Origin of the sequence: Methylobacterium sp. GC_Met_3 (assembly GCF_026540775.1) — a bacterium.
Lineage (GTDB): Bacteria > Pseudomonadota > Alphaproteobacteria > Rhizobiales > Beijerinckiaceae > Methylobacterium.
Window position 1 is genome coordinate 1 of sequence record NZ_JALNUL010000010.1, and the last position, 56,035, is coordinate 56,035.

At 69.3% G+C, this 56,035-nt stretch carries 54 protein-coding genes, 1 riboswitch and 1 other annotated feature (1 of these 56 cut by a window edge); of the genes, 22 read left to right on the top strand and 32 right to left on the bottom strand.

The features are described 5' to 3' along the window. Window positions 1–320: 320 nt before the first annotated feature. On the bottom strand, window positions 321–671 hold the full coding sequence (locus tag OXS27_RS14445) for an antibiotic biosynthesis monooxygenase (protein ID WP_243922847.1): 351 nt from the start codon (window positions 669–671) through the stop codon (window positions 321–323). A gap of 379 nt (window positions 672–1,050) precedes the next feature. Between OXS27_RS14445 and OXS27_RS14450 the strand changes: the two genes are divergently transcribed. Further along, window positions 1,051–1,458, top strand: a complete 408-nt coding sequence (locus OXS27_RS14450) for a helix-turn-helix transcriptional regulator (protein ID WP_243922879.1) — start codon at window positions 1,051–1,053, stop codon at window positions 1,456–1,458. A 39-nt stretch (window positions 1,459–1,497) separates the two neighbouring features. Here OXS27_RS14450 and OXS27_RS14455 read toward each other — a convergent pair whose 3' ends face one another. Genes OXS27_RS14455 through cbiE form a run of 4 tightly spaced genes read right to left on the bottom strand, consistent with a single transcriptional unit; the run spans window position 1,498 to window position 5,220 of the window. Then, entirely contained in the window at window positions 1,498–2,817 is a 1,320-nt protein-coding gene (locus OXS27_RS14455) for a cobyrinate a,c-diamide synthase (protein ID WP_267356895.1), read from the bottom strand. Further along, entirely contained in the window at window positions 2,814–3,590 is a 777-nt protein-coding gene (gene cobM, locus OXS27_RS14460) for a precorrin-4 C(11)-methyltransferase (RefSeq protein WP_267356896.1), read from the bottom strand. The genes OXS27_RS14455 and cobM overlap by 4 nt, the downstream gene beginning before the upstream one ends. Continuing rightward, entirely contained in the window at window positions 3,587–3,991 is a 405-nt protein-coding gene (locus tag OXS27_RS14465) for a cobalamin biosynthesis protein (protein ID WP_267356898.1), read from the bottom strand. Before OXS27_RS14465 ends, cobM begins: the two co-directional genes overlap by 4 nt. Continuing rightward, complete coding sequence (gene cbiE / locus OXS27_RS14470; protein WP_267356900.1) at window positions 3,988–5,220, bottom strand: precorrin-6y C5,15-methyltransferase (decarboxylating) subunit CbiE; 1,233 nt, start codon at window positions 5,218–5,220, stop codon at window positions 3,988–3,990. The genes OXS27_RS14465 and cbiE overlap by 4 nt, the downstream gene beginning before the upstream one ends. A 13-nt stretch (window positions 5,221–5,233) precedes the next feature. On the opposite strand from cbiE, the gene OXS27_RS14475 reads away from it, so the two are divergent. Further along, window positions 5,234–6,013: a cobalt-precorrin-6A reductase gene (locus tag OXS27_RS14475; RefSeq protein WP_267356902.1), complete on the top strand. Its 780-nt coding sequence runs from the start codon at window positions 5,234–5,236 to the stop codon at window positions 6,011–6,013. Here the strand turns inward: OXS27_RS14475 and cobJ are convergent. The 11 genes from cobJ to OXS27_RS14530 form a co-directional block, all read right to left on the bottom strand. Beyond that, a complete protein-coding gene (gene cobJ / locus OXS27_RS14480; protein WP_243922841.1) occupies window positions 5,983–6,753 on the bottom strand; it encodes a precorrin-3B C(17)-methyltransferase in 771 nt (256 codons plus the stop codon). The two genes, OXS27_RS14475 and cobJ, sit on opposite strands and share 31 nt — an antisense overlap. Beyond that, window positions 6,750–7,166, bottom strand: coding sequence for a type II toxin-antitoxin system VapC family toxin (locus OXS27_RS14485; protein ID WP_267356904.1), 417 nt, complete (start codon window positions 7,164–7,166; stop codon window positions 6,750–6,752). Before OXS27_RS14485 ends, cobJ begins: the two co-directional genes overlap by 4 nt. Continuing rightward, window positions 7,163–7,438 (bottom strand): type II toxin-antitoxin system PrlF family antitoxin, encoded by a 276-nt coding sequence (locus OXS27_RS14490; RefSeq protein ID WP_243922839.1) that lies wholly within the window; start codon window positions 7,436–7,438, stop codon window positions 7,163–7,165. The genes OXS27_RS14485 and OXS27_RS14490 overlap by 4 nt, the downstream gene beginning before the upstream one ends. A gap of 64 nt (window positions 7,439–7,502) precedes the next feature. Then, a complete protein-coding gene (locus OXS27_RS14495; RefSeq protein ID WP_243922838.1) occupies window positions 7,503–8,282 on the bottom strand; it encodes a precorrin-2 C(20)-methyltransferase in 780 nt (259 codons plus the stop codon). Further along, window positions 8,282–8,989 carry a precorrin-8X methylmutase gene (locus OXS27_RS14500; RefSeq protein WP_267356906.1) on the bottom strand — a complete coding sequence of 236 codons (708 nt, stop codon included), beginning with the start codon at window positions 8,987–8,989 and terminating at the stop codon, window positions 8,282–8,284. The genes OXS27_RS14495 and OXS27_RS14500 overlap by 1 nt, the downstream gene beginning before the upstream one ends. Continuing rightward, the gene (locus tag OXS27_RS14505) at window positions 8,986–10,248 is read right to left on the bottom strand and encodes a precorrin-3B synthase (protein WP_243922837.1); all 1,263 of its coding nucleotides are present in this window, start codon (window positions 10,246–10,248) and stop codon (window positions 8,986–8,988) included. The genes OXS27_RS14500 and OXS27_RS14505 overlap by 4 nt, the downstream gene beginning before the upstream one ends. Window positions 10,249–10,322: 74 nt before the next feature. After that, on the bottom strand, window positions 10,323–13,670 hold the full coding sequence (gene cobN, locus OXS27_RS14510; RefSeq protein ID WP_267356908.1) for a cobaltochelatase subunit CobN: 3,348 nt from the start codon (window positions 13,668–13,670) through the stop codon (window positions 10,323–10,325). A 46-nt stretch (window positions 13,671–13,716) separates the two neighbouring features. Continuing rightward, window positions 13,717–14,751: a cobalamin biosynthesis protein CobW gene (cobW, locus tag OXS27_RS14515; protein ID WP_267356910.1), complete on the bottom strand. Its 1,035-nt coding sequence runs from the start codon at window positions 14,749–14,751 to the stop codon at window positions 13,717–13,719. Beyond that, the gene (locus tag OXS27_RS14520; protein ID WP_243922834.1) at window positions 14,748–15,149 is read right to left on the bottom strand and encodes a DUF1636 domain-containing protein; all 402 of its coding nucleotides are present in this window, start codon (window positions 15,147–15,149) and stop codon (window positions 14,748–14,750) included. Before OXS27_RS14520 ends, cobW begins: the two co-directional genes overlap by 4 nt. Continuing rightward, on the bottom strand, window positions 15,142–15,879 hold the full coding sequence (locus OXS27_RS14525; RefSeq protein ID WP_267356912.1) for a CbtA family protein: 738 nt from the start codon (window positions 15,877–15,879) through the stop codon (window positions 15,142–15,144). The genes OXS27_RS14520 and OXS27_RS14525 overlap by 8 nt, the downstream gene beginning before the upstream one ends. Window positions 15,880–15,895: 16 nt before the next feature. Beyond that, entirely contained in the window at window positions 15,896–16,078 is a 183-nt protein-coding gene (locus tag OXS27_RS14530) for a CbtB domain-containing protein (RefSeq protein WP_243922830.1), read from the bottom strand. Between the two features lie 33 nt (window positions 16,079–16,111). Continuing rightward, a riboswitch (cobalamin riboswitch) is annotated at window positions 16,112–16,306 on the bottom strand. Between the two features lie 148 nt (window positions 16,307–16,454). Between OXS27_RS14530 and OXS27_RS14535 the strand changes: the two genes are divergently transcribed. Next, window positions 16,455–17,477, top strand: a complete 1,023-nt coding sequence (locus OXS27_RS14535; RefSeq protein WP_267357130.1) for a DUF4424 family protein — start codon at window positions 16,455–16,457, stop codon at window positions 17,475–17,477. A 77-nt stretch (window positions 17,478–17,554) separates the two neighbouring features. Here OXS27_RS14535 and OXS27_RS14540 read toward each other — a convergent pair whose 3' ends face one another. The 4 genes from OXS27_RS14540 to secG form a co-directional block, all read right to left on the bottom strand. Beyond that, window positions 17,555–19,066: a peptidase S10 gene (locus tag OXS27_RS14540; RefSeq protein ID WP_267357132.1), complete on the bottom strand. Its 1,512-nt coding sequence runs from the start codon at window positions 19,064–19,066 to the stop codon at window positions 17,555–17,557. A gap of 65 nt (window positions 19,067–19,131) precedes the next feature. Beyond that, window positions 19,132–19,584 carry a DNA polymerase III subunit chi gene (locus OXS27_RS14545; protein ID WP_267356914.1) on the bottom strand — a complete coding sequence of 151 codons (453 nt, stop codon included), beginning with the start codon at window positions 19,582–19,584 and terminating at the stop codon, window positions 19,132–19,134. A 58-nt stretch (window positions 19,585–19,642) separates the two neighbouring features. Beyond that, a complete protein-coding gene (locus OXS27_RS14550) occupies window positions 19,643–21,271 on the bottom strand; it encodes a CTP synthase (RefSeq protein ID WP_243922824.1) in 1,629 nt (542 codons plus the stop codon). 135 nt (window positions 21,272–21,406) lie between these two features. Then, window positions 21,407–21,859 carry a preprotein translocase subunit SecG gene (gene secG, locus OXS27_RS14555; RefSeq protein WP_243922822.1) on the bottom strand — a complete coding sequence of 151 codons (453 nt, stop codon included), beginning with the start codon at window positions 21,857–21,859 and terminating at the stop codon, window positions 21,407–21,409. 259 nt (window positions 21,860–22,118) lie between these two features. On the opposite strand from secG, the gene OXS27_RS14560 reads away from it, so the two are divergent. Continuing rightward, entirely contained in the window at window positions 22,119–22,568 is a 450-nt protein-coding gene (locus tag OXS27_RS14560) for a nuclear transport factor 2 family protein (RefSeq protein ID WP_243922820.1), read from the top strand. Between the two features lie 129 nt (window positions 22,569–22,697). Here OXS27_RS14560 and ppk2 read toward each other — a convergent pair whose 3' ends face one another. Together ppk2 and tpiA are read right to left on the bottom strand one after the other, a co-directional pair. Continuing rightward, on the bottom strand, window positions 22,698–23,609 hold the full coding sequence (gene ppk2, locus OXS27_RS14565) for a polyphosphate kinase 2 (protein ID WP_267356916.1): 912 nt from the start codon (window positions 23,607–23,609) through the stop codon (window positions 22,698–22,700). 89 nt (window positions 23,610–23,698) lie between these two features. After that, entirely contained in the window at window positions 23,699–24,460 is a 762-nt protein-coding gene (gene tpiA, locus OXS27_RS14570) for a triose-phosphate isomerase (protein WP_243922816.1), read from the bottom strand. Between the two features lie 183 nt (window positions 24,461–24,643). On the opposite strand from tpiA, the gene OXS27_RS14575 reads away from it, so the two are divergent. The 7 genes from OXS27_RS14575 to glp all read left to right on the top strand — a co-directional run bounded on the left by OXS27_RS14575 (window position 24,644) and on the right by glp (window position 32,618). Continuing rightward, window positions 24,644–26,545 carry a peptidyl-prolyl cis-trans isomerase gene (locus OXS27_RS14575; protein WP_243922814.1) on the top strand — a complete coding sequence of 634 codons (1,902 nt, stop codon included), beginning with the start codon at window positions 24,644–24,646 and terminating at the stop codon, window positions 26,543–26,545. 4 nt (window positions 26,546–26,549) lie between these two features. Continuing rightward, entirely contained in the window at window positions 26,550–28,067 is a 1,518-nt protein-coding gene (gene trpE / locus OXS27_RS14580; protein ID WP_243922812.1) for an anthranilate synthase component I, read from the top strand. Between the two features lie 239 nt (window positions 28,068–28,306). Further along, a complete protein-coding gene (locus tag OXS27_RS14585; protein WP_243922873.1) occupies window positions 28,307–28,921 on the top strand; it encodes an aminodeoxychorismate/anthranilate synthase component II in 615 nt (204 codons plus the stop codon). Window positions 28,922–28,957: 36 nt separating this feature from the next. Further along, entirely contained in the window at window positions 28,958–29,995 is a 1,038-nt protein-coding gene (gene trpD / locus OXS27_RS14590) for an anthranilate phosphoribosyltransferase (RefSeq protein WP_267356918.1), read from the top strand. Next, complete coding sequence (gene trpC / locus OXS27_RS14595) at window positions 29,992–30,897, top strand: indole-3-glycerol phosphate synthase TrpC (protein ID WP_267356920.1); 906 nt, start codon at window positions 29,992–29,994, stop codon at window positions 30,895–30,897. Before trpD ends, trpC begins: the two co-directional genes overlap by 4 nt. A 3-nt stretch (window positions 30,898–30,900) precedes the next feature. Beyond that, a complete protein-coding gene (moaC, locus tag OXS27_RS14600; RefSeq protein ID WP_243922807.1) occupies window positions 30,901–31,392 on the top strand; it encodes a cyclic pyranopterin monophosphate synthase MoaC in 492 nt (163 codons plus the stop codon). After that, entirely contained in the window at window positions 31,389–32,618 is a 1,230-nt protein-coding gene (glp, locus tag OXS27_RS14605) for a gephyrin-like molybdotransferase Glp (protein ID WP_267356922.1), read from the top strand. Before moaC ends, glp begins: the two co-directional genes overlap by 4 nt. Here the strand turns inward: glp and OXS27_RS14610 are convergent. Further along, entirely contained in the window at window positions 32,590–34,503 is a 1,914-nt protein-coding gene (locus OXS27_RS14610) for a hypothetical protein (protein WP_267356924.1), read from the bottom strand. The genes glp and OXS27_RS14610 overlap by 29 nt on opposite strands. A 269-nt stretch (window positions 34,504–34,772) precedes the next feature. Between OXS27_RS14610 and OXS27_RS14615 the strand changes: the two genes are divergently transcribed. From OXS27_RS14615 to OXS27_RS14625, 3 genes are all read left to right on the top strand, one after another. After that, window positions 34,773–36,275, top strand: a complete 1,503-nt coding sequence (locus OXS27_RS14615; protein WP_267356926.1) for an NAD(P)/FAD-dependent oxidoreductase — start codon at window positions 34,773–34,775, stop codon at window positions 36,273–36,275. Between the two features lie 113 nt (window positions 36,276–36,388). After that, complete coding sequence (locus OXS27_RS14620) at window positions 36,389–37,657, top strand: PQQ-dependent sugar dehydrogenase (protein ID WP_267356928.1); 1,269 nt, start codon at window positions 36,389–36,391, stop codon at window positions 37,655–37,657. A gap of 223 nt (window positions 37,658–37,880) precedes the next feature. Continuing rightward, the gene (locus OXS27_RS14625) at window positions 37,881–38,198 is read left to right on the top strand and encodes a cytochrome c (RefSeq protein WP_243922797.1); all 318 of its coding nucleotides are present in this window, start codon (window positions 37,881–37,883) and stop codon (window positions 38,196–38,198) included. Window positions 38,199–38,305: 107 nt separating this feature from the next. Here OXS27_RS14625 and lepA read toward each other — a convergent pair whose 3' ends face one another. The 3 genes from lepA to OXS27_RS14640 all read right to left on the bottom strand — a co-directional run bounded on the left by lepA (window position 38,306) and on the right by OXS27_RS14640 (window position 41,374). Next, window positions 38,306–40,108, bottom strand: coding sequence for a translation elongation factor 4 (lepA, locus tag OXS27_RS14630; protein ID WP_243922795.1), 1,803 nt, complete (start codon window positions 40,106–40,108; stop codon window positions 38,306–38,308). Between the two features lie 218 nt (window positions 40,109–40,326). Continuing rightward, window positions 40,327–40,545, bottom strand: a complete 219-nt coding sequence (locus tag OXS27_RS14635) for a hypothetical protein (protein WP_243922793.1) — start codon at window positions 40,543–40,545, stop codon at window positions 40,327–40,329. A 43-nt stretch (window positions 40,546–40,588) separates the two neighbouring features. Next, complete coding sequence (locus OXS27_RS14640) at window positions 40,589–41,374, bottom strand: pyridoxamine 5'-phosphate oxidase family protein (protein ID WP_243922791.1); 786 nt, start codon at window positions 41,372–41,374, stop codon at window positions 40,589–40,591. Window positions 41,375–41,663: 289 nt separating this feature from the next. Between OXS27_RS14640 and OXS27_RS14645 the strand changes: the two genes are divergently transcribed. From OXS27_RS14645 to OXS27_RS14660, 4 genes are all read left to right on the top strand, one after another. Next, window positions 41,664–42,374 (top strand): response regulator transcription factor, encoded by a 711-nt coding sequence (locus OXS27_RS14645; RefSeq protein ID WP_243922789.1) that lies wholly within the window; start codon window positions 41,664–41,666, stop codon window positions 42,372–42,374. Window positions 42,375–42,391: 17 nt separating this feature from the next. Continuing rightward, the gene (locus OXS27_RS14650; protein ID WP_243922787.1) at window positions 42,392–44,197 is read left to right on the top strand and encodes a sensor histidine kinase; all 1,806 of its coding nucleotides are present in this window, start codon (window positions 42,392–42,394) and stop codon (window positions 44,195–44,197) included. Continuing rightward, complete coding sequence (locus OXS27_RS14655) at window positions 44,194–44,637, top strand: aldolase (RefSeq protein ID WP_267356932.1); 444 nt, start codon at window positions 44,194–44,196, stop codon at window positions 44,635–44,637. The genes OXS27_RS14650 and OXS27_RS14655 overlap by 4 nt, the downstream gene beginning before the upstream one ends. A 175-nt stretch (window positions 44,638–44,812) precedes the next feature. Then, window positions 44,813–45,214 (top strand): PTS sugar transporter subunit IIA, encoded by a 402-nt coding sequence (locus tag OXS27_RS14660; RefSeq protein WP_091714599.1) that lies wholly within the window; start codon window positions 44,813–44,815, stop codon window positions 45,212–45,214. Window positions 45,215–45,218: 4 nt separating this feature from the next. Here OXS27_RS14660 and OXS27_RS14665 read toward each other — a convergent pair whose 3' ends face one another. The 6 genes from OXS27_RS14665 to OXS27_RS14690 form a co-directional block, all read right to left on the bottom strand. Beyond that, window positions 45,219–46,043: a DMT family transporter gene (locus OXS27_RS14665; RefSeq protein ID WP_267357134.1), complete on the bottom strand. Its 825-nt coding sequence runs from the start codon at window positions 46,041–46,043 to the stop codon at window positions 45,219–45,221. 62 nt (window positions 46,044–46,105) lie between these two features. Beyond that, a complete protein-coding gene (hslU, locus tag OXS27_RS14670) occupies window positions 46,106–47,419 on the bottom strand; it encodes an ATP-dependent protease ATPase subunit HslU (RefSeq protein ID WP_267356934.1) in 1,314 nt (437 codons plus the stop codon). A 102-nt stretch (window positions 47,420–47,521) separates the two neighbouring features. After that, entirely contained in the window at window positions 47,522–49,018 is a 1,497-nt protein-coding gene (locus OXS27_RS14675; protein WP_267356936.1) for a SulP family inorganic anion transporter, read from the bottom strand. 60 nt (window positions 49,019–49,078) lie between these two features. Then, window positions 49,079–49,134 (bottom strand) — a sequence feature (sul1 is cis-regulatory element that is thought to sense ions involved in sulfur or methionine metabolism; They are found in Alphaproteobacteria). Between the two features lie 152 nt (window positions 49,135–49,286). After that, window positions 49,287–50,957 carry a methyl-accepting chemotaxis protein gene (locus tag OXS27_RS14680; protein ID WP_267356938.1) on the bottom strand — a complete coding sequence of 557 codons (1,671 nt, stop codon included), beginning with the start codon at window positions 50,955–50,957 and terminating at the stop codon, window positions 49,287–49,289. Window positions 50,958–51,098: 141 nt separating this feature from the next. Beyond that, window positions 51,099–51,629, bottom strand: coding sequence for an ATP-dependent protease subunit HslV (hslV, locus tag OXS27_RS14685; RefSeq protein WP_243922869.1), 531 nt, complete (start codon window positions 51,627–51,629; stop codon window positions 51,099–51,101). 165 nt (window positions 51,630–51,794) lie between these two features. Further along, complete coding sequence (locus tag OXS27_RS14690) at window positions 51,795–52,565, bottom strand: GDSL-type esterase/lipase family protein (protein ID WP_267356940.1); 771 nt, start codon at window positions 52,563–52,565, stop codon at window positions 51,795–51,797. Window positions 52,566–52,915: 350 nt separating this feature from the next. On the opposite strand from OXS27_RS14690, the gene OXS27_RS14695 reads away from it, so the two are divergent. From OXS27_RS14695 to OXS27_RS14710, 4 genes are all read left to right on the top strand, one after another. Next, complete coding sequence (locus tag OXS27_RS14695; protein ID WP_267356942.1) at window positions 52,916–54,130, top strand: MSMEG_0565 family glycosyltransferase; 1,215 nt, start codon at window positions 52,916–52,918, stop codon at window positions 54,128–54,130. Continuing rightward, a complete protein-coding gene (locus tag OXS27_RS14700; RefSeq protein ID WP_243922772.1) occupies window positions 54,123–54,401 on the top strand; it encodes an MSMEG_0570 family nitrogen starvation response protein in 279 nt (92 codons plus the stop codon). The genes OXS27_RS14695 and OXS27_RS14700 overlap by 8 nt, the downstream gene beginning before the upstream one ends. Before the next feature lie 100 nt (window positions 54,402–54,501). Then, window positions 54,502–54,801, top strand: coding sequence for a hypothetical protein (locus OXS27_RS14705; protein ID WP_267356944.1), 300 nt, complete (start codon window positions 54,502–54,504; stop codon window positions 54,799–54,801). Window positions 54,802–55,304: 503 nt separating this feature from the next. Next, window positions 55,305–56,035 carry the 5' portion of a malate--CoA ligase subunit beta gene (locus tag OXS27_RS14710; RefSeq protein WP_243922768.1) on the top strand. 448 nt of this gene lie beyond the right edge of the window, so only the first 731 of its 1,179 coding nucleotides appear in the window; it begins with the start codon at window positions 55,305–55,307; its stop codon lies off the right edge, out of view.

A 56,035-nucleotide genomic window follows, 5' to 3' on the forward strand; every position in this document is an offset into this window, starting at 1 on the left:
CCGCATCCTATGAAGCGGTAATGAACGATGAACTGAAATCCGGTATTCACCTCACCGGAGTCTTAAAAAATTTGTTTCCGTACTATGCCTGCGGCCGGCATCACAATTTCGGCACGTTACTTTAGCAAGGGCGCACAACCGAAGGAGATGGCGAACAGCCGTCCGGCCTGATCTTGGGACGCGGCCGCAATAGTGTCGCGCCGGCTACCACATGTGCTTCCTATCGCCGTGCAGTCGTCCGGCCGTGCCGCCGACGCATAGGGCGTGGACCGGCCGCCGCAGCGGCGGCCGGTGTCGTGGAGGCGGCCCGTCTCGTTCGGTCAGACGGCGTCCGCGTGTTGCGGGGTGGTGCTGCTCGATCCGCCCACCTTCTGGATCGCCTCGAAGCCTTCGAACTGCGGATGGCCCAAATAGAGCGGCTTGGTCGAGGGGACGCGGCCATGAGCCTTCCGGAACTGCTCCGAACGGGTCCAGGCCTCGAAATCGTCCCGCGATCGCCAGATCGTGTGCGATGCGTAGAGGACGTGGTCCTCATGCTCCGGCCCACGCAGGAGATGAAATTCGACGAAGCCGGCCATCTCACCGAGATGGCTGTCGCGTCCAAGCCAGACGGCCTCGAAATCCGCAGTCGCGTCCTTGACGACCTTGAAGCGGTTCATCGCGATGAACATGTCATTCTCCTCTGCCTGCAGAGTCTACTAGGGTTTCGGCGGCTTTAGCGAGCCCCGGCGCGGCTACAGGGCGCACCCGAGAAACGCTCCAGAGATAACCGCGGGCATTTGAGCAACAATGTTGCAAAGTTGTGTGTACTTAAACTAGAAGATGTAAACTAAGACTTGCGAAGCCTGATAACTTGGTGTCTTACTGCGGCGCGGCTGGTAAGTGCCGCAGAACGGCTGTTCGCGCTCTGCGCAGTTCACGCCGTACGAACGAATTCTACGGTCTTGGAAGGTGGGTCGGACGGTGAAGCGGCGCGACGGCGAGGCGAACACAGCGCATCCGGAGCAGGACGCAGACGCCTCCGGCGAGAAGGAAACGGCCAGTCCGCCGATGCCGAAGCAGACCACGGATGTCGATCGTCTGGTCGGTGTCCGGATAACGGCTCTGCGGAAAGCGCGGGGCATGAGCCAGACCGCCCTGGGCAACGCAGTGGGCGTGACCTTCCAGCAAGTGCAGAAATACGAGAAGGGGCAGAACCGGGTCGGTGCCGGGCGGCTCCGCGAGATCGCACGCCTGCTCGACGTCCCGGTCTCGGCCTTCTTCGAGGAGAGCGAGCCGCGCGCCAACGCGCAGGAAGACGTGTTCGGTTTTCTGAGTGGTCAGGGCGCCATCGAATTGCTGCGGGCCTATGCGCAGATCGACGACGAGCAGATGCGGCGCGATGTCCTGGCGCTGGTTCGCAGCGCTGCGCGACTCGCGCAGGTTCGCGAGACCGCACCGCCGCGTGATCCAGCCTAAACGGCTGACTGGACTACGATCTTCGGCGGCGAGGAAGACTCACTCCGAATCTCCGGCGACGAAGTGGAAGAAGCTCCCGCTCACGGGGCCGATCCGACGCCCCGCGAATCCGAGATCGGATCCCTCTGCGTCGGTGACACGGGCCAGGGCGTCCGGTTCCGCAGCGGCCGGCGAGAGCTCGCTGGCATAGTGGAATTCATGGCCGATCAGGCGTGCGCCGCGCTGGCCGAGCAGGCTATCCCCGCACAGATGCGCCACCCGGTAGCCGAGATGCAGCTTGCGGCGCCGGTACGAGGTGTCCACCGGCAGGAGGCCGGCCATGGTGTGCGTGACGCCTTCGGCATCCTCGAGGGTACGTCCGAGGACCATGTAGCCGCCGCACTCGCCATGGACCGGGCGGCTGAGCGCGAAGGCGCGCAGTCCATCCAGGAACCGGCTGGCGCTCGCGAGTCGGCCGGCATGCAACTCAGGGTAGCCGCCCGGTAGCCAGCAGACGTCACATGCGTCCGGCGGTGGCTCGTCCGCGAGCGGCGAGAACGGGACCAGTTCCGCCCCCGCCATGCGCCAACCGGCTTCAAGATGCGGGTAGAGGAAGCTGAACGCCGCATCCCGGGCCACCGCGATCCGCTGGCCCGGCGGCGGGGGCAGGGCGCCCCCGGTTTCCGGTACATCGCCGCCGGCCGCCGCGACGATGGCGTCGAGGTCGATGCCCGCCACCGCGAGTTCGGCGAGCCGGTCGAGGCGCGCCTGGAGATCGGCGGTCTCGCCGGCCTGAACGAGGCCGAGATGCCGCTCGGGCAGGACGAGTTGCGCGTCGCGCATGAGTGCGCCGAGCACCGGGAGTCCGGCGCGTTCCATGCCGGCCTCGACGAGCCGGCGATGGCGGGCACTCGCGACCTTGTTCAGGATCACCCCGGCGATCGTGACCCGCGGGTCGTAGAGCCGGCAGCCCAGGGCGACCGCGGCGGCCGATTGGGCCGCCCCGGAGACATCCACCACCAACACCACGGGCCAGCCGTAGCGGGCGGCGATATCGGCATTGGCGCCGGTCCGGTTTTCAGCCGCACGGACCCCGTCGAACAGGCCCATGGATCCTTCGGCGATTACGATGTCGGCATCCGTGACCGTGTCGCGGGCCAGGGCGTCGAGCAGGGGCGGCGCCATGGCGAAGCTGTCGAGATTGAAGCTCGGTCGCCCCGTGGCCGCCTGATGGAAGGCCGGATCGATGTAGTCAGGGCCGCATTTGGCGGCGCGCACCCGCAGGCCCCGCTGGGACAGGGCCCGCATCAGCGCGAGGGTCACGGTCGTCTTGCCGGAACTCGATCGTGGCGCCGCGATGAGGAGACCGGGGGCGCTCATGTCCGCCCTCCGACCGTGCCGCCGGGCCGGTAGCGCCGGTCGTAATCGGTGGCGTAGAGCGCGCTCTCGCGGAAATGCTCGGCGGCGAGCGCCGGCCCGACGAGGATCAGCGCCGTGCGTTCGAGGCCGGCTTGCGCCACCAGGGCCGGCAGGGTGGCGAGATCGGCCGTCAACACCCGCTCGTCCGGCCAGGAGGCGCGAAACACCGCCGCGGCCGGGCAGGACGGTCCGTAGAACGGGATCAGCTCGGACGCCACCCGCTCGACCACGTGGATCGAGAGGTGGATCGCCAATGTGGCCCCGGTCGCCGCGAAGGCTGCCAGGGTCTCGCGCTCGGGCATGGCGCTCGCCCGGCCGGACGTGCGGGTCAGGACCACTGACTGCGCCAGCCCGGGCACGGTCAGCTCCCGCCGCAGCACGGCCGCCGCCGCCGCGAAGGCCGGGACGCCGGGCGTCACCGTGTAGGGGATGCCGAGCCCGTCGAGCCGGCGCATCTGCTCGGCCAGCGCACTCCAGATCGACAGGTCGCCCGAATGCAGTCGCGCCACGTCGTGGCCGTCTGCATGGGCCGCGGCGATCTCCGCCATGATGGCGTCGAGGTCGAGGGGCGCGGTATCGACGATCCGGGCGCCAGCCGGGCACCATCCGAGGATCTCGGGCGCCACCAGGGAGCCTGCGTAGAGGCAGATCGGGCAGGACGCGACGCGGTCGCGACCCCGGACCGTGATGAGGTCGGCCGCGCCTGGGCCGGCGCCGATGAAGTGGACGGTCATGCTGTGGGCATCGTGGTCTGGCCGACGGCGAGCGCGCAGGTGGCGCCACCGCTTGCGATCCGGGGAAGGGCGAGGCGGCTGCCCGGTCCGGCCACCGCGAGGGCGGCGGCCTCGGCGACGGAACCGACGCCGCGCAGGCGCTCGATCCGCGCCGAGCGGGTGACGAGTTCGGCGTCGCGGGCCACCAGCGCGTCCGCGGCGACCGGGCGCGGCGACAGGCCGAACTGCGCAGCTGCGCCGGCAATCGCCGGCTCGACCGCCCGGTCGGCCGCGGTCGCGATGGCCGTCAGGTCGCCCCGTCCGACGCCGATCTGGCCGAGCGCCTGGGTGATCAGCGCCGCGATCTCGTCGGCTCCGGTGCCGCGCCGAAAGCCGATCCCGGCAACGAGGCGTTCGGTCATGGCTTGGTCCAGGCCCATTGGGTCACCGGCATGGCCGGCCGCCAGCCGTGCATTCCACCCACGGGACTGGCCCGGTCGACGGAGAAGCGCCGCAGGCTGCCGCCCTGGGCCGCGAAGGCCGCGAGCAAGGCCGCTTCGCCTTCCAGCGTCACAGCGTTGGCGACGCAGCGTCCGCCCGGCCTGAGGGCCGCCAGGGCCGCCGGCAGGACGCCGGGCTCCGACACGCCGCCGCCGATGAAGATCGCATCCGGCTCGGGTAGCCCGACCAGCGCATCCGGCGCGGCACCAGTCACCACGGTGAGGTCCGGCGTGCCAAGGGTCTCGGAATTCCGCCGGATCCGCGCGGCCCGATCCGGCTGGGCCTCAATGGCGGTGGCGTGCAGGCTCGGATGGCGCAGCATCCATTCGATCGCGATCGAGCCGGCGCCAGCCCCGATATCCCATAGGTGCAGTCCCGGATGGGGCCGCAGAGCCGCGAGCGTCAGCGCCCGGACCTCGGCCTTGGTGAGTTGCCCATCATTCTCGAACAGCGTGTCGTCGAGGCCGGGCGCGAGGGGCAGCGCGCGGCCGTCACCCGCCACGGTGATCGCGACGGTGTTGAGCGGATCGATGGCGACGATATCGAAGCCCTCGGCGCGCGCCGCTTGGATCCGCTCGCGCGGGCCGCCCATCGCCTCCAGCACCGTCAGGGTGGACGCGCCGAAACCGCGCTCGGTCAGCAAAACCGCCAGAGCCGCCGGTGTCGAGCCGTCCCACGATAGGACAAGCAGCCGGGCCCCCGGCTGGAGATGCGGCACGATCCGGGCCAGCGCGCGACCGTGGAGGGTGACGAGGCCGCATTCGGCCAGCGGCCAGCCGAGGCGCGCGCAGGCAAGGCTGAACGCCGAGGGTTGCGGGAAGGTGCGGATCTCGGCCGGTGGGATCAGCCGGGCGATCTCGGCGCCGATGCCGTAATGGAAGGGATCGCCGGTTGCGAGGATGCAGGTGGGCTCGCCCCGTCGGGCGAGGATATCCGGATAGGCTTCGTGGATCGGGCTCGGCCAAAGGCGTGTCTCGGCCGCCAGGGGGCCGGCCAACGCAAAATGGCGGCGGCCGCCGTAGACGATTCGGGCGGCATCGAGCGCAGCCGCCGCTGCGGGCGCGAGGCCGGACCGCCCGTCCTCGCCGATACCGACGATCGACAGCCAGCAACCGGCCGCGGGCCGGCTCGACAGGGCTTCACCGCTCATGGACAAGGCGCCCATGACGGAGGGTGTGATGCGGATCCTGATCCTCGGCGGGACCGGGGAGGCGAGCGGCCTGGTGCGCGCGCTGGCCGGGCGGGACGACCTGTCCGTGGTGCTCTCGCTGGCCGGCCGGACCGCCGCTCCGAAGCCAGAGCCCGTCCCGACGCGGAGCGGCGGGTTCGGGGGCGCCGAGGGCCTCGCGCGCTACCTGCGGTCGGAAAGAATCGACCGCCTGATCGATGCGACACACCCTTTCGCCGCCCGGATCTCGGACAACGCCGCCCGCGCGGCTGCCCTGGCGGGCGTCCCGTTGCTGGCGATCCGCCGTCCGGCCTGGAAGTTGACACCCGGCGATCGCTGGATTGAGGTCGAGAATGTGCCGGCCGCCGCTGCGGCGCTTGGCGTCGAGCCCCGGCGCGTATTCCTGACGGTCGGCCGACAGGAGGCCGGCGCCTTTGCGGTGGCTCCGCAGCACGCCTACTGGGTGCGCACGGTCGAGCCCCTCGGCGACGCGCTGCCGGTGCCCCGTCTCACGGCGATCGAGGCCCGCGGCCCCTTCGACCCGGATTCGGAGGCCGCGCTGATGCGGGCGGCCGGCATCGAGATCCTGGTCAGCAAGAATTCCGGTGGGGGGGCGACCTACGGCAAGATCGCGGCGGCGCGCGCCCTTGCGATCCCCGTGGTCATGGTCCGCAGGCCGGACAAGCCCGATGTCACGAGCGTGGCAGATGTCGCCGGAGCGCTCCGCTGGCTGGGCATCGACGTTCACGCCGCCTCGACCTTGCGCGAGGTGTAGACGAAGGGCGGACGGCCGGTCCGCGGGATCAGCCGCGTGGTCGAGGCGCCAAGGATCACCATCGTCGCCATGTCGGCCGGCGCCTCCGGCGCGTCGGCCAGCGTCGTCACCCGGATCGCCTCGTCGGGCCGGCTGATCGCGCGGGCGAACATCACCGGCGTCCCGGGCGCGCGGATCCCGGCCGCGATCTCCAGGGCGGCGCCGAGCTGCCAGGGTCGGGCGGTCGAGATCGGGTTGTAGAGGGCCACGACCAGATCGGCGCGCAGCACCGCGTCCAGCCGTGCCGTCACCACCGGCCAGGGCTTCAGGTTATCCGAGAGCGACAGGGCGCAGAAATCGCCGCCGAGTGGCGCGCCGAGCCGGGCCGCGGCTGCCAGCATCGCGGTGATCCCGGGTTCGACCGTGATGGCCAGGTCGCGCCATCCGGGCTCGCCGTGCTCCACCGCCTCGAACACCGCCGCCGCCATGGCGAAGACGCCGGGATCGCCACCGGAGACGACCGCGACCCGCCGTCCGGCGGCCGCGAGCTCCAGGGCGTGGCGCGCCCGGTCGACCTCGACACGGTTGTCGCTGGCATGCCGCGTCAGGCCCGGCCGCTCGGGGATGCGGGCAACGTACGGGTAGTAGCCGATAAGGTCTTCGGCCGCGTCCAGCGCCCGGCGGGCGGATTCGGTCAGCAGGCTCTCGTCGCCCGGGCCGAGACCGATGACCGTCAGTGTTCCGCCTGCACCCGGATTCAACGCGCGTCCGCCTCTGAGGTCAGCAATCGTGCAGAAAATCCCTGCACACCCAGCCGTTTAATGGCTGCCCTGTCGAATGACATGAAGGTCTCGCCGCCGAGGCGACGCCCTTCGAACGCAATGACACCGTCTGCGAAATCACCGCCTGCTTCCAACATCGTCAAGCCGGCTTCGATGGCTGGCCGGTCGGCCACGACGGTGCGGGTCGCGATCAAGTTTCGGATCGCCGCGGTGATCTCCCCGCGGGGCATGCCGTATCGGCTCCGGAGCACCCAAACCAATTCGCAAAGGGCTTTAACACTGATCGCGACCGGGGCGGCACATTCCAGTGCTTGAAAGGCCGCCAGCCCCTGGACAGGGTCGTCATTGACGATCAGTCGCACCAAGACATTGGTGTCGGGCGTGACCCTCACGACCTGACGAGTCCGGAAGTTCCGGCTTCTGCTCCTGCTTCCGCTATAGCGTCGCCAATCTCATCGATCGAGCAACGGGCACCATTACCTTCGCCTGAAAGTATTCCGTACACCTGACGCCAGGAGTGCTCAGGCTGGTCGGCCATCAGTTCCGCCCGACCGTCGGGCAGGAGTTCGAGCCTGATCCTGCCGCCCGGCTGAATACCGAGATGCTTGAGGATATCTTCTTGGAGCGTCACACGGCCCCGGGCCGTCGCCGTCAACGTCGTCATGAGCCGTCCCCGTCAGCCCAACGTAATGGGGCGGAGCGTGACCAACAAGCATCCGGCGCATCGGTCACGGCCGACGCCCCTCGCCGGGGAGCAGCACCATCGAGAAGTACGGGGCAGCATCGTCAGCCTTGTCGGCCAGCATGACGACGCGCTCGCCCGCCATCGTGCCGCGCTCGACATAAACTGCACGCGCAAGGAGCCCGGCTTCGGCCAAAGCCGCACGCACCTTGGGCAGGTGGCGGCCGAGCTTCATCACCACGGCGGCGTCGGTGCCGCGCAGCCGCTCCGTGAGGATATCGAGCGACAGGGTCGCGGGCAAAACGGTCAGGACGTCGTCGCCCCAGGTGATCGGCGTCCCGGCCCGGGTCCAGCAGCCCGACATGCCGGTGACGCCCGGAATTACCTCGACGGGGAAGCGGTCCTTCAGGCGGCGCCACAGGTGCATGAACGAGCCGTAGAAGAACGGATCGCCCTCCGAGAGGATCGCCACGTCGCGCCCGGCGCCGAGATGATCGGCGAGCCGTCCCGCTGCGTCGTCGTAGAAGCCGGCGAGCGCCGCCACGTAGTCCGGGTGCTCGGGATGGATCTCGGTGGTGTAGGGATAGGCGAGCGCCAGTTCGCGGTCCGGATCGCGCAGGATCGCATCCGCAATCGTGCGGGCGTTGCCGCGCTTGCCCCGCTTGCAGAAGTGGACGAGCACCGGCGCCCGCATCAGGATGCGCTGCGCCTTGACGGTCAGCAGGTCGGGATCGCCCGGACCCATCCCGACCCCGTAGAGCGTGCCGGTCACCGCGGCAGCCGGCAGCGCCTCCGCGGGCTCGTCGAGCCGTTCGAACCCGTCCATCACTCGGCCTCGCTGGCGAGCGCGTTCACGGCGGCGGCCGTCATGGCGCTGCCGCCGCGCCGACCGTGGACGACCACGAACGGCACCCGGCCGTCCCGGGCCAGAGCGTCCTTCGATTCCGCGGCGCCGACGAAACCCACCGGGATGCCGATCACCGCGGCCGGCGGCGCCACACCCGCGTCGAGCAGTTCCAGCAGGCGGAACAGGGCGGTCGGCGCGTTCCCCACCGCCACCACGCTGCCCGGAAGGTGCTCGCGCCACAACTCCATGGCGGCGGCCGAGCGGGTGGTGCCGAGGTCCCGCGCGAGATCCAGCACGCGGGGATCGCCGAGCGTGCAGATCACCGGGTTGCCGGCCGGCAGGCGCGCCCGGGTGACGCCGTCGGCGACCATGCGAACGTCGCACAGGATCGGTGCCCCGGCTTGCAGCGCTGCGACACCGGCCTCGGCGAAATCGTCCGACATCTCCACATCGGCCGGGAGGTCGGTCATGCCGCAGGCGTGGATCATGCGCACCACGACGCGCTCGGCGGCCCCGGTCCAGCGGGCGAGATCGGCCTCGGCGCGGATCATCGCGAAGGAGCGCGCGTAGATGGCGCTGCCGTCGCGGATATAGTCGTAGCGGGAGGCGGGCTCTTGGCGGGAGGCAGGCTCCTGGGCCACCGGTTCCGACCCCGCCTGGCGCAGGGCATTCTGGCTCGCGCTCATGCCGGTCTTCCATCCCTCCCAGTGTTCGGCCGAGCCATATTGGGCGCGAACGCCGCGGCAAGGCCGACAGTCTTGGCCCTTCCTAACCGGTCCAGTACGGCCTCGATAGGGAGGTGTAGAGTCGGCTCATCGCCGGGTGCGCCGCCGATGACGATGCCATAGCGACCCTGTGTGCCCACCAGGGTCAGGTCGGCAGGGCCCGGCCGCGCGCAGCCCTTGGCGCAGCCGGAGACGTGCGCGGTCCATCCCTGTTGCGCGAGTGGGCGGAACATCTCGGCGACGCACGCCGCATCGGCCAGCGTCGGCGTCGAGCCGGAGGCGCAACCCGGGGCGCCCGTACAGGCATCGACACTGCGCCGGGGATCGTCGGGTGCGACGATGAACTCGGAGGCGAGCTCCGCCATGATTGCGGCCGCCGGTGCGTTGGCTGGAGCGAGCAGGACGAAGCCGCGCGCTGGCGAGAGACGGATCGCGTCCGCGCCGATGGTTTGCGCGGCGCTCACGACACGATCGAGAGAATCCGCCGTGCAGCGGCCAAAGGGCGCATCCAGAGCGAGGATCTGAAGATCGGGTCGGGTTCGGAGACCGGCGGCGGGCGCGAAGGGCACGACGCCCCGTCCTCGTGAAGGACAGGGCGACCCTGCCAACCCGGACGCGCGAAGGGTCGTGGCGAGCCTTGCACGTTCGTCATCCGAAAGATCGCGCATCCGACGCCGGCCGGTGCGCGCGAAGGCATTGAGCAGCGCGGTCAGGATCGCGGGTGCATTTTCGAGCACGCAGGTGAGAACGGTCTGCCAATCCGCGGCGGCAGCGATCGCGATCTCGACCCGCGCCCTATCGCGGGCGACGACGATACAATCGGCGTCCGGCAGGGTCGCATCCGGGCGCCCCTCGACCACGACCAGCGTCTTGGCCGGCAGCTCGGGAATGTTGAGCGCAGCCGCCTCGATCGCCCGGGCGAGCGCCGGCACGTCGATCAGCTCCGCAAGATCGTATCCAGCGAGGGGCTGGGAAAGCGTCAGGCGCTGCGGGCCGCCATCGGCGCGCCGGTCGCCGAGGCCGGCTTCGGTGAGCAGCCGGGCGAGCGGCGCGCGCGTCGTTTCGGTGACGCCGCGGATCTGAAGGTTGGCCCGGGCGGTGATGTCGAGATGGCCATTGCCGAAAAGCCGTGCGCCCTGCGCCACCGCGCGGGCTTGGTCCAGCGAGAGCATCCCCAGCGGCGGGTGGACCCGCGCCAGCAGCCCGTCACCCGTGGGCATCGGGCGGGCGAGTCCGGGGCACCAGCCCCTGCGGCCCGGTGCCTCGGGAAGAGCGCGGCGATGCGCGGGCGCGTTCACTCCGCGGCCTCGCACAGCAGCGCGTCGGCCGGCAGGGCGTTGCGCCGGCTGTGCCAGAGGCCGCGGTCACGGGCCTCGTCGAAGCGCTCCAGGATCCCCCGGGTCGCCGCCGGGTTGGCGTCGCGCAGCTGCTCGAACACCTCCGCGTTTGCGATCCAGGCGGCGTACAACCGGTCGAACCCGGCATCGCTGACGGCGTCGCTCGAAGCGGCGAGCACGAACACCGCGTCGAGCCCTTGCGCCAGTTCCTGCGCCCCCCTGTAGCCGTGGCGCAGCTGAGCCGCGATCCAGCGGGGATCGGCGAGGCGACCGCCGATCAGGCGCGCGGCATCCTCCCGAGCGGTGCGGGCCTTCGGGCGCTCCGGCACCGACACGTCGAGACTGTACAGCGCCGGGCGTGCATCCTGCAGCGCCGCCGCGGCCGCGAAGCCGCCCATGGCGTCGACCGCCGCATCGCCGTCGAACAGGTCGCGCTCGGCCGCGTCGAAGGCGTGCAGGTAGGCGTCGGCCGCTGCGACCCGCGCGGTGAAATCCGCGTCCGGCCCCTCGCGGTCGCCGTAGGCATGGGAGCTGGCCGCCAGATAGGCGCGGCCGAGATCGGCGCGAGTGTCCCAGGAGCCGTCGAGGGCGGTGGCGGCCGTGCCGGCTCCGTAGCGGCCGGGCGCCGCGCCGTAGACCCGGGCGGCCGTCTCGCCGCGTCTGCGGGCTGCTGCCAGAGGATTCTCGTCATCGGCCTCGTCCCGGTCGGCCACCGCCCGGGCGGCGCGGTCGATCAACGCCAGCGTGTCCGGGAACGTGTCGCGGAACGCCCCGGAGATCCGCACCGTCACGTCGATGCGCGGTCGGTCGAGCATGGCCAGCGGCAGCACCTCGAAGCCTGTGACGCGGGTGCTGGCATGGTCCCAGACGGGCCGGACACCCATAAGGGCCAGCGCGTGCGCCACATCCTCGCCGCTGGTGCGCAGGGTCGGCGAGGCCCAGAGATCCATCACGATCCGGGCCGGATAGGCCCCTTCATCCTGAAGGTAGCGCGTCACCACCGCCTCGGCGGCCTTCGCCCCCAGGAGCGCGGCGGCGCGGCTCGGAATCGCACGCGGATCCAGCGTGGCGAGGTTTCGCCCGGTGGGGAGCACGTCCGCGCGCCCGCGGGACGGGGAGCCGGACGGGCCCGGCTGGACGAACCGGCCGTCCAGGGCGGCGAGGAGTCCCGCCCGTTCGGCTGCCGCGCTCGTCACGACCGGGGCGAGGGCGTCGTCAGGGGCGCGGCCGAAGACGTGCAGCCCATCGCGGAAGCTCGTCTCGCCGAGATCGCACAGATGGGCGTCGAGCCGCGTCAGCGCCTCGTCCATCGGCGTGTCGGGGCCGATCCCGGCGCCGTCGAGCAGCCCGGCGCCCCCGGCCTCCTCCAGGATGGCGCTGGCGATCAGGGTCGCCCGGCGGGGATCGAGGACGCTGGCGGCGCTGTATTCTTCGACGAGCTCACGCAGCCGGGCCGCCTCGGGAGAAAGGTCGTGGCTGGCGACTTCGGGTGTCAGATGACCGAGTGCGACGCCGCCGAGCCGGCGCTTGAGCGGAGCGGCCTCACCGGGATCGTCCACGATGAACGGGTAGATCACCGGCAGGGCACCGACACAGAGCGCCGGGAAGCATTCCGGAGACAAGGCCACGGCCTTGCCGGGCAGCCATTCGGTCGTGCCGTGGGTGCCGAGCTGGACCAGCACGTCGAAGCGCTGCCGCAGGCCGAGGTGGAAGGCGAGGTAGGCGTGAGTCGGGACACGCTCGGGATCGTGGTAGCCGGCCTTGCGATCGGGATCGCGCCCGCGATCCGGCTGAAGGAACACTGTCAGGCCGCCGCTCTGCGGATCCGCGGCTCGGCGGGCATCCGCCATCCGGAACCGGAACGCGCCCTCCGTGCAGGCGGCATCGGTCTCGGGCTCGCCCCAGGCCTGGGTGATCGTGCCGCGGGTCGCGGCGGGCAGGCCGTCGAGCCACGCCCGGTAGGCGATCAGCGGCACACAGAAGTCCGCCGGCCCCTCGGTCAGCGTCGTCATCAGCGCGCCGGCTTCGGGCAAGGTACACCCGGCATAGCCGGAGGCGGCGAGGTCCGTGGCGATGGCCCGGGCGCTCTCCGGCGTATCCAGGCCGACCGCGAAGCCGGCCCGGCCGCCCCGCGCCGGATAATCGGACAGGACCATCGCGATGCGCCGCGCGTCCCGAGGCCGGGCGGCGAGCCGCAGCCAGCCGGCGGCCCGGTCGGCGAGCGCCGCGATTCCGGGTGCGTAGGGCACGGCCCGGCGCTCGGCGAAGCCTTCGATCTCGGCCGCTTCTTCCTTGAACGAGATCGGGAAGCCCGAGAGCCGGCCGTCGAATTCCGGAAGCGCCACCTGCATGGCGAGATCAGCCGCACCGAGCCCCCGGGCCGAGGCCTCCCAGGCCGCCTGCGGCGACCCGACCGTGAAGGCCTGCAGCACCGGACAATCGGCGCCGTCGAGGACGAAGTCGGTCCCGTCCTCGCGCGCCGAGAAGGCGGTTGCCGCAATGACGAGATCGGGCCGGCGCGCCCGCACGGCCGCCGCGACTGCGGTTGCGGCCACGGGTTCCTTCAGGCTCGACACGGCCATCGGCAGCACGCCGATCCCGCGGGCGCGCAGGGCCGCGATCAGCGCGACGAACGGCGCAGTGTCACCGCCGAGGACGGCGGAGCGGTAGACGAGGAGCAGGGCGAGGGGTTCTGCCCGTGCGTCCGCGAGCGGGATCGCGGTTTCCGCCGCCGCCACGGCCTGAGCGAGGGGCGGCGTCGTACAGCCCGGGCACCACGCGAAGCCCCGGGGCAATGGTTGGGGCGGCTCGACCGGAAGGTCCGCGCCGATCCGGCTCGCGAGGAGCCGCAACATCTGGCGCAGGTTCTCGGGGCCGCCAGCGCGGAAATAGGCGTCGAGCCGGTCCGCAAGCGCGGGATCGGTCGAGGAGGCGGCAAGCCGTGGGTCGGGCCGGTCGTCGCCCGGCAGCACCGCCAGCACCACCCCATGCGCCCGCGCTGCCTCGGCGCAGCGCTCGACCCCGTAGCGCCAGTAATCGAGCCCCCCGAGGCAGCGGATCACCACGATCTTGGCGCGCGCCACGATGCGCTCCACGTAGAAATCGACCGAGAGCGGGTGCCGCAGCTTGGCCATCTTGGCGAGGCGCAGGCTCGGGAGGCCCGGCTCCACGGCATACGCCCGCGCGATCCCGGCGAGGTCGCTGTCGGTGAAGGACAGCACGACGAGATCGCCGGGCTCCTGCCCGAGATCCACCGCCGCCTCGCCCTCGTCGAGGGAGACGGCATCGATGCGCACAAGATGCATCGCCCGCGTCCCTAGGTGTTGACCGGACGGACGCGCGCGACGGGTCTCATCCCGCGAGCGCCGTCGCGACGGCGTCCCGATCGAAGCCCTTCAAGCCGATCACCACGAGCGCTCCATCGCGCGCCTCGCCCGACCGCCAGGGCCGATCGAAATGGTGGGCAACGCGCCGGCCGACACCCTGCACCACGAGGCGCATCGCCTTGCCCTCGACCTCGGCGAACCCCTTGATCCGCAGCACGCCAGCAGTCTCAGCCGCCTTCTCGACGCGGGTCGCGAGATCGGCCGCCGTCACCGCCGGGCGGATCGGCAGCGCTACGGTCTCGAAGTCGTCGTGATCATGGTCCTCACCCTCGCCGTGGTGGGACGGGCGGGCATCCAGATCATCTTCGGCCGCCGCGCCGAGGCCCAGCAGAACCCGTGGATCGATGACGCCCTTCTCGGTCTCCACCACCTTCACGGCGCGCGGCAGATGCCCCTCGACCTCGGCCCGGACCCGGGCGCGGGTGTCGGCGTCGATCAGATCGACCTTGTTGAGCACCACGAGGTCGGCGCAGAGGAGCTGGTCCTCGAACACCTCCTCCAGCGGATTGTCGTGATCGACCGATTGGTCGGCGGCCCGCTGGGCGGCCAGCGCCGCGGGATCCTCCGCGAACACACCTGCGGCGACCGCCGGCCCGTCCACCACCGCCACCACGCCGTCCACCGTGACCCGCGAGCGGATCGCCGGCCATTGGAAGGCCTGGACCAGAGGCTTCGGCAGCGCGAGGCCCGAGGTCTCGATCAGGATGTGCTCCGGCGGCTCGGTACGGGCGAGCAGCGTCTCGAGGGCCGGAACGAAATCGTCCGCCACCGTGCAGCAGATGCAGCCGTTCGGCAGCTCGACGATGGAGTCCTCGGTGCAACCCTCGACGCCGCAGGCGGCCAGGAACGACTTGTCGAAGCCGACATCACCGAACTCGTTGACCAGGATGGCGAGGCGCCGGCCCTTCGCGTTCTCGATCACGTGGCGGACCAGCGTCGTCTTGCCGGCGCCGAGGAAGCCCGTGACGATGGTGCAGGGGATCTTGGCGACAATCGTCATTCGGCGGCCTCCAGGGTGCCGGCCGGAATCGGGCGCGGTGCAGGGAAGGGGGGGATCCGGGCGATCACGCCCTTCTTGAATTCGGTCGGTCGCTCGCGCCACGGCACGATGCCGTCGGGCGTCGCGGCGTAGGCGGCGAGCCCGGCGAGAATGATCTCGGCGGAGGCGGCCGGGTCCATGTCGCCGTACACGTAGGTCCAGCGGTCCGCCGCGGCGACCGCCACCGTGCAGGGGCGCTTGCAGACCGACAGGCACTCCACCGGCTCGACGCGCAGATCGACGGCACCCTCGGCCCGAACGCGCAGGGCGTCGAGGAGGCGGGCGCCGGCCCTGGGGCCCTCGGGGTCGTCACCGTCGCGGCGGCACGTCGTGCAGACGTAGAGGACGGTCTCAGCCATGGGCCGTGCCCCGCGCGGTCCCGCGGCCGAACACCAGCCAGGCCCGACTGAACCCGAGGCCCAGCAGCATCCAGAACACGAAGCTGATCGCCAGCGAGCGCGCGGCGAACTGCGCGGCCAGTGCCGCCGGCAGCGCTGACGCCCCTTCCGGCGCCTGCGGCGCGCCGACCACGTGCGGCGCGATGATCAGGACGACCCCGCCCAGGATGGCGATCAGCGATCGGCGCACGGCGATCAGGTAGAGGCCCATGGCGGTGGACGCGGCGGTCATGACCCACCACGCTTGCCGGACGGCCAGCGGTGCTGCCTCACTGCCCGGCAACTCCGGCGGCAGGCCGAGGCCGGGTGCCAGGGCGACGCTGGCGAAACCCGCCACCGCGAAGGCCACGGCGACCTGCGGCGTTGGCTCCCGCCCGCAGGCGAGCATCACGGCACCGAGCAGGAGCGCGTAGCCGACGGCACCCACCAGGGTCGCAAGTCCGGTGAAGGCCATGCGCGGCAGACCCGCGCCCGGTTGCCATTCCGGTGCCGTGTCCGGCGCGGCATGATCGTGGCCGGCATGAGCGAGAACGATCGGCAGTGTGCGGGCGGCCTGATGACTGGGCTCGGCCTGCTCGTAGCGCTCGGCCGCCACAATCAGCGGCGAGGTCAGCGTGAGTTCGAGGCCCATCACGACGACGGCCGCGAAGAAGCCGGCGGCCAACGCCGCCGACAGAAGCCGGATGATCATCCCTGCGACGATGGCGTCAGTGACAGGGGAAGTTCTGGGTATGCCGGAAGTCGTGAGCCGCGTTGTGGAACGCGATCGCCGGCGAAAAGCCGACCATGAACAGCAGGCCGAGGCCGAGGAAAGCCGCGAGCGCGACCGCCACGGGGCGCTCGGACGCGCGGGCACCGACGGTGACGGGGGCGAGGGTCGAGGTTGTCATGGGTCTGTCTCCAGCCGCCCCACCGGCGGCAACGCGGGATCCTGTCGTGACGGCAGGTCTCCTGGCTCGCGGCTCGACGCCCCTGCCGCCTTCCCGGATCGCTCCGGTGGCTCTCGGCAGGCGCTCGCCGCTCACAGTTGCGGGGGCAGCCGCGGAATCGGGGTTCGCACCCCTCACCGCATTCCCTTTTCACCCCGTCGCCGGGGCACCGTCACGCGGTCGTTGTAGACGCATGACAGCTCTCGCACAACGGAGGCGCGGCGGAATCATTTCCGCCGCCTCGCGAACGGTGGGGACTGGTCAGCGGGCCGGGGATCCCCACGGTCGCGGCGGCCGGGCTGGCCGTCCATAGCCACAACCGAGATGCGTGATCGTGATGAGAGTCCTATGGCTGGTCCTTGCCCTTCTCGCGGCGTCATCCCTGCCGGCCCAGGCCGATGACACGGATGCCGCGCTCAAGGCGGGGAACCTCGTCCTGGAGCAGGGCAGCGCGATCACGCTTGTGGCGGAAGACCTGTATCTCTCGGAGCAGGAAGTCAGGGCCGATTACCGGTTCCGCAACCCGACCGGAACCGACATCGCGGCCATCGTGGCGTTCCCGATGCCCGACCTCGTCGGCGCGCCCGTGATGGCGGTTGCCATCCCCGATCCGGCCCAGGCCAACGTCCTCGCCTTCAACGCCACGGTCGATGGCCAGGCCGTTCCGTGGCAGCTCGACCAGCAGGCCTTCCTGATGCGCAACGGCCAGTCGGTCGAGATCACCACCGAGCTTAACCACCTGGGCCTCCCGCCCGTACCGACCGTTGCGGCGACAAAGGTCCCGCTGCGCCGGCTGTCGGAGCCGCGGCGCCACGCCCTTATCGAGGCCGGCTTTCTCGATCGGCAGGTCCACAAGGACGGGACGATCTCGGACGTCCCGCTCTGGACGCTGAAATCGCGGTACTGGCGCCGGCAGATCTTTCCGGCAGGGCGCGATGTCGCCGTTCGGCAGGGCTTCACGCCGAGCCTCAGCGGGCAGTCCAGCCTTTCGTTCGGTTCGCCGGATCTGGGTTCGTCCCAGATGGCGCGTTACGCCGACCGGTTCTGCACGGATCCCGCCTTCGCGCGCTCGGCCCAGGCCCTGTATCGGCGGGCGAGCGCCGACGGCAGCCGGTCCTTCCAGGCCTACGAACGCTATCTCACCTATCTCTTCCCTGCCGGGACCGGAACGATCGGCACGTTCAAGCTGATCGTGGACAAAGGTGATCCGTCCACGATGGTCGCGTTCTGCGGCAGCGATCTCAAAAAGACGGGTCCGACGACCGTCGAGATGGTCGTGAAGGACTTTGTGCCACGCCGCGATATCGATGTGCTCTTCCTGAAGAGCGCTCCGCGCGTATCGGCTTTGCCCCCTCTATAAACCTGTCCCCGCCCCGCGTTCGGCCCAGCTCCGGATCGTCCGGCTGCTGAAACGGCCCGTTGCGAGGCCGCCGACCGCTAGGGCGCGTCCTTCGTCTGCCCCGGTTTCGCATCTCCGTCGCGGGCCTTGAGGGCATCCGCGTAGAGCCGCGCCACATCCCGGTGGAACGCCGCCCGCGAATCGGCTCGCGTGTAGAACATGTGCCCCCCGGGATAGACCGCGAGGTCCAGGCGCCCGGCCGCGTAGGCGGGGGCCTGGGCGAGCAGGAGCTTCGAGGCGAAGTAGGGGGTCACAAGGTCCGTGAAGCCGTGCGCCACCAGGACCCGGAGCTGCCCGTCGAGCGCCAGGGCGCCCTTGAGATTGGAGAACACCTCCGGTGCCTGCCGTCCCGAGCCCCAGCTCCAGCCGTGATTCACGGCGTTGTTCAGGAGCTCGTAGCGCATATTCGGCACGGGCCACTTGAGCGTGCGGGCGTAGAGGTCGAGCATCGCGCTGGTCAGCGGTGCCTGAATCGCAGTGAGCTGCGGATCGTCGAAGTTCGACTGCGTTGCGTCCGGATTCGGGTCCCATCCGGTGATCCCGGTGTCGTAGGCGCTGGCGACGCGACCCCCAACCCGGTCGATCTCGCGCTGGACGCTCCGGGTGGACAGCCGCGCCGCCTGAGAACGCACGAGTGCGGCGTCGAGCCCGACCAGGGGCGCGACCGTCTCGGTCATCCGGGCGACCGCGCCTGCATCGGACGGACCTTTGAGCAGATCCGACAGATACGGGCCGGAGGCGTAGGCCTCGGCCTCCCCGAGCAGCGCCGGCGTCGGCACGGTGCCCTTCCGCTCCAGCGCACCGGCCGCGAGGGACGGCAGCTTGAGCACGTAGCCCCAGGGATTGGCCCGGGGCGCCTCCAGCCACGCGAAATCGAGCACCGGCGAGAGCAGCACCATTCCGGACAGGCCGACGCCGATATCCTCCTGAAGCTTTTCGGCGATCAGCGGACCCCGGAAGCCGCCGTAGCTCTCGCCCACGTAGAATTTCGGGCTCGCCATGCGGTCGTTGACGCGCAGATAGCGGGCGATGACGGCCGACAGGGTCGCGGCGTCCGAATCGACCGACCAATAGGCCTTGCCGTTGCCGTCCGCCGCGCGGCTGTAGCCGGTTCCGACCGGATCGATGAAGACGAGGTCGGTGAAGTCGAGCCACGTGCCGTCATTCGGGGTGAGCGCCACCGGCTGCGACGGGCTGATGTGGTCGCCGCCGGTCGGCAGCCGCCATGGGCCGATTGCCCCGATGTTCAGATAGGCCGAGGCCGCACCGGGGCCGCCATTCACCGCGAAGGTGACCGGGCGCGGGCGCCCGGCCTCGGGCGCCATCGTGTAGGCCACGTAGGCGATCTCGGCCTGAAGCTTCCCCGATTCATCGACCAGCGGCAGGCTTCCGGCGGTGGCGGTGAAGGCGAGCGTCCGGCCATCGGGCAGCACCAAGCTGTGCTGCGTCGTCGAATCGGGCGGCAGGCGGCGTCCCTCGGGACCGCGGGGCGCCTGCCGGGCCTCCGGCCGGGGATGGCCATGCGGCGCCTCCTGGGCGCCGAGCGGCAGGGACGCGCTGAACGCCAGGGCGAGGCCGAGCGTGGCGCAGGCGAAACCTTTGTTGCGGATCACTGTCAGGCCTTCTTGTTCCAGCGACCCGAATCGTCCTGCTGCCAATAGGCGACCGTGTGGCCGGCCTCCTTGGCCTGCTTCCATTGCTCACGGGCACGCAACAGGGCGTCCTGATCGGTCCCGTCGAACAGGATGCAGATCCGCTCGTACGCGTTCGCATCCGGCGGCAGGTCGGCGCCTTCCACGAGGAAGCGGATCGAGGCCGTGTTGGGGTTCACGTCCCGCAGGGTCAGGACAACCGGTTGGCTCCCGGTATCGGGCTCGCGGTCGGTGCCGTGCGGCAGGAAGCTCTCGTCCGAATAGGTCCAGAGATGATCGTCGAGCGCCTGAAGGCGCTCCTCGGTGGCCGCCTGGATCGCAGCCTGCCAGCCCCGGTCGAGGGATCGCTCGACAAGGTTCGGCAGCACCTTCTCCAGCGGCTGGCGCTGCATGTGGTAGAACAGGATCTCTGTCACGGCTGCCGAGATATAGGGTCCCGCAGTCCGATGCGAGCAGCGGCGCGCCGCCGCGCCTTCAGACCAGACGGCTCTGCTCGATCGCCGCGCCGACGAAGCCCTTGAACAGCGGGTGCGGCTCGAAGGGTCGCGACTTCAACTCCGGGTGAAACTGCACGCCGATGAAGAACGGGTGCCCAATATGCTCCACCGTCTCGGGCAGAAGCCCATCCGGCGAGACGCCCGAGAAGCGCAGGCCCTGGGCCTCCAGCCGCTCGCGATAGGCCATGTTGACCTCGTAGCGGTGGCGGTGGCGCTCGGAGATGTCCGTGGTGCCGTAGATCTGGGCGATCTTCGATTCGGGATCGAGCTTCGCGTCGTAGGCGCCGAGCCGCATCGTGCCGCCGAGATCGCCGGCGGCCGCGCGCCGCTCCAGCTCGTTGCCGCGCAGCCACTCGGTCAGCAGGCCGACCACCGGCTCGGCGGTCTCGCCGAACTCGGTCGAGTTGGCCTCCGGTAGGCCGGCGAGGGCGCGCGCCGCCTCGATCACCGCCATCTGCATGCCGAAGCAGATGCCGAGATAGGGGATGCGCTTCTCCCGGGCGAAGCGGGCTGCGCGGATCTTGCCCTCGGCACCCCGCTGTCCGAACCCGCCCGGGACCAGGATACCGTTGAGGCCTTCGAGGAAGGGCGCGGGATCCTCGCGCTCGAACACCTCGGCCTCGATCCATTCGAGGTTGACCTTCACCCGGTGGCTGATGCCGCCATGGGTCAGCGCCTCGGTCAGCGACTTGTAGGCGTCCTTGAGCCCCGTGTACTTGCCCACGATGGCGATGGAGACCTCGCCCTCTGGGTTGCGCACCCGCTCGGCGATGGTTTTCCAGCGGCCGAGATCCGGCTCCTCTCCGTGCTCCAGGCCGAAATGGCCGAGCACCTCGCGGTCGAGACCGGCCTGCCGGTAGGAGAGCGGCACCTCGTAGATCGACGCGACGTCCCGGGCCTCGATCACCGCGGTCTCGCGAACATTGCAGAACAGGGCGAGCTTGCGCCGCTCGTCGACGGGGATGTCGCGGTCGCAGCGGCAGAGCAGGATATCGGGCTGGATGCCGATCGAGCGCAGCTCCTTCACGGAATGCTGCGTCGGCTTGGTCTTCAACTCGCCCGCGGACGGGATGTAGGGCAGCAGCGTCAGGTGGACGTAGCAGCAGTTGCCCCGGGGGAGTTGCTGGCCGAGCTGGCGGATCGCCTCGAAGAACGGCAGCCCCTCGATATCGCCCACCGTGCCGCCGATCTCGACCAGCACGAAGTCGAACGCGTCGTTGCCTTCGAGGACGAAGTCCTTGATCGCGTTGGTGACGTGCGGGATCACCTGAATGGTCGCGCCGAGGTAGTCGCCCCGGCGCTCCTTGGCGATGATGTCCTGGTAGATCCGGCCGGTGGTGATGTTGTCGGCCCGGCTCGCCGGCACGCCGGTGAAGCGCTCGTAATGGCCGAGGTCGAGGTCCGTCTCGGCGCCGTCGTCGGTGACGAAGACCTCGCCGTGCTGGGTCGGGCTCATCGTGCCCGGATCGACGTTGAGATAGGGGTCGAGCTTGCGCATCCGAACCCGGTAGCCGCGGGCCTGAAGCACCGCCGCCAGGGCCGCCGAGGCCAGCCCCTTGCCCAGGGAGGAAACCACGCCGCCGGTGATGAAAACGTACCGCGTCATGGGCTTCGGTCCATAAAGAAGAGGCCGGCGTTTGCCAAACGCCGAATGCCCCGGCCCGTGTGGGAGCTGGGGATCGCTGGGCGCATTTGACGGCCCGGCACAGGCCGGACCGTCATGATTCGGGTTGGCTCCGGGTCAGCGCGACTGCGGCGCGTCCGGGACTCCCGGCTGGGCAGGAGCGGGTTGGGTAGGAGCGGGCTGGGCAGGAGCAGGCTGGGAGGGCTGGGCCGGCGCGGTGGCGGGGGCACGGTCCTGCTGCTGGCGCAGCGTGTCGAGCAGGTTGTCGGCGCCGGTCGGCTGCTTGGCGGGCTGACCCGCCTGCGGTGCGCCGGTGTCGAGGATCGATTTCGGCGCCTGCGCGCGGTGCGACATCACGGCTAGCAGCAGGCTGGTCGCGAAGAACAGCGCCGCCAGGATCGCGGTGGCACGCGTCAGGGCGTTGGCTTGGCCGCGGCCGGTCATGAAGCCCGCGACACCGCCGCCGCCCCCGCCGCCCAGCCCGAGGCCGCCCTCGGAGCGCTGCAGCAGCACGACGCCGATCAGCGCGAGCACGATGATGAGGTGGACGACGATCAGGACGGTCTGCATCGGTGTTCCGGAGGCGTGGTCTGGTCCGCGCGGCGGTCGCTGAGGGCCGGTCGCGGGGACCGCAGGGCGCGCGCAGGCGGCCGCTGCTCAGGACAACAGCCGCATATCTCGCTCGGCGCATACACCAATCGGGACCCGGCGCCAACTCGTTGATCGCGTGCGGATCGCGCGTTTCCCTCGCACCAACGTCTCGGCTGTGCTCTGATCCAGCGGGTAAGGACGGATCACCCAATCCCCGTCCCACGCCGGGAAGAACGCCATGCCGATGTCACGCCGCGCAGCGCTCGCCGCTGTCCTCGCCACGTCCGCGCTGATGGAGCCGGTATCTGCTGCCGAGCAGCCCCAAGACCAGAAGGCCGTGGTCGAGACGCAAGTGGATGCGCTCACGAAGGCCCTCCTCGCCGGCGACGGCGCTGCCCTCGACGCGCTGACCCATGACGGGCTCAGCTACGGTCATTCGAGCGGCGTCGTGCAGGACAAGGCGGCCTTCATCGCGCCGCTCGCCAGCAAGCGCGCCTCCTTCCCGAGCATCACCCTGTCGGACCGCTCGGTCTCGGTGGTGGGCGACGATGCGATCGCCCGACATGTCTTCACCGGGGAATCGGTATCGGACGGCAAGACCTCCCCGGTCCATATCGGCGTGCTACAGGTCTGGCACCGCGATGCCGGCCGCTGGCGCCTGCTCGCCCGTCAGGCTTTCAAGATCTGACGGGCGCGGCCCACAGCGGGCGATCGCCGAGAGCCGTGCCCGATCGCGTTGCAATCGAGCACGGCTCAAATCCTTTGTTGTGACGCGCTTTCTTGCGCCGAACCGGTGTCCCCTTCGACGGAGAGCGCTTCAGTACTTCGACGGGACGTGCATCTCGGCCGGGATCGGCGCGCGGATATAGTCGGCGTGCCGGACCCGTGCCGGCAGCTCCACCGCCGGATGTTCCACCGTGCCGTAGGGGATCTGCTCCAGCAGGTGGTGGATGCAGTTCAGCCGCGCGCGCTTCTTGTCCACCGCCTCCACGACCCACCAGGGCGCCTCGGGGATGTGCGTGCGCGTCAGCATGTCCTCTTTGGCGTGGGTGTAGTCCTCCCACCGGCGGCGGGATTCGACGTCCATCGGGGAGAGCTTCCACTGCTTCAGCGGGTCGGCGATGCGCATGTTGAAGCGCATGGCCTGCTCCTCGTCGGTGATCGAGAACCAGTATTTCAGCAGCACGATCCCGGAGCGCACGAGCATCCGCTCGAACTCGGGCACCGAGCGGAAAAACTCCTCGACATCCGCTTCGGTGCAGAAGCCCATCACCCGTTCCACGCCGGCCCGGTTGTACCAGGAGCGGTCGAACAGTACGATCTCGCCGCCGGCGGGCAGGTGGGCGATGTAGCGTTGGAAATACCACTGCGTGCGCTCGCGCTCGCTCGGCGCCGGCAGCGCGGCGACCCGGCAGACGCGCGGGTTCAGGCGCTGGGTGATCCGCTTGATCACGCCGCCCTTGCCGGCCGAATCGCGCCCCTCGAACAGCACGACCACGCGCAGCTTGTTGTGCTGCACCCAGTCCTGAAGCCGGACCAGCTCGTGCTGGAGGCGCAGGAGTTCCCGGAAATAGAATCGACGGTCCAGGCCGGATCCGGTCCCCCCCTCGAGACTGTCGAGACGATCCTCCTCGAAGCCGAGTTCGATCTCCTCGTCGTAACTGTCGAGGATCTCCCGGCGGATCGTCTCCATCAAGGAGGCGTCGGTGAGGCTCTGATCGTCCGTCATGGTTCGAATCGCGGTGGTGGAAGACCGCGTTTCCTAAGCAGGATCGTATGACAGCCCCGAGAACGTTCTGACGGTGCGCGTCCGCGGGCTCACGCGTAGGCGGCGCAGATCCCCAGGAAATCCTCGGCGACAAGGCTGGCGCCGCCGACCAGCGCGCCATCGACATTGTCGACCGACAGTAGTTCGCGGGCATTGCCGGGCTTCACGGAGCCGCCGTAAAGGATGCGGATCTTCTGCGCCTCGTCGCCAACCAGTTTGTCGAGCATCTCGCGCAGAGAGGCGTGGACCTCCGCGATGTCCCGCGGGGTCGGGGTCCGGCCGGAGCCGATCGCCCAGACCGGCTCGTAGGCGATCACCGTGTCGGCCGCCGTGGCGCCCTTCGGCAAGCCGATGGCGAGCTGGGCGCGGACGATGTCGAGGGCACGGCCCTGCTCGCGCTCCTCGATGGTCTCACCCACGCAGATGATTCCGCACAGGCCCGCCCGCCGGGCGCCGAGCGCCTTGGCGTGGACGCCGTCATCGGTCTCGTGGTGATAGGCGCGCCGCTCGGAATGGCCGACGATCACGTAGCGGGCGCCGAGATCGGCCAGCATCTCGGCCGAGATCGAGCCCGTGAAGGCGCCGCTCGGACGCGCGTGCAGATTTTGGCCGCCGATTGCGATGGGCGAGCCGGCCGCCGCCGCGACGCAGGCACTGATCAGCGTCGCGGGCGGGCAGATCAGCACGTCGATGCGGCCGGCCAGCTCCGGGGAGAGACCGCCGCGGATCGCTTCGACCACCTGGATCGACGCCCGCGTGCCGTTCATCTTCCAGTTGCCGGCGACCAGCGGTCTGCGCCCCGACTGCGTCATTCCTGTCCCGCCTCGCTATGCCGTTTGCAAGTTGTCGCGGCCTACCAGAGCGAGCTTGAGCGCGCAAACCGATGCGGATAGCCGAGCCTTTGCCTGTGGACGCGAATGGTCTATCGCGGTCGGCTTTCAGGACACGTGCCGTCCCGGCGACGGGGCGGCCGCCGAAGGTATCCGATCGCAATCATGCTTCAGGGCATCCGCAACGCCAGCCAGCATTGGCTCGGCAAGATCGTCTTGACGGTCATCTTCACCCTGCTGATCGCGGGCGTGGGCATCTTCGGCGTCGAGGAGTTCTTCCGCGGCGGCGCCAACAGCAACGTGGCCACGGTCGGCAGCACGCCGATCACCGCCGAGCAGGTGCGCCAAGCCTATCAGAACCAGATGCAGCGCTACCAGGTGCAGCTGAAGCGCGCGCTCACCCCCGATCAGGCGCGAATGCTCGGCCTCGACCGGCAGGTCATGGCGCAGCTGATCACCGAGGCCGCCCTCGATCAGAAGACGCATGATCTCGGCCTCGCCGTGCCGGATTCCGCGGTGATCCGGGCGATCCACGACGAGAAAAGCTTCCAGAACGCGCAAGGGCAGTTCGAGCCGCAGCTGTTCTACCAGACCCTGCAGCGGGCCGGGTTGAACGAGGGGATGTTCGTGCGCGAGCAGCGCTCGGTGATCGCGCGCCTGCAGCTCGCCGAAGCCGTCTCGGCCGACCTGCACGTGCCGGTGGCGTTGCGCGAGGCCGTCCACCGCTACGCGACCGAGCGCCGCGCCGCGTCGTACCTGATGCTGACGCCCTCGACCGCCGGTCAGATCCCGGATCCGACCGACGAGGAGCTGAAGAGCTGGTACGAGGCCAACAAGTCGGGCTTCCGCGCGCCGGAATTCCGCACCGCCAACCTTCTGGTGGTCGATCCGGACGCGATGGCCAAACCCGATGCGATCAGCGAGGCCGATGCCCGCGCCGCCTACGCCCTGAACAAGGATCGTTTCGGCAGCCCTGAGAAGCGCACGATCCAGCAGATCGTCTTCCCCGACAGGATCGCCGCCGAGGCCGCCCGCAAGGCGATCGAGGACGGCTCCAAGACCTTTGAGGCCGTCGCCACGGAGCGCGGCACCGATGACAAGGACCTCGCCCTCGGGACGCTCAGCAAAGCCGAGCTGTTCGACACCGTGGTGGCCGATGCCGCCTTTGCGCTGCCGGAGGGCGGCGTCAGCCAGCCGGTCCAGGGTCGCTTCGGCACCGTGCTCCTGCGCGTGACCAAGATCGAGCCCGGGACCGTGAAGCCGTTCGAGGCGGTGGAAGGCGAGATCCGCAAGGGCCTTGCGCTCGCCCGCGCCCGCGACGCCATGGAGACGACCCGCGACGCGATCGAGGATCAGCGCGCCGGTGCCAAGCCGCTCACCGACATCGCGGCGGAGCGCGGCCTCAAGCTGATCGCCGTGAAGGCCGTGGATCCCAACGGCAAGGACCCCGAGGGGAAGAAGGTCGCCGACATCCCGGATGCCGACACCACGCTGCCGGCCCTGTTCCGCGCCGAGATCGGCGGCGACAACGAGCCCCTGCGGACCAAGGCCGGCGGCTACGTCTGGTACGACGTGACCAACATCGACCCCGCGCACGACAAGCCGCTCGATCAGGTGAAGGACGGCGTGAAGGCCGGCTGGACCGCCACCGAGATCGCCAAGCGCCTCCAGACCAAGGGGCGCGAGCTTGTGGAGAAGATCAACAAGGGCGAGTCCATGGAGGATGTCGCCAAGGACGTCGGCATCAACCTGCAGGAAGCGCAGGACCTGTCGCGCAACCAAGCCAAGGACATGCTGACGGCCGACGACGTCAACCTCGTCTTCGCGACGCCGGTGGGCAAGGCCGGGACTGCGGCGGCGAACGACTCACGCGCGGTGTTCAAGGTGACGTCCGCGACCGTGCCGGCCTTCGTGGCCGAAAGCCCAAGCGACAGGACGATCGCGCAGAACTTCCAGTCCGCGCTCGCCGACGACGTACTGTCCGAGTACATCACCGAGGTCCAGAAGAACGCCGGCGTGAAGGTCGACGCGACGGCCCTGCGCCGGGCCATCGGCGGCGAGTATTGAGGCGATGGCCGAGGCGTCTGACTACGCGGCCTTCGCGGAGCGCTACGAGGCCGGCCAGCCGAGCTTCGTCGCGCTGAGCCTCGTGGCCGATCTGGAAACGCCGGTGGCGGCCTTCCTCAAGCTGCGCGCGCGGCATGCGGGTCCGGCCTTCCTGCTGGAATCGGTCGAGGGCGGCGCCGTGCGTGGGCGCTACTCGATGATCGGCCTCGATCCGGATCTTGTCTGGCGCTGCCGGGATGGCGTGCCCGCGATCGCCCGCGGGGCCGACCTCACCCATTTTGAACCCGACGACCGGGCGCCGCTCGCGAGCCTGCGCGCCCTGATCGCCGAGAGCGCTATCGGCGACGAAGGCCAGGATCTGCCGCCCATGGCGGCGGGCCTGTTCGGCTATCTCGGCTACGACATGGTCCGCGCCATGGAGCGGCTGCCGGAGCCGAACCCCGATCCGCTGGGCGTGCCCGACGCGATCCTGGTCCGGCCGCGGGTGATGGTGGTGTTCGACTCAATCCGGGACATCATCACCGTGGTCTCGCCGGTGCGGCCCGCCGCCGGTATCGCCGCGCGATCGGCCTACGAGGATACGCTCCAGCGCCTCGACCGGGTTGCGGAAGCCCTCGAAGGACCGCTGCCGATCGAGGCCCGGGTGGACCTGTCCGCGGTCGCCCATCCCGAGCCGGTCTCGAACACGACGCCGGACGACTTCTCCGCCCGGGTGGCGCGGGCCAAGGAATACATCGTCGCGGGCGACGTGTTTCAGGTGGTGCTGTCGCAGCGCTTCTCGGCGCCGTTCACCCTGCCGGCCTTCAGCCTGTACCGCTCGCTCCGGCGCACCAACCCGGCGCCGTTCCTCTGCTATCTCGATTTCGAGACCTTCCAGATCGTCTGTTCCTCGCCGGAAATCCTGGTGCGGGTGCGCGAGGGCACCGTCACGGTGCGCCCGATCGCCGGAACCCGCCGCCGCGGCGCGACGCCGGCCGAGGATGCGGCCTTGGCCGAGGAGCTGCTCGCCGATCCCAAGGAGCGGGCCGAGCATCTGATGCTGCTCGACCTCGGCCGCAACGATGCCGGCCGGGTCTCGCGGATCGGCAGCGTCCGGGTGACGGATTCGTTCTTCATCGAGCGCTACAGCCAGGTGATGCACATCGTGTCGAACGTGGAGGGCGACCTCGACCCGCGCCACGACCCGCTCGACGCCCTGGCGGCGGGTTTCCCGGCCGGCACGGTCTCGGGTGCCCCGAAGGTGCGGGCCATGGAGATCATCGACGAGCTGGAGCACGAGAAGCGCGGGCCCTATGCCGGCTGCATCGGCTATTTCGGTGCGCGGGGCGAGATGGATACCTGCATCGTGCTCCGCACGGCGGTGGTGAAGGACGGGCGGATGCACGTCCAGGCCGGCGCCGGGATCGTGTACGATTCCGATCCTGCCTCCGAGCAGCAGGAATGCGTCAACAAGGCCAAAGCTTTGTTCCGGGCCGCCGAGGAGGCGGTGCGGTTCGCCGCTCAGGCGAAGCGCGGGCAATAAAGGGTGGCGCTTCGGACTCTCCAGGACAGAACCTCATCCTGAGGTGCCGAAGCGCAGCGGAGGCCTCGAAGGAGATCTCCAGTCCGCATCGCGATTCTTGGAGCCCTCCTTCGAGGCCCGCTGACGCGGGCACCTCAGGATGAGGTCTCTGGATGGGGAGGGCGAGCTGAGCATCACGCCCAGTTGACCGCCTCGCCCCGAGCGGTCACATCGCCTCCATGCCCGAGCGTGCCGCCGCGATGCCCAACGTCCTCGTTATCGACAACTACGATTCCTTTACGTGGAATCTCGTGCACCTGATCGGCCCGCTTTGCGGCGCGATCGACGTGGTGCGCAACGATGCGCTGACCGTCGCCGATATCCGCGCCAAGGCCCCGGACGCCATCGTGCTCTCGCCCGGCCCCTGCACGCCCAACGAGGCGGGGGTGTGCCTCGATGTGGTGCGGGACCTGTCGGACGAAATCCCGATCTTCGGCGTCTGCCTCGGCCTCCAGGCGATCGGCCAGGCCTTCGGCGGGGACGTAGTCCGGGCGCCGCTGCCGCTGCACGGCAAGGTCTCGACCATCCGGCATGGGGCCAGCGGCCTGTTCCGCGGCCTCAACGACAGTTTCGAGGCGACGCGCTACCACTCCCTGGTTGTCGACCGCGCCAGCTGCCCGGCGGCGCTGAAGGTGACTGCCGAGGCGGACGGTCTGATCATGGGGCTGGAGCATGCCGAGCGCCCGCTCCACGGCGTGCAGTTCCATCCGGAGAGTATCCGCTCGCAGCACGGCACCGAGATCGTGAAGAATTTTCTGGATCTCGCCGCCGCCTGGAACGCGGCGCGTGACAGGACCCGCTCCGACGTGCATTGACCCGCGGGAGGCCGGGGCGGCCCTCCGACAGAGCGCATGGACAGTTTCAGACCCCATCTCGCGAAGGTCGCCGGGGGCCTCGCCCTCGACCGCGCCGAGGCGCGGGCAGCCTTCGACGACCTGCTGTCGGGCGAGGTGACGCCGGTCCAGGCCGGCGCCTTCCTGACCGCCCTCAAGGTCCGCGGCGAGACCATCGCGGAGATCGTCGGCGCCGCAGAAGCGATGCGGGCGCGCATGACCCGCGTCGCGGCGCCCGAGGGCGCCATCGACGTTGTGGGCACCGGCGGCGACCATTCCGGCAGCGTGAACGTCTCGACGCTCGCCGCCATCCTGGTGGCCGCCTGCGGTGTGCCGGTCGCCAAGCACGGCAACCGTGCCGCGACCTCCCGCTCCGGCGCCGCCGACGTGCTGGCTGCGCTGGGCGTGAAGCTCGGGCTCGATGCCGAGGGCCAGGCCCGCTGCCTGGAGCAGGCCGGCCTCTGCTTCCTGTTCGCGCAGACCCACCACCCGGCGATGCGGCACGTCGCGCCGGTGCGCTCGGAACTGCCGGTCCGGACGATCTTCAACCTGCTGGGTCCGTTGAGCAATCCGGCCGGCGTCGCCTACCAGCTGTTCGGCGTGGCCCAGGAGGCTTTGGCCGAGCCGCTGACCCGGGTGCTCGCGGAACTCGGCAGCCGCCGGGTCTGGACCGTTCACGGCTCGGACGGACTCGATGAGATCACCGTCACTGGTCCGACCCGGGTGGTCGCCCTGGACGAGGGCCGGATCTCCCGCTTCACCATCGATCCGCGAGAGCTCGGCCTGACGCTTCGCCCGCCCGAGGAATTGCGCGGCGGTGATCCCGAAGACAACGCCCGCGCGCTCGAAGCGGTGCTCGCCGGTGCGCGCAACGCCTACCGGGACATCGCGGCGCTCAATGCGGGCGCTGCACTCGTGGTCGCGGGCGCCGCACCGACCCTGGCGGACGGGCTCGCGCGGGCGCAGGATGCCGTCGAGTCCGGGGCGGCCCGGGAGACGCTCGCCCGGCTCGTCCGTGCCTCGAACGACCGCTCCCATGGACAGGAGGGCCGATGAGCTCGCTTACGCAAGAGCCGACCCACGAGACGGGCGCCGAAGCGCCGACCGAGCGGCCCAACGTGCTCGCCAAGATCGAGGCCTACAAGCGCCGGGAGATCGCGGAGGCGAAGTTGCGCGTGCCCCTGGCCAAGCTCGAGCGCAAGGTCGCACAGGCCGACCCGGTCCGCGGCTTCGCGGCGGCGATCCGTGCGCACCTGGCGGAGAATCGGCCGGCCCTCATCGCCGAGGTGAAGAAGGCCTCGCCCTCGAAGGGTCTGATCCGGGCCGATTTCGACCCCGCCAGCCTGGCGGCCGCCTATGCGGCCGGCGGCGCGACCTGCCTGTCCGTGCTGACCGACGAACCCTCGTTCCAAGGGCGGCCGGACTATCTGACCGCGGCGCGCGCGGCCTGCGGGCTGCCGGCCCTGCGCAAGGATTTCATGTTCGAACCCTATCAGGTCTACGAGGCCCGGGCCTGGGGGGCGGACTGCATCCTCGTCATCATGGCCTGCCTCGATGACGACGAGGCCGTCGCGTTGGTCGAGACCGCGCATCTCCTCGAGATGGACGTTCTGGTCGAGATCCACGACGAGGCTGAGCTGGCCCGGGCAATCCCCCTGGGCACGGCGATGATCGGGGTGAACAACCGCAATCTCAAGACCTTCGAGGTCTCGTTCGAGACGGCGATCCGCCTCGGGGCCGGCATCCCCGCGGACCGGATCGCCGTGGCCGAGAGCGGCATCGGCGATCACGCCGACGTGGCCCGCCTCGGGAAGCACGGTCTCGGCGTCGTGCTGGTCGGCGAGAGCCTGATGCGGCAGGCCGACGTGACGGCCGCGACCCGCACGCTGCTGTTCGGCGACGGCCAAGGGGACGACAAGGGGAACGGCAAGGACGCCAAGAAGCGGAAGAAGGGCTGAACCATGGAGCCCGGCACGACGCTCACCCATCTCGATACCAGCGGCGCGGCCAATATGGTCGACGTCACCGACAAGCCCGCCACCGATCGCACTGCCCGGGCGGAGGGCACCATCGTGATGGAGCCCAAGACCCTGGCGCTGATCCGCGAGGGGGATGCCAAGAAAGGCGATGTGATCGGCACCGCGCGGCTCGCCGGCATCATGGCGGCCAAGCGCACCCACGAGCTGATCCCCCTATGCCACCCGCTGCTCCTGTCCAAGGTTCGGGTCGAGATCGAGCCCGACGACGCGTTGCCGGGTCTGCGTATCGCCGCCGAGGTGCGGGTGCAGGGACCGACCGGTGTCGAGATGGAGGCGCTGACCGCGGTGTCGGTGGCGTGCCTGACGGTCTACGACATGGTGAAGGCGGTCGATCGCGGCATGCGGATCGAGGGCATCCGGCTGACCGCGAAGGATGGCGGCCGCTCCGGCGCCTACCGGGCGCCCGCTTCATGAGCGGCCTGATCCCGGTCGCCGAAGCGCTGGCGCGGGTTCTGGCGAGCGTCACGGGGCCGGTCGAGGCCGAGACCGTGCCGCTGGCTCAGGCTGCCGGGCGGACGCTGGCCGCCGACATCGCCGCCACCCGCACGCAGCCGCCGTTTCCGGCCTCCGCCATGGACGGCTACGCGGTCCGGAGCGCCGACGCCGACGTCGCGGGGGCGACCCTGCGCCTGATCGGGACCAGCGCGGCCGGCCACGGATTCTCGGGCGGCGTCGGTCCCGGCGAGGCGGTGCGGATCTTTACCGGGGCACCGGTGCCGGACGGCGCGGACGCGATTCTGATCCAGGAGGATGCGCAGGCCAACGGCGCGACCGTGCGGGTGGTCGAGCCGGTGGAGCCCAAGCGGTTCATCCGCCGCGCCGGGCTCGATTTCACGGCCGGAGACACGCTGCTGACGGCCGGCCTGACCCTGGATGCGCGACGCCTCGCCCTGGCGGCGGCGGCCGGCCATCCGGAACTGCCGGTCCGGCGCCGCCCCCGGGTGGCGATCCTGGCCACAGGGGACGAACTGGTCGAGCCCGGCGCGATTCCGGCCTGGGATCAGATCGTCGCGTCGAACAGTCTCGCCCTCGGGGCGCTGGCCGCCGAGGCGGGGGCGGAGATCATCGATCTCGGTATCGCTGCGGACGATCACGCGGCCCTGGCGGACGCCTTCCGGCGTGCCCGCGAGGCCCGGGCCGATCTGCTGGTGACGCTCGGCGGCGCATCGGTCGGCGACCACGATCTCGTCCAGGCCGCGCTGGCTCGGGAGGGCCTGGAACTCGGCTTCTGGCGGGTGGCGCTCCGGCCCGGCAAGCCGCTGATGCACGGCCGCCTCGGCGACATGCTGGTGATCGGGCTACCGGGAAACCCGGTTTCGTCCATCGTCTGCGGTCTGCTGTTCGTGGTGCCGGCGATCCGCGCGCTCCAGGGTGATCCTCAGGCCGGTGCGGATCGCAGCGAGCCGGCTTTGCTCGGTCGCGACCTCGCGGCCAACGATGGACGGGCCGACTACATGCGCGCGCGCCTCGCCGTCGAGCCGGGTCAGCTGCCTGTAGCAACACCCGAGCAGCGCCAGGATTCCTCGATGCTGGCGGTCCTGGGCCAAGCCGAGGCGTTGCTGATCCGCGCGCCGCATGAGCCCGCCGCCCGGGCCGGTGATCCCGGCCGGATCATCCGGCTGGACCGCCGCCTGCTCTGAGGGGGGCAGGCGTCACCCGCCACACCTTGAGGGGGCCGGGCAGGCTGAGCGGCACCAGCCTATCGGAGTGCGCCGTGCCCTGGGTAAGCCGTGTGGCGAAGGCCGTCTCGGGCTGAAGTTCCTCGGCCGGTCGGGCCGGGCAGGCGACGAGGTAGTCGACCCTGAAATCCGTCAGCACCCGATCCAAATCCGCCTGTGTGCCCCCCAGCCCCTCGATCGCCGCCGTGAGACCGGGGATTGCCCGATGATACGGCGCCGCCACAATCCGGTGCGGCGTGTGAAGCAGGATCGCAGGCCCGATGAGAATCGGGGCCAGGACAGTGCCGGGCGGAAGGGTCTTGAGAGGCGCGAGCGCCTCCTCACTGCGGCAGGCACTCGCGCCGACGGGATCCGGCGCCGTCCGCGCGGCGGGTGCCAGCGCCTCGGCGAGAACGGCGGGTGCTATCCAGAACGTGCTGATGAGGCCGCCGCCGAGGAGCGCCACGCCCCAGCGGAGCAGGCTGTTTCGGGGGCCGATAGCATCCCGGAGCGCGCTCGAGCCGTGCCCGTTGCCATCGAGGACGGCTCCGGACCTTTTTCGTGGTGCGCTCCCCCCCGAATCGACGTCCACTCCGGCGGAAAGCGCTCGAGCCAGGATGGCCCCCGCCACCAGCGGCACGAAGCCGGAGGCGATGTAGAGGCCACGGAACTGGAATAGGCCGAGGATCAGGCCGGGCCACAGGAACAGAGCCATGACCGCCCAGGCCCGCCGCTGCGGTCCGCGCCAGGCCATCCAAGTCGCGGCGGCTGTGGCGAGCACCACCACCGGATAGAACACCAGGGCTTCCCACTGCCCCCGGGCGATGAATTTCGGCAGCGAGGCCATTTCGTTCACCGTGAGCAGCCAGTGATCCCGCACGAGGGGTGGCATGTCGGGGAACGGTCCGCCCAGGCAGATCGGGAAGGCGAGGGCGAAGCCGGCGAGCAGGATCGCGCCGCAGAGGCCGGCCACAGCGCTGCGTGCCCGGATCGACGCGAGCCGATCACCAGCTGCAGTGGCGCAGAGGGCCAGGAGCAGGCCACCGAGGGTGAGCCACAGCCAGGGCGGCGAGAGCGCGTCGCAGCGTGTGGCGGTCCAAAGCCCGGGCGCCGTCTGCGCGGCGAACAACGCCGGCGCGGCGACGCCGAGCCCGAGGCCGAAGCCGGCCAGGAGCGGGCGCGCGGGGCGACCGCGCAGGCACCAATCCCCAACGAGGAACAGGGCCGCCACGGCGATGGACGGCAGCCCCTCCAGCCCGACCGCCAGCGACAGCGCCGCCAACGCGCCGCCGATCAGGCCGCTCCGCAATCCGCCCCGGATCATGCACAGCGCGAGGCCGACGATTGTGATGATCTGGACGTTGTGATGGTCGACCCGCCCTACCGCGAACTGGAGGGTCACGCCGAGGGTCTGCGTCGCCGCGATGAGCGCGAGGATCGCCGCGTGCCGGCCGAAATTCGCCCGCGCACCGCGATACAGAACCCCGCAATACAGCCCGAACAGCAGCAGCGGCCACAGGGCGGCGGCCAGACCCTCTGCGAGGCCCCGGCCGGCCACGGGCGTCAGGATCAGGATCAACCCCGCGATCGGCGCATCCACCAGCCGCGACCAGTGGCTCGGAACGCCCGCGGGGGCGAGGAAGCGGTACTGAAGATTATCGTACCAGCCCTGGCCGGCGAGGAGGTCACGCACCTCCACGAGGCGCATGGCGTCGTCGGTATCCGGCACGCGCAGGTGATGGATCGTGGCCCACAGGTCGGCGGGCGGCACCAAAGTGGCGAGGCACAGTCCAGCCAGCGCCCACAGGACGCTACGGGGCGCGACCCGGACGTGCGGTCGGGCAGTCGGCAGCGCCGGAGCAGGCATGGTCTGTCACTGAGACGGGCAGCCGAGGCCCTCGGCAGCGAGGTTGCGCCGACAGGCTTAACGATCGGTCAAGACCGGCTATTTCCGCTGCCTTCAACGCCTCCGAGACGCCTGGGATTGTCCGGTGACGATCACTTTTCTCGCCGGAGACTGGCATTCGCCGGCACGACACGCCTGGACCGCCAGCGATTCCTTAACCATGGCTCCGCATCCTCGCGGCAGGTCGGCGCTGCGCGCGTCGTGCGACCCAAGAATCGCCGGAGCACGGGATGAGCCACCACACCGAGACGCTGGTGATCGGCGCGGGGCCCGCGGGCCTCACCGCCGCCTACCTGCTGTCGAAGCAGGGCCGGTCCGTCACGGTTCTGGAGCGCGATCCGGCCCAGGTCGGCGGGATCTCGCGCACGGTCTCCCACAACGGTTACCTGTTCGATATCGGCGGGCACCGGTTCTTCTCGAAATCCCAGGCGGTGGTCGATCTCTGGGATGAGATCCTGCCGAACGACTTCATCGAGCGCCCGCGCCTATCGCGGATCTATTACCGCGGCCGCTACTACGCGTATCCGCTCAAGGCCTTCGAGGCGCTGCGGAATCTCGGTCTGCTCACCAGCGCGGCCTGCATGGCGTCGTACTTCTACGCCCGCCTGCGGCCGGTGCGGGAGCCGAAGACGTTCCACGCCTGGGTCCGCAATCAGTTCGGCGAGCGGTTGTTCTCGATCTTCTTCAAGACCTACACCGAGAAGGTGTGGGGCATGTCGTGCGATGCGATCTCGGCTGATTGGGCGGCGCAGCGCATCAAGGGGCTCGATCTCGGCTCGGCAATCCGCGACGGGATCAAGCGCTCGCTTGGCCTGCGCAAACGGGCTCGTGCGGGCGCCCCGGTGATCAAGACGCTGATCGAATCGTTCCGCTACCCGCGGCGCGGCCCCGGGATGATGTGGGAGGCGGCCGCCGCCAAGATCCGGGCGCAGGGCGGGAAGGTGCTGCTCGACCGCGGCGTGGATTCCCTCAGCTTCGACGCCGGAACCGGCATCTGGACCGTGGCGGCCCGCCGCGCCGATGGCAGCCGCGAGACTTTCACGGCTCGCGACGTGGTCTCCTCAGCTCCAGTCCGCGAGCTGGTGGATTCGATCCGGCCGCGCCCGCTGAGCACCTTCAATGCCCGGTCGCTGCAGTATCGCGACTTCCTCACCGTCGCTCTCATCGCAAAGTCGCAGAAGAATTTCCCCGACAACTGGATCTACATTCATGATCCATCGGTGCAGGTCGGGCGAGTGCAGAACTTCCGCTCGTGGTCACCCGAGATGGTGCCGGACGCGGACCATACCTGCCTCGGCCTCGAATATTTCTGCTTCGAGGGCGACGGGCTGTGGAGCGCCTCGGACGATGAACTCGTCGCGCTCGCCAAGCGCGAGATCGGGCAAATCGGTCTGATCGACCCCGCCGAGGTCGTGGATGCCTGCGTGGTCCGGCAGGCCAAGGCCTATCCCGTCTACGACGAGGAGTATGCCGGCCACGTCGCCACGGTACGCCGCGAACTGGAGCGGGATTTCCCGACCCTGCACCTCGTCGGCCGCAACGGCATGCACAAGTACAACAACCAGGACCACGCGATGATGACCGCGATGCTCACCGTGGAGAACATCCTCTGCGGTCAGCGCCGACACGATGTCTGGCGGGTCAACGAGGATGCCGAGTACACGGAGGCCGGCCTGTCAGGGGCCGAGGCGGCTCTGGGCAGCGAGCGGCTGGTGCCGCGCAAGGTCGCCTGATCGGCGACAGGGTTCGGGCCGCGTCACCGGCGCGGCTTGTCCCTCGAAGTCGCGGCTCTATCGTTGCCACCCGGACATGCCCGACACCAGGGCAGCCGGGAGGATACGTCACGATGCGATCATTGATCATCGCCGCGCTGCTGGCCGGTGTCGCCGCGCCGGCCCTCGGGCAGGGCGCCGCGCCCGCCGAGACGAAGGCCAAGACCGACGACCTGCAGAAGCTCGAAGGCTTCCACAGCACGGACACGCAGCCCGCCCCCGAAATCCCGCAGACCGGCCGGCGCGCCGACGCGATCCGCAAGAACCTCGCGAAGGTCAAGCTGCCTGAGGGCTTCAAGATCGACCTCTACGCGGTGGTGCCGGATGCGCGCACGATCGCGGTCGGCCCCAATGCCGGCGTGCTGTTCGTCGGCACGCGCAAGAACAAGGTCTACACCGTCACCGACCGCGACAAGGACCGGGTCGCCGATGAGGTCCGCGCCTTCGCGCCGGGCATCGACTTCAAGATCCCGAACGGCGTCTGCTTCTCGAAGGACGGCGTGCTCACCGTGGTGGAGCAGAACCGCGTTCTGGCCTTCCCGGCCGCCGAGTTTTTCTATGAAAATCCCGACGTGGCGGCCGGCGTGCTCGTGAAGCAGGGCGAGTTGATCCCGACCTCGGAAGAAAGCTTCAACCACACCGCCCGCGTCTGCCGGGTCGGCGCCGACGGCAAGACCTACATCGCGCTCGGACAGCCCTACAACGTGCCCCCGGCCGAGAAGCTGGACCTGTACCGGAAAGTGGGGATCGGCGGCATCATCCGCATGGATGCCGATGGCAAGAACCGCGAGGTCTACGCCACCGGGATCCGCAATTCGGTCGGGATCGATTTCGCCGCCGACAAGTCGCTCTGGTTCACCGACAATCAGGTCGACGGCATGGGCGACGACAAGCCGCCGGGTGAGCTGAACCACGCCACCAAGGCGGGCGAGACGTTCGGCTTCCCGTGGTTTGGCGGCGGCGCGGTGCGCACGGTCGAGTACAAGGACCAGACCCCGCCGGCCGACGCGGTCGCCCCGATGGCCGAGTTGCCGCCGCACGCGGCCGATCTCGGCCTGACCTTCTACAACGGCAAGCAGTTCCCAGCGGCCTACAAGGGCGGGATCTTCATCGCCGAGCACGGCTCGTGGAACCGCACCGAGCCGGTGGGCGCCCGGGTGATGTTCGCCAAGCTCGGGGCCGACGGCAAGGTCGAGTCGGTCAAGCCCTTCGCGGAGGGCTGGCTCACCGGCGACGGCGAGTATCTCGGCCGTCCGGTGGACGTGGCGGTGATGCTCGACGGCTCGCTGCTGGTCTCGGACGATTCCGCCGGGGCGATCTACCGGATCTCGTACGAGAAGTAGTTTTTTGCAACTTGGCGCCTCCCTGCAAGGGAGGCGCTGCCGTTGCGAGCAAGCGCAACGCGCTCCCTCTCCCGTGCGGGAGAGGGTTGGGGTGAGGGATGCGACCTCTTCAGAAAGTTCTCGACCCTCACCCTGTCCCTCTCCCGCAAGGGAGAGGGGACCCGCGCTTCACCCGGAGGCGATTGGGCTTGTATTGGCCGCTTCAAAAGTTCGAGTTCGCCCGATGATCCGTCCGCTGCTTGTCCTCGCCGCTACGCTCGTCCCACTCACGGCCCAAGCCGGCGATGCGGCGCTCGGCAAGAAGCACGCGACCGCCTGCCAGACCTGCCACGGGATGGACGGTCTCTCGAAGCTACCGGAGGCGCCGAACCTCGCCGGGCAGGTCGAGCCCTATCTGGTGAAGGCGCTCACCGAGTACCGCGACGGCAAGCGGCAGAACGAGATCATGAACGTGGTCGCGAAGGAACTGTCGGACGCCGATATCGCCAATCTGGCGGCGTATTATTCGGGGATCCAGATCGACGTGCTGCCGCCGGGATAAGCGCCATCGCCGTCATTGCGAGCGCAGCGAAGCAACCCTGGGCAGCGGGCCGTCGACAAGCGTCGCGAAGTTGGATTGCTTCACGCCGCTCGCAGCGACGATGTTGATCAATCGTCCATCTTCAGCGCCGCGATGAACGCCTCCTGCGGGATCTCCACCCGCCCGAACTGGCGCATCTTCTTCTTGCCTTCCTTCTGCTTATCCAACAGCTTGCGCTTGCGCGAGATGTCGCCGCCGTAGCACTTGGCGGTGACATCCTTGGACAGGGCCTTGATCGTCTCGCGGGCGATGATCTTGCCGCCGATCGCCGCCTGGACCGGGATCTGGAACAGGTGGCGGGGGATCAGGTCCTTCAGCTTCTCGCACATGGCCCGGCCCCGCGACTCCGCGCGGGTGCGGTGGACCAGCATCGAGAGGGCGTCCACCGGCTCGGCGTTGACCAGGATCGACATTTTCACGAGGTCGCCCTCGCGGTAATCCGAGACGTGATAGTCGAACGACGCGTAGCCCTTCGAGATCGATTTCAGCCGGTCGTAGAAGTCGAACACCACCTCGTTCAGCGGCAGGTCGTAGACCACCATGGCGCGCTTGCCGACGTAGTTGAGGTCGATCTGGACGCCGCGGCGGTCCTGGCAGAGCTTGAGCACGCCGCCGAGATATTCGTCCGGCGTCAGGATCGTGGCGCGGATCCACGGCTCCTCGATCATCTCGATCTTCATGATGTCCGGCATGTCGGCCGGGTTGTGCAATTCCTTGGTCTCGCCGTCGCGCATCTTCAGGCGATAGACCACCGAGGGCGCCGTGGAGATCAGGTCGAGGTTGAACTCGCGCTCCAGCCGCTCCTGGATGATCTCCAGATGCAGAAGCCCCAGGAAGCCGCAGCGGAAGCCGAAGCCCAGGGCCGCCGAACTCTCCATCTCGTACGAGAAGGACGCGTCGTTCAGGCGCAGACGACCCATGGCCGAGCGCAGGTTCTCGAACTCGGCCGCGTCAACCGGGAACAGGCCGCAGAACACCACCGCCTGGACTTCCTTGAAGCCCGCCAGCATCTCTGTGGTCTGGCGCTTGTCCTCGGTGATGGTGTCGCCGACGCGGGTGTCGGCCACCTCCTTGATCGAGCCGGTGAAGAAGCCGACCTCGCCCGGGCCCAGCGCGTCGATATCCGCCATCTTGGGCCGGAACACGCCGATCCGGTCGACGCCGTAGACGGCGTCGGCGCCCATCATGCGGATGGTCATGCCCTTCTTCAGGTTGCCGTCGATGATCCGCACCAGCACGACGACGCCGAGATAGGCGTCGTACCAGCTGTCCACGAGCAGAGCCTTGAGCGGCGCGTCCCGGTTGCCCTTCGGTGCCGGTAGGCGGGTGACGATCGCTTCCAGCACCGCCTCGATGTTGAGGCCGGTCTTGGCCGAGATCGGCACGGCGTTCGAGGCGTCGAGGCCGATCACCTCCTCGATCTGCTCCTTGACCCGCTCAGGCTCGGCGGCCGGCAGATCGACCTTGTTTAGGACGGGCACAATTTCGTGATTGGCGTCGAGCGCCTGATAGACGTTGGCCAGCGTCTGCGCCTCGACGCCCTGGGACGCATCCACCACCAGCAACGAGCCCTCGCAGGCGGCGAGCGAGCGGGACACCTCGTAGGCGAAGTCGACGTGGCCGGGCGTGTCCATGAGGTTCAGGACGTAGTTCTGGCCGTCCTGCGCCTTGTATTCCAGGCGCACCGTCTGCGCCTTGATGGTGATGCCGCGCTCCTTCTCGATATCCATCGAGTCGAGCATCTGCTCGCTCATGTCGCGCAGCGCGACGGTGCCGGTGGCCTGGATCAGCCGGTCCGCCAGGGTCGATTTGCCGTGATCGATATGAGCGACGATCGAGAAGTTGCGGATGAATTCGATCGGGGCTGTCATCGGCATTCCGTTCGGGCGCGCGAAGACGCGCACCGTCTGATGTCGGGGCGTGTTCGGAAAGAGCGGCTCCCGCGCGAGATAGCAGTGCTACGGGAAGGCGCCAAGCGCAGCCGCGGCCGGCGCGCCATCCTGTCGCCGGACAAGCAGAAGGGCGGGGGCCGGCTCAATCCGGCCCCCGCCCGAGCTGTCGAAGAGTTACCTGCGCCGCGGCGAACGTCTTAGCGTCCGCGGTCGCGGATCAGGCGTTCGATCTCGGCCTCGCCGTGGGTGCGCGCCTTGGCCTCGGTCGGGTGCTTCCGGTCCGAGCGCTGATGCAGCTTGCCGTGCTTGCGGATGCTCCACTGGTACATGGAGCCGCTGTCGCCGACAGGTTCCACGTCGAGGCTGAAGGGGTAGGTATCTGTCTGGGTCTCGCTCATGGCCTCGATATGGGGCATTCAGCGACGTTTCGCCATGCCCTGGCGTGAAGTCCTTGCGGCGTCAGGCCTCCGGAACGGTCGTGCGCGCCCGCGCGGCCATGGCGACGAGGCTCTTGCGCAGCGCGCCCATGTCGTCGATGCGCTCAGGATAGACCGCCCGGGCGGTACGGTCGCCCGCCATCAGGTCCATTCCCTCGGGATCGAGGCCGGTCAGCCGCCAGGGCAGCCCTTCTTCGGCGCCGCTGCCGGCGGCGTAGAGGGCGAGCGCGTCCGCATGGTCGGCGTTCATGTGCTCGACCGCTCCGCGCTCGCCTGCCACCACGGCCTCGGCCCCGGAGAGGTCGAGGAGCAGCTGGTCGCGGGTCAGCGTCGCGGCCTTGGCGAAGCCGCCGTTGAGGTGGCCGGCCTCCGGATCGAGGGCGAAGAAGCCGAAATCGGGAAAGTCGGCGTAGAGCTTCGCCTTGGGGTGGCGGGCAAGGAACCGCTCCCGCGCCCGCATCTCGCCGGTCTGCTGGGCGCGCCCGACCACGGTGAGCCGGGGATGCGCGAGGGGATCGCCTTTGCCGGTCTGCGCAAACAGCAGCGAGCAGCGCGGGTTCGCGAGCAGGTTGCGGGTATGGGCCGAAAGCCGCGAGAGCAGCATCAGCGGCGTGCCGTCGACATCGGTGGCGATGGTCACCAGGGAGGCGAAGGGCGCGCCGTCCGGATCCAGGGTCGCCAGAGCACCGGAGCGGATGCCGCGCAGGAGGCTCCGGGCGAGCCCGATCGCGTCGAAGGGTGCCTCGTCGGCCGGCAGTGGCCGGGCCGGTCCACGCGGTCCGGGTGCATTTCCACCGGTCTCGCCCATGCCGTTCCTCCCCCACGCGAATTGCCGCCGCACACGCCCGACACGTTAGCGGGGCCGGGGCCGACGCGCGAGGTATTCGGCCCGCGTCAGATCGGCCGTTACGGCCAAGCTATGACCGCCGCTCGCTTTTTCCGATCGGGCGTACTAAAGCACCTGTCCCTTCGCGTGCGCCGGGCTCCGCTGAAATCGCCCGGTTCGCGCTCTTGTCTGCCCCTCGGGGGCCGGGACACGACGCGGCCTGCGCGTAAAGCCAGGACCGCGCCCAAACCCGTTCAGTCAGGGATCGCGCATGCCGACCATCGCCCTCGTCGACGACGACCGGAACATTCTCACCTCGGTCTCGATCGCGCTTGAGACCGAAGGCTACCGCATCCAGACCTACACGGACGGTGCCTCCGCGCTCGACGGCCTGCGCCATTCCCCGCCGGATCTGGCGATCTTCGACATCAAGATGCCGCGCATGGACGGGATGGAGCTTCTCCGACGCCTGCGGCAGAAATCAGACCTTCCCGTGATCTTCCTGACGTCGAAGGACGAGGAGATCGACGAGCTGTTCGGCCTCAAGATGGGCGCCGACGACTTCATCCATAAGCCGTTCTCGCAGCGCTTGCTGGTGGAGCGCGTTAAGGCGGTGCTCCGCCGCTTCGCCAAGGAGGCCCCCGGCGCAACGCCGCGCGGAGCCGAGGAGATCGCGGCCCGCTCGCTCGAGCGCGGCCTGCTGATGATGGATCCCGAGCGCCACACCTGCACGTGGAAGGGCGAGGCGGTGACCCTGACGGTCACGGAGTTCCTGATTCTCCAGGCCCTCGCGCAGCGCCCCGGCGTCGTGAAGAGCCGCAACGCCCTCATGGACGCGGCTTACGACGATCAGGTCTATGTCGATGACCGGACCATCGACAGCCACATCAAGCGCCTGCGCAAGAAGTTCAAGGTGACCGATCAGAGCTTCGATATGATCGAGACGCTCTACGGCGTCGGCTACCGGTTCAAGGAGGCGTGATCTTCAGGATCCGTCGCGTGTCGGCTCGTACACAAACCGAGACCGAGGAGGGCGAGCCCCGCACCTCCCTGGCAAAAGCCCTCTCCCGCCCACTGACCTGGCCCCGTGCCCTCTGGGACGCGATCGGCCAGCGCGCCTCGTCGAGCCTGACGCGCCGCATCGTCGTGCTCAACCTCGTCGGGCTGATCGCGCTGCTGGTCGGGTTCCTGTACCTCAACCAGTTCCGCCAGGGCCTGATCCAGGCGCGGATCCAGAGCCTCGCCATCCAGGGCGAGATCATCGCGGGTGCCATCGCGGCTTCCGCGTCCGTGGATACCGACACGATCCGAATCGACCCCGACAAGCTGCTTCAGCAGCAGGCCGGCGAGGCCGCCGAGGAGGAGTCGCAGCCGCTGGCCTTCTCGCTGAACCCCGAGAAGGTCGCGCCGCTTCTCTCTCGCCTCGTCACGCCGACCGGCAATCGGGCGCGGGTCTACGATCAGGAAGGTGGCCTGCTGTTCGACACCCGGACCCTGTTCAAGCGGGGCGATGCCGGCCGAACGGACTTGTTCGAGCCCCGGCTGCACAAGCCCGGAATGCTCGAATCAGCTTTCCAGACGGTTCAGTCCAAGTTGAGCGGCCTATTCCGCAGCCGGGCCGAGCCGACGGAGGAGACGGGCCCGCAGAACGGGCACTCGCTCCGGGAGGTCCAGGCGGCATTGGGCGGCAATCGCGGCAGCCTCGTGCGTCGCAACAAGGAGGGTGAGACCACCGTGTCGGTGGCCGTACCGATCCACCGGGCTGGATCGGTCCGTGGGGCGCTGCTGATCTCGACGCAGGGCGATGCCATCGACCGAGTGATCGCCTCGGAGCGCTTCGGCCTGCTGCAGGTGTTCCTCGTCGCGTCGGCGGTGATGGTGGTGCTGTCGTTCCTTTTGGCCGGGGCCATCGCGGGCCCGGTGCGCCGTCTCGCCGAGGCGGCCGAGAAGGTGCGGATGGGCATCAAAACCCGCGAGGAGATCCCCGACTTCACCCAGCGAACCGACGAGATCGGCCATCTGTCCGGGGCGCTCCGGGACATGACCCAGGCCCTCTACCGCCGGATCGACGCCATCGAGAGTTTTGCCGCGGATGTCAGCCACGAGTTGAAGAACCCGCTGACCTCGCTGCGCAGCGCGGTCGAGACCCTGCCGCTCGCCCGGAACGACGATTCTCGTGGGCGCCTGATGGCGATCATCCAGCACGACGTGAAGCGCCTCGATCGCCTGATCAGCGACATCGCCGACGCTTCGCGTCTTGATGCCGAACTCGCCCGGGCGGAGGCCCGGCGCGTGGATCTCCGGCGCCTGCTCAGCACCGTCGTGTCAGTTGCCAACGAGCGGCGGAGGCCGAAGGATTGCCTGATCCAGCTCGACGTGGAGGCGACCGCATTCGACAACGAGGCGCCCTTCACGATCATCGGCCACGACAGCCGGCTCGGACAGGTCGTCAACAACCTGCTCGACAATGCGCGCTCGTTCTCGCCCAGCGACGCGAAGGTCCGCGTCGTGTTGCGCCGGGTTCGGAGTGAGATCGAGCTGGTCTGCGAGGATGAGGGGCCGGGCATCCCCGAGCATGCCCTGGAGCGCATCTTCGAGCGCTTCTACACCGACCGCCCCGAGCAGGGTTTCGGCCAGAATTCCGGGCTCGGCCTGTCGATCTCGCGCCAGATCGTGCAGGCCCATCGCGGCACGATCCGCGCCGAGAACCGCCCCGGCGCGCCCGACGAGGACGGCGAGCCCACCGTGCGCGGCGCGCGCTTCATCGTCCGGCTGCCGGCCGCGCCTCGCCAGCTCAACACGTGACGACGACGCTCCACGGCGCCTGCTGCGCGCTCGGCGGCGCAGGCATTCTGATTCGGGGCGAGGCCGGCGCGGGAAAATCGAGTCTGGCCCTGCTGATCGCAGCCGCCGAAGACGGTGCGTTCGTGGCCGATGATCGGGTCGTCTGCGTCGTCGTCGGCGGCCGTATCATCGCCCGCCCGCATCCGATGCTCTCAGGTCGCGTCGAAGTGCGGGGACAGGGGATCCTTTCGGTAGCCGACCTCGGCGTCTCGGCCAGTCCCGAAACAATCCTCGCTCTCATCGTCGATCTGGTCGCCGCTGCGCCGCGCCTGCCGGAGCCGGCCGGTTCGGAGGACCTTCTGAGCGTTCCGCTTCCCCGTCTCGTCCTCGATCGCAGTGTCCGCGCCGCCGGCCTGGCGCCGCTCCTCGTTCGTGCGGCGCTGCGAAAGCGATGCCCGTGACTTCGCAGCCGCACACGTCGCCCGAGTCGCGCAGCGGTGGTGCTGCCCCATGGCGCACGCGCAGCAGCCGTGCCATGATCGCAGGGTTGTCCGGGCAAAAAAGTCGCGTTCGCCTTGTGGGGGGATGTGCGATGCACAACATGGCGGCACACACAGGACGTTGGAACACGTGTCGATGATTGGCATGGTGCTCGTCACTCACGGGCTACTGGCGACCGAATTCAAGGCCGCTCTGGAGCACGTGGTCGGCCCCCAGGATCAGATCGAAACGATCACGATCGGGCCGGAGGACGATATGGAACTGCGGCGGCGGGACATCATGTCCGCGGTCTGCCGCGTGAATACCGGCGAGGGGGTTGTGGTGCTCACCGACATGTTCGGCGGTACGCCCTCCAACCTTGCGCTTTCCTGCATGAATGGCGGGTCGGTGGAGGTGGTGGCGGGCATCAATCTGCCGATGCTGATCAAGCTCGCCAGCGTCCGCGACGAGGAGAATCTCGGCGACGCCGTGCTCCACGCCCAAGAGGCCGGGCGTAAATACATCAACGTCGCCTCCCGCGTGCTCGCCGGGAAATAGGCCCTCAGGCTTCCAGAATCGCCACTTCGCGCATCGGCCGCCGCGATCCCGCGGTGATTCCGATCGAAGCGGCAATCACGAGGCCGATCGCGAGCCACTGCACGAGCGTGATTCGCTCGCCCAGCAGCATCAGCCCGGCGCAGGCCGCGACCGCCGGCTCCAGGCTCATCAGAACGCCAAAGCTTTTCCGGTCGAGGCGGCGCAGAGCGACCATCTCGAGGGAATAGGGCAGGGCGCTCGACATCAGCGCCAAGACGAGCCCGGCGAGCAGCACGCCCGGCGCCAGCAGCGCCGAACCGGCCTCGGCCACGCCGAAGGGCGCGACCACGAGGGCGGCCGTCAGCATGCCCAGCGAGACCGCCTGACCGCCATCGATACGGCCCGCGCGCTGCCCGAACAGGATGTAGAGCGCCCAGGCCGCGGCGGCGCCGAGATCGAGGACGACGCCCACTGGGTCGAGTCCGTCCGTCGTGGCGATCGGCAGAAGCAGCATCAGCCCGAGGACGGCGAGGCCGATCCACAGGAAATCCGACCTGCGGCGCGACGCGATCAGCGCCACCGAGAGCGGCCCGGCGAACTCGATCGCCACCGCCGGTCCGAGCGGAAGACGGGCCAGCGCGAGGTAGAACAGCAGGTTCATCGCCCCCAGTGCCGCGCCGTACAGGGCGATCCATCCGGCCTCGCGCAGCGGCAGGCTCCGACGCCACGGGCGCCAGACCACGACGAGAATCAGCGCCGAGAAGCCGACCCGCAGGGACGACGTGCCGGCCGCGCCGAGCACCGGAAACAGGCTCTTGGCGAAGGTGGCGCCGCATTGAAGCGAGACCATACCGGTCACGAGGGCGGCGACCGAGAGGATGACGGGGGACGGGCGCGCCCGTCCGGCCACGCTCACAAGATGAACCGGCTCAGATCCGCATTGGCTGCCAGATCCGCAACGCGGGACCGTACATAGGCGGCGTCGATCGGCACGGTCTCGCCCGACCGGTCAGTAGCCGTGAAGGAGATCTCGTCGATCACCCGTTCCAGCACCGTCTGAAGCCGCCGGGCGCCGATATTCTCCACCGAGGAATTCACCTCGACGGCGACCTTTGCCAGAGCATCCACTGCGTCGTCCGTGAAGCTGAGGGTAACGCCCTCGGTCTCCATCAGTGCGACGGTCTGCTTGAGCAGGCTCGCCTCCGTGGAGGTCAGGATCTGACGGAAGTCGTCCACCGTCAGCGGTTGCAGCTCGACCCGGATCGGGAGACGGCCCTGCAGTTCCGGCAGGAGATCGGCCGGCTTCGACACGTGGAAGGCGCCCGAGGCGATGAACAGGATGTGGTCGGTCTTCACCGGCCCATGCTTGGTCGCCACCGTGGTGCCTTCGATCAGCGGCAGCAGGTCGCGCTGCACCCCCTCGCGGGAGACGTCGCCGGAGGAGCGGCCTTCGCGGGCGCAGATCTTGTCGATCTCGTCCAGGAAGACGATGCCGTTGTTCTCCACCTCGCGGATCGCTTCGCGGACCAGCGCTTCGTCATCGACCAGCTTGTCGGATTCCTCGGCCGTCAGCGGCGCGAAGGCGTCGCGCACGAGGATCCGCCGCGGCTTGCCGCGCTGGCCGCCGAGCGCCTTTCCGAGCATGTCACCGATGTTGATCGCCCCCATGGACGCGCCAGGCATGCCGGGAATCTCGAACATCGGCATACCCGCAGGCGGGCCCGAGGCCAGTTCCAGCTCCACTTCCTTGTCGTCGAGCTCACTGTCGCGCAGCTTGCGGCGGAAGCTGTCGCGGGTCGCCGCACTGGCCGTGGGGCCGACCAGGGCATCGAGGATCCGGTTCTCGGCGGCTGCCTCGGCCTTGGCCCGCACGCCGTCGCGCTTGGTCTGCCGGGTCAGGCCGATCGCCACCTCAACGAGGTCACGCACGATCTGTTCGACGTCGCGGCCGACATAGCCGACCTCGGTGAACTTCGTGGCCTCGATCTTCAGGAAGGGCGCGTTGGCAAGGCGGGCGAGGCGCCGGGCGATCTCGGTCTTGCCGCAGCCGGTTGGGCCAATCATCAGGATGTTTTTGGGTGCGACCTCCTCGCGGAGCGGCCCGGTGAGCTGCTGGCGGCGCCAGCGGTTGCGCAGCGCAATCGCCACGGCGCGTTTGGCGTCATGCTGCCCGACGATGAAGCGATCGAGTTCGGACACGATCTCGCGCGGAGAGAACGTCGTCACCGCTGTGCCATCCCTGTTGCCGGCCGCATCCCGCGGCCCACGGTCGGGAATGGGGTCCCGCGCGCCCCCGCGCAAGGGGCTGCGTGGGGGCGTAGTGCCGCCTCAGTGCGTCGCGAGCGAGGGCGCCGCATCGGCCTTGTCGTGCGTTCCGAACCGCTCGACCAGCGTCGCGCTGGCTGCGTTCAGTCCCACGACCTCGACCACGCGCCCCCGCGCCCGGGCCTTGAGCACCACACGGTCGAGGGCCGCCACGGCCGAGATGTCCCAGAAATGCGCGCCCGTCACGTCGATGACGAGGCGCTCGACCGGTTCGAGCACGTCGATCGCCTCCGAGAAGGTGCCGGCGGAGGCGAAGAACACCTGCCCGGTGACCTGGTAGATTCGGGTTTTCCGGTCGGGCGACAGCGCGGACGTGACCTGGCTGAGGCGCGAAACCTTCCCGGCAAAGAACACCCCCGACAGGAGCACACCGACTAGTACGCCGATGGCGAGATCCTTGGTGGCAACCACGACCAGGACCGTCGCCAGCATCACCGCCGACGAGGGCAGGGGGTTGGTGCGGAGCTGCGCCAGGGAGCGCCACGAGAACGTGTTGAGCGAGACCATGATCATTACGGCGGTCAGCGCCGCCACCGGCACGACGGCGAGCAGATCCTGAAGCGCCACCAACAGCAGGAGCAGGAAGGCTCCGGCCACCAGGGTCGAGAGCCGGCCCCGCGCGCCCGAGGAGACGTTGATCACCGACTGTCCGATCATCGCGCAGCCGCCCATGCCGCCGAACACGGCCGACGCCATGTTGGCGACGCCCTGACCCATGCATTCGCGATTCTTGTCGCTGCCGGTGTCGGTCATGTCGTCGACGATCTGCGCGGTCAGCAGACTCTCCAGCAGGCCGACGGCGGCAAGCGTCGCCGCGTAGGGCAGGATGATGCGCAGCGTCTCCCAGTTCAGGGGGACGTCCGGCAGCGCGAAGCTCGGCAGCGACGACGGCAGGGCGCCCAGATGCGAGACCGTGCGCACGTCGAGGTGGAACACGGCCGTGACGACGGTCAGGACGGCGATCGCCACCAGGGGTGACGGGATGGCCCGGGTTATCCGCGGGACGCCGTAGATGATTGCGAGCCCCAGTGCGATCAGCCCGTAGGTCGTCGGGGTGACGCCGGTGAGTTCGGGGAGCTGGGCCAGGAAGATCAGGATCGCCAGGGCGTTGACGAACCCGGTCATCACCGATTGCGAGACGAACCGCATCAGCCGGCCGAGCTTCAGCACGCCGGCCAGGATCTGGATGAGACCCATCAGGATGGTTGCGGCGAAGAGGTACTGAACCCCGTGCTCGCGCACGAGCTCGACCATCACGACAGCGGTGGCGGCGGTGGCGGCCGAGATCATCGCAGGGCGTCCGCCCGCGAACGCGATGGTGCAGGCGATGACCACCGAGGCGTAGAGGCCGACCTTGGGATCGACCCCGGCGATCACCGAGAAGCCGATCGCTTCCGGGATGAGGGCGAGGGCGACGACGATGCCCGAGAGGGTGTCGCCGCGAAGATTGGAGAACCACCGGCCGCGAAGGCCGACGGGTCCGGACAAGCTGGGTTGCATGGGATGATCCGCACGAGGCGCACGTCCGCACCAATGGCGGACAAGCTGGCGACTCGGATGCGTGGTCCGGCGGATCGGCGGCCGGAAGAGCCACCCGGGCTTTCACCGGGTCCTTGCGAATGCCGTATCCCTACGGCGCTTCCCGCTGCAACGCAACGTCGCCCCGTGCAGGCCCCCCTCAGCAGCGTAGGCAAGCCAACGCTGCTGAGGTCTTTGGCCGGTTGCCGGTCTGTATCGCAAGACCGGTGGCCGCTTTTGCGAAACCTGCTTAGGCGGCCCGGACCTGCGTGACGAAGCCCGCCACCTCTCCGCCGAGCCCGTTCGAACGCCGGGCGATGTCGGCGGCAGCCTCCAGCACTTGTGCCGCGCTGATGCCGGTCTCGTTCGCCGCGCCGAGCACCAGGGCCATCGTGTCGGTGACCGAGCGGGTGCCGCTCGCCGCTTCGGCGATGCTGCGGGCGATCTCCTGCGTGGCGACCTGCTGCTCCTCGACCGCGGCGGCCACACCGAGGGCGATGCCGTGGACCTGCTCGATCGTGCCGCCGATCTCCTCGATCGCCGCCACCGCCTCGTGTGTCGCGGTGCGCATGGCGGCAATCTGGCCGGCGATCTCCTCGGTCGCCTTGGCGGTCTGCGTCGCCAGATCCTTCACCTCGGTCGCCACCACCGCGAAGCCCCGCCCGGCCTCTCCGGCGCGCGCAGCTTCGATCGTGGCATTCAGAGCCAGCAGATTGGTCTGCCCGGCGATTGTCGAGATCAGCGACACGACCCGCCCGATCCCATCGGCGCTGCGGGCCAGGGCCTGGACGCTGGCCCGTGTGCGCCGGGTCGCCTCGACCGCGCTCTCGGCCGCGCTCGAGGTCTGGGAAACCTGGACGCCGATCTCGCTCGCCGTGGCGGCGAGTTCCTCCGTCGCGGCTGCTACCGCCTCGACGTTGTGCGACGTGGTCTCGGCAGCGCGCGTCACGGCCTGCGACTGGCTGCCTGTCCGCTCGGCATTGCCGGCCATCGTGGCGGCGGCCCGCTCCATCCCGGCGGCCGCCCCGGCGAGGTGACCGACGAGGCCGCCGATGCTGCCCTGGAACCGATCGGCGAGATCGGCCATCTCGCTGCGCTTGCGCGTCGTCGAATCCGCGTCCAGGCGCTGGTGATCCTGGCGCTGCGCCTCAGCCTTCAGCAGCATCTCACTGAGGACCCGCGTGCTCGTCCAGATGGCACCGATCTCGTCGCGGCGGAGCGTTACGGCCGGCAGCGCGTGATCGCCCCGCGACAGGCGCTCGATCGCGTCCGAGACTGCGCGCAGCGGCCGGGCGATCTGCCGCTGTCCGACGAGCAGACCCAGGGCGCCGCAGATCAGCGTGCCGAGCAGCGCGAGGCCCAGAAGGAGGATCGTCCGCGCCTGGAACAGCGCTTGGGTATCGCTCCGGATCGCCGCCATCTCGGCACGTCCCTGGCTGACCAGGGCGTCGATGCTGGCCTGGAAGGCCTTGCGGTTGGCGCGGTTGGTGTCGTTGAAGCCCAACTCGGCGGCGGCGCGCGGGCCGGCCGTCTCTCCGGCGTCCGCAAGGGCGCTCCGCAGCGTGCGGTAAGCCTCGAAGTTTCGGGTCATCGTTTCGAACAGTGGACGCTCGGACTCGGCCAGTTGCGGAGCCCATTCGGTCCGGAGGGCATCCATCTCGCTCAGGCCCTTCCGGATGCCGGCGGCATATTTCGCCGCCTCTGCCCGGTCGGCGGCGGCGTAGACGCCCCGGGAATCCATCGTGACCTCGGCGGCGAGCCGGTTGAAGTTCGCTGCGTTGAGCGCACGGACCGAGGCGTTCTCGACGTTCGATAGGGAGGTCTCGAAGCTTCGCAGCGTCACGACCCCGACGCCCGCGACCACCAGCGTCGTCAGGCTGCAGGCGCCGACGAAGCCTAGAAGTTTCCCGCCGATATTCATAGTGTTCCAACCCTAGAGGCTCGGTTGGATGCAAAATATCGTTGATAGCTCAAGAGGCCGTTAACCGACCGCGGGTGGATGTATCTGTATTCGCACGACCGTGCTGCGCCCCCGCAACGATGGATCGTCGTCGGCCAGAAGTCAGGCGCCGTCGAGCGCCTCCATGACCAGATTGCCGTTGGTATAGACGCAGATCTCAGCAGCGATCGCCATGGCACGGCGCACGATCGCCTCCGCGTCGAGATCCCCATCCTCCAGGGCCCGCGCTGCCGCCAGCGCGTAGTTGCCGCCCGAACCGATGGCCATCACGCCGCTCTCGGGTTCCAAAACGTCGCCCGATCCCGACAGGAGCAGGCTGACGTCGCGGTCGGCAACCAGCATCATGGCTTCGAGCCGGCGCAGATAGCGGTCGGTGCGCCAATCCTTCGTGAGCTCAACGCAGGCGCGGGTCAGCTGTCCCGGATATTGTTCGAGCTTGGCTTCCAGTCGCTCGAACAGGGTGAAGGCGTCGGCCGTGGCGCCCGCGAAGCCGCCGATCACCGCGCCCTTGGCGAGACGCCGGACCTTGCGGGCATTGCCCTTGACGATGGTCTGTCCGAGGCTGACCTGCCCGTCGCCGCCCAGCACCACGCGGCCGCCCTTTCGGACCATCAGGATGGTGGTGGCATGCATCTGGGGCACCGCGCCCCGGTCGTCGTACCTGAATGTGTCCTGGCTCAACGGTCGGCTCCGATCTCGATCGCGTCGAGATGGGGAGATTGGCCGGCCACGTCCAGCCGGAGCGTCACCGCAATCCTGGGATCTTGCCCGGATCTCGCCAGGAACCTGCGGCTCGCTCTACTCGGCGACCGCCTCAGGCATTTGCACCGATCCCGCATCAGACAGGATCGACTGCGCCGCGGCCTCGGCCAGGAGGGCGTAGCCGCCATCGGCCATGTGCAGGCCGTCGGAAGCGAAGAGCTGCTTCGTGGTCAGCTTCCCGTCCTGCACCCAGCCGTGCATCAGGTCGGCGCGCCGGATGACCGGCACGTCCAGCTCGTCCCCGATGCTGCGCACGGCCTCGAGGAAGCGCGACGCACCCGGCGTCGACTCGAGCTTCGGGCACCATTGCGGTTCCATCAGCACCACGTCGATGCCGGCCTCGCGGATCCGGCGGATCGCCGCCACCGTGACGGCGCGAAAATGGGCGACGGACACGCCGCGCAGCGGATCGTTGCTGCCCGTCTGCCAGATGACAAGCTGTGGCTCCGCCTTGATCACGTCGCGGTCCAGGCGCGCCAGCATGTCGTCCACGTGCTCGCCGCCGATGCCGCGGTTGATCACCGCCACGTCGATGCCGTGCAGCTTCTTGCGCAGGTCGGTCTGCAGCCGGGCCGGATAGGCGTTCGCGGGGCTCGACGCGCCGATGCCCTCGGTCGACGACGAACCGAACGCCACGATCTTCAACGGCGCACCGATGGCGATCTGGCGGGCGACATGCGGAAGATCCGGGCTTTCGCGCAGATCGATACCCAGGAGGTCGAGCGATTCGGGCAACAGATCCGCGTAGGCCAGCACCGCCGTCGGGATCACCAGCAGGCCGCAGAGCAGGCCGAGCCGGCGCAGCATACCACGGGCCGACCGGGGGGCGACCTGTGTGTTCGAGGACTGATTTTTCGCGGACTTGAACACTGGACCGACAGCTCCGGCACTCGCGAGCAATGGTTACAGTCTGACACGGGGATTTGAGAAGGGCCGTTCGGCCAACGTTGTTAAACTGAAGTGAATTCGTAACACAAAATTAACGCCCGCGGATCGCCATCCGCCTGAGGTTCGACCGCTTGAACGGTCCGCGGCACGGACGATGCGTGTGTCGGGCTCCGGGTCTCCGAGAGGGCGGCAGAGACCGGGGTTGGGGTCGCTGGGCATGAGGTCCGGACCGACAGCGAATCGCGTTGCGCCGTCCCAGGGTCGACAGCGTGCGCATCGCGATCCTCACCTCTGCCACCGAACCTCGCGGCACTGGGGTTCACGCCCTGGCACTCGGCGAAGCGTTGTGCGCATTAGGCCACGAAGCCGTGGTCCACGCCCCCGATCCGACCGGCCGCGGTTTCTTCCGCGATGCCAGCTGTCCGGTGGTGTCGGTGGCGGCAAAGCCGATCCGCGGCGCCGGGGCCACACTGGTCGGGGCCCGGATCGCCGACTATCTGGCGCATTTCTCGACGCCCGCGGCCTGCGATTTCGATGTCTTCCATGCACAGTGCGGCATCGGCGGCAACGCGCTGACGACGCTGACCCGGCGGCGCCTCATCGCCGGCTTCGCGCGCACGGTCCACCGCACCGAGATGTACTCGGACCCGCAACTGGCCCGATGGCAGGATCGCGCGATCGTCGATGCCGGGCAGCTGTTCTGCCTCAGTCAAATCTGGGCCGCGACGCTTGCGGCCGAGTACGGAACGCGGGCCGAGGTGGTCGGCACCGGCGTCGACGGGACGGTCTTCAGGCTCGATCCGGAGCCCGGCGACGAGAACCTGCGTCGGCGCCTCGGGCTCGGCCGCGGACCGGTGTTCCTGAGCGTCGGCGGTTTCGATCCACGCAAGAACGGCCTCGCAATCATTGAGGCGTTTGCGGCGCTTCACCGACGCGTCCCGAAGGCGCAACTCGTCGTGGTGGGCGCGGCGTCATCACCTGAACCGACGGGTTATGAGGCCTTCTGCTGTGCCGCGCTGGAACGCGCCGGCCTGCAGGTCGGTCCGGGCAAGCCGGTGATTCGCACCGGGCCGGTCGCCCAGGCCGACATGCCTGGGCTTTACCGGCTTTGCACGACGCTGGTCTCTCCGTCCCTGGCCGAGGGGTACGGCCAGACCGTGCTGGAGGCCATGGCCTGCGGCATCCCGGTCATCGTCTCCAAGCGCCCACCCTTCACCGAGTATCTCGCCCCCGGTGAGGCCCTGATGGTCAATCCCGAGGATGTGGAAGCCCTGACGGTGGCGATGCGGGAGAGCCTGACGCCGGCGCGGCGCGCCCGTCTGCGCAATGCCGGCATCGATGCGGCCCGCGTCCATACCTGGGCGGCCTGCGCGGCGCGGCATCTGCCGGCCTATGCGGCGCTCCTGCAGGAACCGGGATTGGCCGTACCGCCGGCCACCGGCGCGGCGGCCTGGAACATCACGCGGGTGCCTACCGATGCCTGAGATGCGCTTCCACATCCGCTGGCCGGACGGATCCCGCGAGGCCTGCTACTCGCCCTCGCTGGTCATCAAGGACCACCTCGCGGTCGGGCAGGACTACCCGGTCGATGAGTTCGTGGGCTTGAGCCGCGTCGCGCTCGGCATCGCCAGCGAGCGCGTTCAGGCCCGCTACGGCTTTCCGTGCGGGCGGGCCCAGGCGCAACTCGCCCGGATCGAGGAGGCTGCCCGCCGCCAGGATTCCGGAACCGTATACGTCGAAGCCTTCGAGGAGTGATCGCCGCGCCTTCGGTGCCTCGCTTCGGGATAAACGCACGCGAACAGGGGTTGTCGGCAGGTCCGAGCCGAATGGCTCACGATCGAGGCAGACGAACGCCATGGTGACCCGGATCGCTGCGGCCCTCATCCTGGCCGCGACGCCCGTCGGAGCGCAGACGCGGCCCTCCAGTACGGCGATGACCTGTCAGCAGACGATCCAGCTGATCCAGGGGCGGGGTGCTCTCGTCCTGGGCACCGGTGGGATGACCTACGACCGGTTCGTACGCGACCGGTCGTTCTGCGAGCCCACCGAAATCGCCAAGCGCGCCTTCCGACCCACCCGCGATAACCCGAACTGCCTGATCGGCTATACCTGCTACGAGCCCGGACCGGGGGACTGGCCCGGCGAAGATTTTTGAGCAGATCCGCGTAGGCGAGCCGCGCGCTACGCGACAGCAACGCTAACGTTGCCGCTGGAGGCGTGATTTTCCTCTCCCGTGCGGGCTACGGCCTAGAGGGAAGTGGATCCGGTTCGGCGAGTTGAGTGAAGCGAGCCCGAGCGCGGGAGAGGGGACCCCTCGCGCCCTGGCATTTCTCCGGTGCCTTCGATCTGTGTAGCCCATATCCCGCAACGCGGGCGGGGAGGGCGCGTGTGAGCCGGCGGCCTCGACCGCTCGACATCCGTATGGAACCGGCCGCTCTCTAACCCCGCATCACGGATCGACAGTCGAGGCCGGGTGCATCATGCCCGGGCCTCGTTGTTGTTCTGTATGCCGCAGCGCAGCATCAAATACGATTGATGTTGCGCCAGCGAAAAAGGCGTCGTGAAGCGATAGATCAAAAAATTTGACGGGCGTATTCCTTCGACTCAACTAAAGTGAAGCGCATCAACGGCGGCAACGAACCGCGGAGGAGGCGCCGAATGGACGTTCACGAGTATCAGGCCAAGGAGCTGCTCGCGAGCTTCGGCGTGGCCGTTCCCAAAGGCGCCATCGCGTTCAGCCCGGATCAGGCCGTCTACGCGGCGACCGAACTCGGTGGCTCGTTCTGGGCCGTCAAGGCGCAGATCCACGCGGGTGCCCGTGGCAAGGCTGGCGGCATCAAGCTGTGCCGGACCTACAACGAGGTCCGCGACGCCGCCAAGGACCTCCTCGGCAAGCGCCTCGTCACGCACCAGACCGGCCCCGAGGGCAAGCCGGTCCAGCGGGTCTATGTCGAGACCGCCGACCCGTTCGAGCGTGAGCTCTATCTCGGCTACGTGCTGGACCGGAAGGCCGAGCGCGTCCGCGTCATCGCCAGCCAACGCGGCGGCATGGATATCGAGGAGATCGCCGCCAACGAGCCGGATTCGCTCATCCAGGTGGTGGTCGAGCCGGCGGTGGGCCTGCAGCAGTTCCAGGCGCGCGAGATCGCCTTTCAGCTCGGGCTCAACATCAAGCAGGTCTCGGCCGCGGTGAAGACGATCATGAACGCCTATCGGGCGTTCCGCGATTGCGACGGCACCATGCTGGAGATCAACCCGCTCGTCGTGACCAAGGACGATCGGGTGCTGGCGCTCGACGCCAAGATGTCGTTCGACGACAACGCCCTGTTCCGCCGGCCGGGCATCGCCGACATGCACGACCCCTCGCAGGGCGATCCCCGCGAGGCCCA

Coding starts and splice junctions, on each gene's coding strand:
- OXS27_RS14530 (WP_243922830.1), bottom strand. CDS start 16,078: ATGACAACCTCGACCCTCGCCCCCGTCACCGTCGGTGCCCGCGCGTCC.
- OXS27_RS14495 (WP_243922838.1), bottom strand. CDS start 8,282: ATGGACGGGTTCGAACGGCTCGACGAGCCCGCGGAGGCGCTGCCGGCT.
- glp (WP_267356922.1), top strand. CDS start 31,389: ATGAGCGGCCTGATCCCGGTCGCCGAAGCGCTGGCGCGGGTTCTGGCG.
- trpE (WP_243922812.1), top strand. CDS start 26,550: ATGGCCGAGGCGTCTGACTACGCGGCCTTCGCGGAGCGCTACGAGGCC.
- OXS27_RS14475 (WP_267356902.1), top strand. CDS start 5,234: ATGACGGAGGGTGTGATGCGGATCCTGATCCTCGGCGGGACCGGGGAG.
- OXS27_RS14665 (WP_267357134.1), bottom strand. CDS start 46,043: ATGGTCTCGCTTCAATGCGGCGCCACCTTCGCCAAGAGCCTGTTTCCG.
- OXS27_RS14505 (WP_243922837.1), bottom strand. CDS start 10,248: ATGCCCACGGGTGACGGGCTGCTGGCGCGGGTCCACCCGCCGCTGGGG.
- OXS27_RS14445 (WP_243922847.1), bottom strand. CDS start 671: ATGTTCATCGCGATGAACCGCTTCAAGGTCGTCAAGGACGCGACTGCG.
- cobM (WP_267356896.1), bottom strand. CDS start 3,590: ATGACCGTCCACTTCATCGGCGCCGGCCCAGGCGCGGCCGACCTCATC.
- OXS27_RS14500 (WP_267356906.1), bottom strand. CDS start 8,989: ATGAGCGCGAGCCAGAATGCCCTGCGCCAGGCGGGGTCGGAACCGGTG.
- OXS27_RS14625 (WP_243922797.1), top strand. CDS start 37,881: ATGATCCGTCCGCTGCTTGTCCTCGCCGCTACGCTCGTCCCACTCACG.
- OXS27_RS14455 (WP_267356895.1), bottom strand. CDS start 2,817: ATGAGCGCCCCCGGTCTCCTCATCGCGGCGCCACGATCGAGTTCCGGC.
- OXS27_RS14675 (WP_267356936.1), bottom strand. CDS start 49,018: ATGCAACCCAGCTTGTCCGGACCCGTCGGCCTTCGCGGCCGGTGGTTC.
- OXS27_RS14635 (WP_243922793.1), bottom strand. CDS start 40,545: ATGCCCCATATCGAGGCCATGAGCGAGACCCAGACAGATACCTACCCC.
- OXS27_RS14640 (WP_243922791.1), bottom strand. CDS start 41,374: ATGGGCGAGACCGGTGGAAATGCACCCGGACCGCGTGGACCGGCCCGG.
- OXS27_RS14620 (WP_267356928.1), top strand. CDS start 36,389: ATGCGATCATTGATCATCGCCGCGCTGCTGGCCGGTGTCGCCGCGCCG.
- OXS27_RS14575 (WP_243922814.1), top strand. CDS start 24,644: ATGCTTCAGGGCATCCGCAACGCCAGCCAGCATTGGCTCGGCAAGATC.
- OXS27_RS14550 (WP_243922824.1), bottom strand. CDS start 21,271: ATGACGCGGTACGTTTTCATCACCGGCGGCGTGGTTTCCTCCCTGGGC.
- OXS27_RS14615 (WP_267356926.1), top strand. CDS start 34,773: ATGAGCCACCACACCGAGACGCTGGTGATCGGCGCGGGGCCCGCGGGC.
- tpiA (WP_243922816.1), bottom strand. CDS start 24,460: ATGACGCAGTCGGGGCGCAGACCGCTGGTCGCCGGCAACTGGAAGATG.
- OXS27_RS14585 (WP_243922873.1), top strand. CDS start 28,307: ATGCCCAACGTCCTCGTTATCGACAACTACGATTCCTTTACGTGGAAT.
- OXS27_RS14660 (WP_091714599.1), top strand. CDS start 44,813: ATGATTGGCATGGTGCTCGTCACTCACGGGCTACTGGCGACCGAATTC.
- cbiE (WP_267356900.1), bottom strand. CDS start 5,220: ATGAGCGGTGAAGCCCTGTCGAGCCGGCCCGCGGCCGGTTGCTGGCTG.
- OXS27_RS14490 (WP_243922839.1), bottom strand. CDS start 7,438: ATGACGACGTTGACGGCGACGGCCCGGGGCCGTGTGACGCTCCAAGAA.
- OXS27_RS14525 (WP_267356912.1), bottom strand. CDS start 15,879: ATGATCATCCGGCTTCTGTCGGCGGCGTTGGCCGCCGGCTTCTTCGCG.
- ppk2 (WP_267356916.1), bottom strand. CDS start 23,609: ATGACGGACGATCAGAGCCTCACCGACGCCTCCTTGATGGAGACGATC.
- trpC (WP_267356920.1), top strand. CDS start 29,992: ATGAGCTCGCTTACGCAAGAGCCGACCCACGAGACGGGCGCCGAAGCG.
- secG (WP_243922822.1), bottom strand. CDS start 21,859: ATGCAGACCGTCCTGATCGTCGTCCACCTCATCATCGTGCTCGCGCTG.
- trpD (WP_267356918.1), top strand. CDS start 28,958: ATGGACAGTTTCAGACCCCATCTCGCGAAGGTCGCCGGGGGCCTCGCC.
- OXS27_RS14645 (WP_243922789.1), top strand. CDS start 41,664: ATGCCGACCATCGCCCTCGTCGACGACGACCGGAACATTCTCACCTCG.
- OXS27_RS14450 (WP_243922879.1), top strand. CDS start 1,051: ATGCCGAAGCAGACCACGGATGTCGATCGTCTGGTCGGTGTCCGGATA.
- lepA (WP_243922795.1), bottom strand. CDS start 40,108: ATGACAGCCCCGATCGAATTCATCCGCAACTTCTCGATCGTCGCTCAT.
- OXS27_RS14520 (WP_243922834.1), bottom strand. CDS start 15,149: ATGGCTGAGACCGTCCTCTACGTCTGCACGACGTGCCGCCGCGACGGT.
- OXS27_RS14705 (WP_267356944.1), top strand. CDS start 54,502: ATGGTGACCCGGATCGCTGCGGCCCTCATCCTGGCCGCGACGCCCGTC.
- OXS27_RS14680 (WP_267356938.1), bottom strand. CDS start 50,957: ATGAATATCGGCGGGAAACTTCTAGGCTTCGTCGGCGCCTGCAGCCTG.
- OXS27_RS14700 (WP_243922772.1), top strand. CDS start 54,123: ATGCCTGAGATGCGCTTCCACATCCGCTGGCCGGACGGATCCCGCGAG.
- cobN (WP_267356908.1), bottom strand. CDS start 13,670: ATGCATCTTGTGCGCATCGATGCCGTCTCCCTCGACGAGGGCGAGGCG.
- moaC (WP_243922807.1), top strand. CDS start 30,901: ATGGAGCCCGGCACGACGCTCACCCATCTCGATACCAGCGGCGCGGCC.
- cobW (WP_267356910.1), bottom strand. CDS start 14,751: ATGACGATTGTCGCCAAGATCCCCTGCACCATCGTCACGGGCTTCCTC.
- OXS27_RS14465 (WP_267356898.1), bottom strand. CDS start 3,991: ATGACCGAACGCCTCGTTGCCGGGATCGGCTTTCGGCGCGGCACCGGA.
- hslV (WP_243922869.1), bottom strand. CDS start 51,629: ATGCATGCCACCACCATCCTGATGGTCCGAAAGGGCGGCCGCGTGGTG.
- OXS27_RS14560 (WP_243922820.1), top strand. CDS start 22,119: ATGCCGATGTCACGCCGCGCAGCGCTCGCCGCTGTCCTCGCCACGTCC.
- OXS27_RS14610 (WP_267356924.1), bottom strand. CDS start 34,503: ATGCCTGCTCCGGCGCTGCCGACTGCCCGACCGCACGTCCGGGTCGCG.
- OXS27_RS14535 (WP_267357130.1), top strand. CDS start 16,455: ATGAGAGTCCTATGGCTGGTCCTTGCCCTTCTCGCGGCGTCATCCCTG.
- OXS27_RS14690 (WP_267356940.1), bottom strand. CDS start 52,565: ATGCTGCGCCGGCTCGGCCTGCTCTGCGGCCTGCTGGTGATCCCGACG.